At 35.5% G+C, this 46116-nt stretch carries 38 protein-coding genes; 8 read left to right on the top strand and 30 right to left on the bottom strand.

What is annotated here, in order from left to right:
• The 3 genes from RTP52_RS16740 to RTP52_RS16730 form a co-directional block, all read right to left on the bottom strand.
• Positions 1–1529: S8 family peptidase (locus tag RTP52_RS16740; protein WP_312372612.1), on the bottom strand; the 1529-nt coding region annotated here is incomplete at its 3' end.
• A 156-nt stretch (positions 1530–1685) separates the two neighbouring features.
• Positions 1686–3365, bottom strand: coding sequence for a S8 family peptidase (locus RTP52_RS16735; protein ID WP_312106424.1), 1680 nt, complete (start codon positions 3363–3365; stop codon positions 1686–1688).
• Between the two features lie 69 nt (positions 3366–3434).
• A complete protein-coding gene (locus RTP52_RS16730; protein WP_312372611.1) occupies positions 3435–5114 on the bottom strand; it encodes a S8 family peptidase in 1680 nt (559 codons plus the stop codon).
• Between the two features lie 232 nt (positions 5115–5346).
• Between RTP52_RS16730 and RTP52_RS16725 the strand changes: the two genes are divergently transcribed.
• Entirely contained in the window at positions 5347–5859 is a 513-nt protein-coding gene (locus tag RTP52_RS16725; protein WP_312106420.1) for a ferritin, read from the top strand.
• Between the two features lie 115 nt (positions 5860–5974).
• Here the strand turns inward: RTP52_RS16725 and ptsP are convergent, their stop codons facing one another.
• The 5 genes from ptsP to yaaA all read right to left on the bottom strand — a co-directional run bounded on the left by ptsP (position 5975) and on the right by yaaA (position 11907).
• Positions 5975–7624, bottom strand: coding sequence for a phosphoenolpyruvate--protein phosphotransferase (gene ptsP, locus RTP52_RS16720; RefSeq protein ID WP_312106418.1), 1650 nt, complete (start codon positions 7622–7624; stop codon positions 5975–5977).
• 19 nt (positions 7625–7643) lie between these two features.
• The gene (locus tag RTP52_RS16715) at positions 7644–7901 is read right to left on the bottom strand and encodes an HPr family phosphocarrier protein (RefSeq protein WP_312106415.1); all 258 of its coding nucleotides are present in this window, start codon (positions 7899–7901) and stop codon (positions 7644–7646) included.
• 287 nt (positions 7902–8188) lie between these two features.
• A complete protein-coding gene (locus tag RTP52_RS16710) occupies positions 8189–10393 on the bottom strand; it encodes a PTS transporter subunit IIABC (RefSeq protein WP_312372609.1) in 2205 nt (734 codons plus the stop codon).
• Between the two features lie 313 nt (positions 10394–10706).
• Complete coding sequence (locus tag RTP52_RS16705) at positions 10707–11159, bottom strand: peroxiredoxin (protein ID WP_312372608.1); 453 nt, start codon at positions 11157–11159, stop codon at positions 10707–10709.
• Complete coding sequence (gene yaaA, locus RTP52_RS16700) at positions 11140–11907, bottom strand: peroxide stress protein YaaA (RefSeq protein ID WP_312372607.1); 768 nt, start codon at positions 11905–11907, stop codon at positions 11140–11142. The genes RTP52_RS16705 and yaaA overlap by 20 nt, the downstream gene beginning before the upstream one ends.
• A 174-nt stretch (positions 11908–12081) precedes the next feature.
• On the opposite strand from yaaA, the gene RTP52_RS16695 reads away from it, so the two are divergent.
• Entirely contained in the window at positions 12082–13425 is a 1344-nt protein-coding gene (locus RTP52_RS16695) for a hypothetical protein (protein ID WP_312372606.1), read from the top strand.
• A gap of 125 nt (positions 13426–13550) precedes the next feature.
• On the opposite strand, the gene RTP52_RS16690 is transcribed toward RTP52_RS16695, so the two are convergent.
• Positions 13551–15281 (bottom strand): methyl-accepting chemotaxis protein, encoded by a 1731-nt coding sequence (locus RTP52_RS16690; RefSeq protein ID WP_312372621.1) that lies wholly within the window; start codon positions 15279–15281, stop codon positions 13551–13553.
• 673 nt (positions 15282–15954) lie between these two features.
• On the opposite strand from RTP52_RS16690, the gene RTP52_RS16685 reads away from it, so the two are divergent.
• Entirely contained in the window at positions 15955–18345 is a 2391-nt protein-coding gene (locus RTP52_RS16685; protein WP_312372605.1) for a cation-translocating P-type ATPase, read from the top strand.
• 138 nt (positions 18346–18483) lie between these two features.
• On the opposite strand, the gene RTP52_RS16680 is transcribed toward RTP52_RS16685, so the two are convergent.
• The 4 genes from RTP52_RS16680 to RTP52_RS16665 form a co-directional block, all read right to left on the bottom strand.
• The gene (locus RTP52_RS16680) at positions 18484–18825 is read right to left on the bottom strand and encodes a hydrogenase maturation nickel metallochaperone HypA/HybF (protein WP_312372604.1); all 342 of its coding nucleotides are present in this window, start codon (positions 18823–18825) and stop codon (positions 18484–18486) included.
• Between the two features lie 114 nt (positions 18826–18939).
• On the bottom strand, positions 18940–21615 hold the full coding sequence (locus RTP52_RS16675) for an FAD-dependent oxidoreductase (protein WP_312372602.1): 2676 nt from the start codon (positions 21613–21615) through the stop codon (positions 18940–18942).
• A 78-nt stretch (positions 21616–21693) separates the two neighbouring features.
• Entirely contained in the window at positions 21694–22362 is a 669-nt protein-coding gene (gene hypB / locus RTP52_RS16670; RefSeq protein WP_312372600.1) for a hydrogenase nickel incorporation protein HypB, read from the bottom strand.
• 309 nt (positions 22363–22671) lie between these two features.
• A complete protein-coding gene (locus tag RTP52_RS16665; protein WP_312372598.1) occupies positions 22672–23673 on the bottom strand; it encodes a DUF5692 family protein in 1002 nt (333 codons plus the stop codon).
• Positions 23674–23971: 298 nt separating this feature from the next.
• Between RTP52_RS16665 and RTP52_RS16660 the strand changes: the two genes are divergently transcribed.
• Positions 23972–24676 carry a FadR/GntR family transcriptional regulator gene (locus RTP52_RS16660; protein ID WP_312100439.1) on the top strand — a complete coding sequence of 235 codons (705 nt, stop codon included), beginning with the start codon at positions 23972–23974 and terminating at the stop codon, positions 24674–24676.
• Positions 24677–24758: 82 nt separating this feature from the next.
• Here the strand turns inward: RTP52_RS16660 and RTP52_RS16655 are convergent, their stop codons facing one another.
• From RTP52_RS16655 to RTP52_RS16645, 3 genes are all read right to left on the bottom strand, one after another.
• Positions 24759–26198, bottom strand: a complete 1440-nt coding sequence (locus RTP52_RS16655; RefSeq protein ID WP_312372597.1) for a glycosyltransferase family 2 protein — start codon at positions 26196–26198, stop codon at positions 24759–24761.
• Positions 26195–27325 carry a HEAT repeat domain-containing protein gene (locus RTP52_RS16650; protein WP_312372596.1) on the bottom strand — a complete coding sequence of 377 codons (1131 nt, stop codon included), beginning with the start codon at positions 27323–27325 and terminating at the stop codon, positions 26195–26197. Before RTP52_RS16650 ends, RTP52_RS16655 begins: the two co-directional genes overlap by 4 nt.
• Before the next feature lie 104 nt (positions 27326–27429).
• Positions 27430–29565, bottom strand: a complete 2136-nt coding sequence (locus tag RTP52_RS16645; RefSeq protein ID WP_312372595.1) for a family 2 glycosyl transferase — start codon at positions 29563–29565, stop codon at positions 27430–27432.
• Positions 29566–29947: 382 nt separating this feature from the next.
• Between RTP52_RS16645 and RTP52_RS16640 the strand changes: the two genes are divergently transcribed.
• Together RTP52_RS16640 and RTP52_RS16635 are read left to right on the top strand one after the other, a co-directional pair.
• Entirely contained in the window at positions 29948–30133 is a 186-nt protein-coding gene (locus tag RTP52_RS16640; protein ID WP_312372594.1) for a ferredoxin, read from the top strand.
• Positions 30134–30147: 14 nt separating this feature from the next.
• Entirely contained in the window at positions 30148–30492 is a 345-nt protein-coding gene (locus RTP52_RS16635) for a cupin domain-containing protein (protein WP_312372592.1), read from the top strand.
• 326 nt (positions 30493–30818) lie between these two features.
• Here RTP52_RS16635 and RTP52_RS16630 read toward each other — a convergent pair whose 3' ends face one another.
• The 5 genes from RTP52_RS16630 to RTP52_RS16610 form a co-directional block, all read right to left on the bottom strand.
• Positions 30819–31502, bottom strand: a complete 684-nt coding sequence (locus tag RTP52_RS16630; RefSeq protein WP_312372591.1) for an HAD family hydrolase — start codon at positions 31500–31502, stop codon at positions 30819–30821.
• Positions 31503–31543: 41 nt separating this feature from the next.
• Complete coding sequence (locus RTP52_RS16625) at positions 31544–32158, bottom strand: YesL family protein (RefSeq protein ID WP_312372589.1); 615 nt, start codon at positions 32156–32158, stop codon at positions 31544–31546.
• 60 nt (positions 32159–32218) lie between these two features.
• Positions 32219–34006, bottom strand: coding sequence for an extracellular solute-binding protein (locus tag RTP52_RS16620; protein WP_312372588.1), 1788 nt, complete (start codon positions 34004–34006; stop codon positions 32219–32221).
• Positions 34007–34112: 106 nt separating this feature from the next.
• A complete protein-coding gene (locus tag RTP52_RS16615; protein WP_312100422.1) occupies positions 34113–35084 on the bottom strand; it encodes a carbohydrate ABC transporter permease in 972 nt (323 codons plus the stop codon).
• A gap of 97 nt (positions 35085–35181) precedes the next feature.
• Positions 35182–36618 carry an ABC transporter permease subunit gene (locus RTP52_RS16610; RefSeq protein ID WP_312372587.1) on the bottom strand — a complete coding sequence of 479 codons (1437 nt, stop codon included), beginning with the start codon at positions 36616–36618 and terminating at the stop codon, positions 35182–35184.
• A 209-nt stretch (positions 36619–36827) separates the two neighbouring features.
• Here RTP52_RS16610 and RTP52_RS16605 point away from each other — a divergent pair, with 209 nt between their 5' ends.
• A complete protein-coding gene (locus RTP52_RS16605; protein WP_312372586.1) occupies positions 36828–37655 on the top strand; it encodes an AraC family transcriptional regulator in 828 nt (275 codons plus the stop codon).
• A 230-nt stretch (positions 37656–37885) separates the two neighbouring features.
• Here the strand turns inward: RTP52_RS16605 and RTP52_RS16600 are convergent, their stop codons facing one another.
• The 8 genes from RTP52_RS16600 to RTP52_RS16565 form a co-directional block, all read right to left on the bottom strand.
• On the bottom strand, positions 37886–38167 hold the full coding sequence (locus tag RTP52_RS16600; RefSeq protein ID WP_312100417.1) for a DUF503 domain-containing protein: 282 nt from the start codon (positions 38165–38167) through the stop codon (positions 37886–37888).
• 167 nt (positions 38168–38334) lie between these two features.
• Positions 38335–38517, bottom strand: a complete 183-nt coding sequence (locus RTP52_RS16595; protein ID WP_312372585.1) for a hypothetical protein — start codon at positions 38515–38517, stop codon at positions 38335–38337.
• 88 nt (positions 38518–38605) lie between these two features.
• Positions 38606–38833 (bottom strand): DALR anticodon-binding domain-containing protein, encoded by a 228-nt coding sequence (locus RTP52_RS16590; protein ID WP_312372620.1) that lies wholly within the window; start codon positions 38831–38833, stop codon positions 38606–38608.
• Positions 38834–39146: 313 nt separating this feature from the next.
• A complete protein-coding gene (locus tag RTP52_RS16585) occupies positions 39147–40250 on the bottom strand; it encodes an endonuclease/exonuclease/phosphatase family protein (protein ID WP_312372584.1) in 1104 nt (367 codons plus the stop codon).
• Between the two features lie 208 nt (positions 40251–40458).
• Positions 40459–40800 carry an iron chaperone gene (locus tag RTP52_RS16580; protein WP_312100411.1) on the bottom strand — a complete coding sequence of 114 codons (342 nt, stop codon included), beginning with the start codon at positions 40798–40800 and terminating at the stop codon, positions 40459–40461.
• Positions 40801–40913: 113 nt separating this feature from the next.
• Positions 40914–41744, bottom strand: a complete 831-nt coding sequence (locus tag RTP52_RS16575) for a carbohydrate ABC transporter permease (RefSeq protein ID WP_312372582.1) — start codon at positions 41742–41744, stop codon at positions 40914–40916.
• 7 nt (positions 41745–41751) lie between these two features.
• Entirely contained in the window at positions 41752–42639 is an 888-nt protein-coding gene (locus RTP52_RS16570) for a carbohydrate ABC transporter permease (protein WP_312372581.1), read from the bottom strand.
• Between the two features lie 94 nt (positions 42640–42733).
• Positions 42734–44050 (bottom strand): ABC transporter substrate-binding protein, encoded by a 1317-nt coding sequence (locus tag RTP52_RS16565; RefSeq protein ID WP_312372579.1) that lies wholly within the window; start codon positions 44048–44050, stop codon positions 42734–42736.
• Between the two features lie 339 nt (positions 44051–44389).
• Between RTP52_RS16565 and RTP52_RS16560 the strand changes: the two genes are divergently transcribed.
• A complete protein-coding gene (locus tag RTP52_RS16560) occupies positions 44390–45148 on the top strand; it encodes an AraC family transcriptional regulator (protein WP_312372578.1) in 759 nt (252 codons plus the stop codon).
• Positions 45149–45250: 102 nt separating this feature from the next.
• On the opposite strand, the gene RTP52_RS16555 is transcribed toward RTP52_RS16560, so the two are convergent.
• Positions 45251–46116: ABC transporter permease (locus RTP52_RS16555; RefSeq protein WP_312372577.1), on the bottom strand; the 866-nt coding region annotated here is incomplete at its 5' end.

The following is a 46116-nucleotide window of genomic DNA, read 5'->3' as shown; positions in this document are numbered from 1 at the left end:
GCCCACTCAAATAAAAGTGCCACAATACCAGTATTTACTGCGGCTGCTGCCCCAGTTCCCGAGACATTTACATATCCATTCGTACTCCCTGGTGCGGTAAGTTCTGTTCCAGGAGCAACTAAATCTGGTTTTATTTCACTCACCCTAGTATAACCTTTACTGGAAAAAACGGAAATACCTCCCGTTAACGTATCATAGGAACTTATTGTGATTGGTGAAACCACATCCCCTGGAGTAGTAATTGTTGTATAAGTATCCGATTGTATGAAGTAGGTATCATTAGTAATAGTACTTCCAGCTGGTAGCCATGCATTAACCTCTGCATTTGCTCTATCAATGTTATGAATTCGAAATCTCCAAAGTCCACTTTGAGCGTCCTCAAATCGAATCCATATCAACTGGTCTCCAGTTATTGGAACCGTTGGAACATTTTTTACGCATAATTTAGTAGGTTCAAATACAAATGTATACAATGTCGTCTCACCAAATCTTGGTGTTAAATTCTCAATTCTTTCACCAGAAGGAGATATGATATCAAGTGAAATTCTTAGAATTGGCTCAGTCCATATTTCTATAAAAAATTTTTTATCATTCACTGCAACATTAAATTCAACTTCTATATATTCTTCTACACTTCTTATCATTCTAGAGTAATGTCTTCTAGTATTCCCTTGGTTTCCCGCACTAATAGTAACACAGGTTTTAGGTAATTCTGATAGATCGTTTAGATAACTACTAAGTGCTCCTAAACCATCATGACTTCCTTGATTGGAACCTAGTGCTATACATAGGGCTAGTGGCCGATTTAATTGTTGAGCAACTTTTTCAACGTATTTAGCCCCCATCATAACATCAGTTTCTTGATAACAAATTACATCGCTTGGTATGGACAAGAAGTCTTTGGTTATGTTCTTTGCTTGTTTCAGTTTCACAATTACAAATTCAGCTAAAGGAGCTACTCCAGAAAAGTCATTTGCTCTATCCGCACTCCCACCTGCAATACCAGCAATTGCTGTTCCATGACCGATTGGATCATCGGTAGGTACCACCTCTAAAGGGTATGGTTGCTCCAAGGCTCTATTAATATCTTCTTTCGTATAAATTGTTCCATATGGAAATTCTTCTTGATCCGTGGCCGGTGGATCAGTTGGATTAACTGTTTGATCCCAAATGGAAGTAATTCTTGAAGTATTGTCATTAAATAAAAATGCGGGATGAAGATAATTGATGCCACTATCAATGATTCCTATTAATACCCCAGTCCCCATAAGAGCTAAATTAGGATTACTCTGAACTCTTTTTACACCTGTTGCCTCTAGTACAAAAGTTGATTCTAAGATAAAGCACTTTGGTATATTGTTATAACCGATACCACTGAAATCACATCTATTTATATCTTCGTATGGAAGGTGAAATATAGAGTATGTGTTATTTACTCTAGTAACAACTATATTAGGATTTAGAGTTCCCACGCTAACATTAGGAATTAACAAGTCGAAATAATTTTCACTGATAAATTTGTTTTCCATATATAAACTCCCATCTTCGTGCTTTAGAACACATGCAATCAGATTATTGAAAAATAATTTTCTATTTATCAATATGATTTCTTTATTATCATTATAATAAAGTATGATTGAATTGAAGCTTCTATGAGATTTCTTTATCGTTTCGAGTAAACATTCTTATATGATGAGTTTTTCAAATACACCATAAATATCAACCTTTCCATAACCCCAAAACCGATTTGGATATTCTACATTAGGATCTCGACTTGCACCACGTATTAATAAAGTTTTAACTTCACGCCCCGTTATCGTGGTATAATTTCCTCGTACTACTGCCCATTCCATAAGTAGAGCTACCGCTCCGCTCGTAATAGCCGCTGCAGCTCCTGTTCCAGTAGCAACAGAATATCCAGTATTACCAGAAGGTGCTATTAAATCCGTTCCCGGTGCTGCTAAGTCAGGTTTCACTTCACCTTTTCTTGTATAACCTATCCCTGAAAAATAAGATATTCCTCCTTCTAACGTATTATACGAACCTATTGTTACTGGTGCAACGGAATCTCCTGGTGAAGTAACTGTTGTTTCGGGATCTGCTAGTAGAAAATGAGTATTGGTTGATATAAGATCCCCTGATGGTAGCCATACATTTATCACTGAAGTTGTATTATCGATATTATTATAGCGAAATCTCCATTGCCCACTTTGAGCGTTTTCAAATCGCAACCAAACTAATTGAGTACCAGTTTCTGAAACCGTAGCTATATTGTTGATACATATCACTGTAGGACTAAATACAAAGGAATATCTTCTAGATTGTCTTATTGCAGGATTGGTATTACTTATCTTCTCCCCTGATGGCGATGTAATCTCTAGTGATATACGCTGAATAGGCTCTAACCATATTTCCATAAAAAAATCTTTATCGTTTGCTCCAACGACCAGTTCGAATTCTGCATAAGGAATACCGGTTCTAATATTATCAGAAAAATGTCTCTGAGAATTTCCTTCATTACCAGCAGAAACTACTACACAAGTCTTCGGTAAACTTGTAATATTCCCCAAGTAAGTACTAGTGGAACCTAAACTATCATGAGGCCCCTGACTAGTACCAAAAGCGATACAAAGTACTAATGGACGATTTAATTCTCTGGCTATTGACTCTATAAATTTAATTCCCAACATAACATCTGTTTCTTGATAGCAAATTGCATTCTCTGGGACAGAAAAAAATTGCTTCGTAACAGTTTTCGCTTGTTTCATCTTGACTACCACAAATTCAGATAATGGTGCTGCACCGGCAAAATTATTGCTCTCATCTATACTACCTGCTGCTATACCTGCTATAGCAGTACCATGACCTATCTCATCATCCGTAGGAACGACTTCTAATGGATTTGGTACTTTCAGGGCACGATTTATTTCTTCTCTTGAATAGATTGTTCCATATGGAAAATCCTCATTTACCGGAGCATTTTCATCTGTAATCGTCTGATCCCAAATTGTATAAATCCTAGTGCTCTTATCACTATATAAAAAAGCCGGATGTTGATAGTTAATTCCACTATCAAGAATTCCTATTAAAGTTCCCGTCCCAAACAAGGAAAAATTTGGATTCGTTTGTATTTTATTCACACCGATTTGTTCTAAAGCTATACTAGCGTCCAATGTAAATAGGGATGGAAAATTCGAATAATTAAATATTCCAAGTGTACAAAAATCAATCCGATCACGTGGTATATTCGCAATGGAATGTTTCGAATTTACATAGGTTACGCTAGTACCACTTTCTAAAGTATCTACCAATCGATTTGGAATGATTATATCCATATAATCCTCACTGATAAATTTATTCGCCATAAAATCCATCCTTTAGATTTGATTATTGTCGGTTCATCGAAGTTCTTTTATTATCATATGATATTTAATTTAGAAAGTTAACTTCTGAAATGTTCCATATAAATCAATCTGCCCATAACCCCAAGCTCTATCAGGATAATCTATATTCTCATCTCTTCGTGCTCCACGGATTAAAAAAGTTTTTATCTCACTTCCCGTTATTCCTGTATAATTTCCCTTCAGAATTGCCCATTCTAATAACAAAGCAACTACGCCAGAAGAAAGTGCTGCCGCACTTCCAGTTCCCGAGACTGTAACATATCCTTGTTCATTGGATGGACTTTTAATCAAAGTACCTGGAGCAGTTAAGTCTGGCTTAACGATATCTTTTCTTGTAAAACCTTTACTCGAAAATGTTGAAATTCCACCTTCCAAAGTGTCATAAGCTCCCATTGTAATAGGACCAAAATCGCTTCCTGGTGCAGTTATCGTTATATAAGGATCTGATTGAAGGAAAAAGGTTTCTCTTGTAATAAGATCTCCAGAGGGTAACCAAACATTAAAATTCGAAGGTGTTTTATCAATATTATTTAATTTTATTTTCCATAAACCATCTTGTGCATTTTCAAAGCGTATTAGGATTAACTGATCTCCAGATTCTGATTCTGTTGCAATATTATTGATGCACACTTTGGTTGGCCCAAATACAAAATTATATTTTTTCAACTGGCGAATCCCTGGAGTTACATTACTAACCTTTTCTCCGGATGGAGATGTCATTTCAATCGATAATCGTTGAATTGGTTGCATCCATATTTCCATGAGAAATGCTTTATCTTTTTCCCCTACTCTAAATTCAAACTCTTTAAATTCATCTTCCTTCGCAAAGCTTCCAAAATAATGTCTATTCGTATTGCCTTCATTCCCCCCACTGGCAACAACACAGGACCTAGGTGCTCTAGTAATATCATTAAGATAATAACTTAACGGACCTAAACCATCATCTCCGCCTTGACTCGACCCTACGGCTATACAAAGAACAAGTGGTCGATTTAACTTTCTAGCAACATCTATAATATATTTAATACCCATCATAATATCTGACTTTTGATAGCAGGTAACTTCCTGTGATAATGAAAAAAATTGTCTCACTACTTTTTTAGCTTGTTTTAATTTTACAACGATTAATTCTGATAATGGAGCAACACCTGCAAAATCATTTTCAATATCCTCATTACCAGCAATGATTCCTGCGATTGCAGTCCCGTGACCATTATCATCGGTAGAAGGTACCATATCTAAAGGATTTTTTTGTGTCAATGCTCTATTGATCTCCTGCTTCGAATAAAAAGTACCATATGGAAATTCCTCATTCACCGGAGTATCTTCACTATAAATAGTTTGATCCCAAATGGAATATAATTTTGTAGTACTATCGTTGAACAAAAAAGCCTTATGTTGATAATACACACCTGTATCAACTACTCCTATCAAAACGCCAGCACCATATAGCGCTAAATTTGGATTTTGCCTAACTCTCTCAACTCCTAATTTTTCTGATGTTATCGTTGACTCTAGTGTATAACACGTAGGAAAATACGAATAACTAAAACCACTAAGACTACAAAAATCAATTTTATCGATTGGCATCTGTACGATTGAATATAAATTATTTATATTTGTAATAGTTCCTTGATTTTCATATGTACTTAATAAGGGATTAGGAATAATCAACTCCATAAACTTTTCACTATAAAATTTATTTTCCATAACTAGTCCCCTGACTCTTTTATATCAGCATATGACGTAGCTTATAATTCTATGTTATTTAAAATATTTTATGATAATGTAATATTTAAAGGACATAATAACCAAGAGAACGTATGCTTCACGAACCTTTCCTTGACAGGAATAAAGTATCATGATTTTTATAAGAATTTTGGGCTTGTTTAAGTTCTACAGAATGATATAATAGAATTACCAAAGAATAGGAGGTAAAAAAATGGATAACGAAAAAGTTAGCAGTTTATTGAATGATCAAGTAAGGAAAGAATTTTATTCTTCTTATTTATACTTAGATATGTCAAATTACTATACAGAGCAAGGCTTAGATGGTTTTGCAAATTGGTTCAAAGTTCAAGCTCAAGAAGAAAGAGACCATGCGATGCTTTTTATGCAATATATGCAGAACAATAACTTAAAAGTAACTCTTAAGGCAATTGATTCTCCAGTGAATGAATACACTTCAGCAATGGAACCTCTAAAGTCAAGCTTAGAACATGAACAATCTGTAACGGACTTCATCCATACAATATATGATGCTGCATTCACGGTGAAGGATTTTCGTACTATGCAGTTTCTTGATTGGTTTGTAAAAGAACAGGGAGAAGAAGAAAAGAAAGCCACAGATTTAATTAAAAAAATGGAACTCTATGGCAATGACTCTAAGAGCCTTTATATGTTAGATCAAGAATTGGGTAGTCGTGTTTATATGGCACCAACGTTAGTGTTATAGAAACTTAATCTTAGAAATCGCTAACTAGTTTTCAAGATGAGAAAGTTGAGTTATTTATATAGAAAAGAAAGTGCTTCGTTGATATTCAACAAAACACTTTCTTTTATTAGTTTCATTAATATAGTAATTCCCCACTCGTGTCTGTTCTTAAGTCTGTGTTTCTAACTTTATCTCTCACAGAAAGTACTAAGTTTGGAGATACTGATACTTCATCTAATCCCATTCTTAAAAATTTCTCAATGAGTGTGATATCACCACCAAGTTCTCCGCATATTCCTACCCAACATCCACCTTTATGACCGTTCTCAATTACCATCTGAATCATTCTGAGAATAGCGGGATGATGAGGATCATAAATGAAATCCAGTTTAGGATTCTGCCTATCAATTGCTAAGGTATATTGTGTTAAATCATTGGTTCCAATACTAAAGAAATCAACTTCTTTTGCCAGTAAATCACTTATCATAACAGCTGCTGGTGTTTCAATCATGATACCTTGTTCCACATTATGAAAAGGTATTCCTTGCAAAGTTAGTTCATCTTTTACCGATTGTACTATTTCCTTTATCTTCTTTACTTCATCAACAGAAATAATCATAGGATACATTATAGCTACAGTACCATAAATGCTTGCACGATAAATGGCACGAAGCTGTGTTCTAAATATATCAGGCTGTATTAAACAAATACGAATAGCCCGGTAACCCATAGCTGGATTTTCTTCTTTATCTAGGCCAAAATAGTCTGCCTGTTTATCTGCTCCAATATCCAAGGTACGAATGACTACTTTTTTGCCCGCCATATTTTCCAATACAGTTTTATAGGTTTGAAACTGTTCTTCCTCTGATGGAAATGTATCCTTTCCTAGGTATAAAAACTCACTTCGGAAAAGTCCGATTCCTCCAGCATCATTTTGTAGTACACTTGCAACATCAGAAGCACTTCCGATATTAGCAAAGATATCGATTTTCTTACCATCTTTCGTAACATTATCTTTTCCTTTTAACTCCTGCTGCAGTTTCTTCTTATATAGATTCTTCTGCTGCTTTTCTTTCATAGAAGCAGAAATACCTTCTGTAGGTTCTGTAATGAAAATACCTTCGTATCCATCAACAATTGCATCTTTTCCATCACAATCTTCATCATATTCCACCCCAATTAAAGCTGGAATGTTCATCATTCTGGCTAGAATTGCCGTATGGGAATTGGTAGATCCCTTTCTAGTGACAAATGCCAAAACTTTCGTCTTATCAAGTTGCAAAGTCTCGCTAGGTGCCAAATCATCTGCCACTAAAATATACGGTTCGTCCGTTCGCAATGAGCTATCGGCCTTTCCCTGTAATATCTTAATCAGGCGGTTGGAAATATCCTTTACATCAGCAGCCCGTTCTTTCATATATTCATCGTCCATAGACGAAAACAATTCCGCAAAATTATCTCCGGTGGATGCCACGGCATATTCTGCATTTATCTGCTCATTTTTAATCATATAAGTTATGGAGTCCACATAATCCTGATCTTCTAACATGATCTGATGGACCTCAAAAATCATGGCATTCTGCTCACCAACTTGAGTAACTGCTTTATCATATAATTTCTGCAGTTCTTCCTTTGCCTTTTCTCTTGCTTCATCAACACGTAAGATCTCCGTTTCCACATCCTCTATATGTTGCCTACGTACCTGACCTTCTTTTTTATGAAAAAGTAATACTTTTCCTAAGGCAATACCACCATATACACTCTTTCCAGTATACTTTTGTACCATATTTCACCTATCTTTCTTGTTACAAGTTTTCTTTAATAAATTCCTCGATGGAAGTATTGGCTTCTTCTTCATCTTCACCTGTAATTTTTATGGTTATCTCATCTCCCTGCTTAACGCCAAGGCCCATTATTCCAAAAATTCTTTTTAAATCAGCTGTTTTTCCGTCTTTCATTAAGGTTATATCTGATTTAAACGTACCTGCCTTCTTAACTAAAAGTCCTGCTGGTCTTGCATGTATTCCTAGTTGATCTTTGATTATATAACTAAATTCTTTCATTTCTTGCACCTCGTCATATATTTTTTTATGCATACCTTCATATGCTGATTTTGTTACAAATTTTTGATACTTATTACTTTTTTAGATTAATTGAAATTTACAATCTTCTATTTTTAAAATATCTATCTTTATTAATATCTTTATTAATATCTCTCTTAATATCTTTCTAATATCTTTCTTAATATCTATCTAATATCCTTCTTAATATCTATCTAATATCCTTCTTAATATCTTTCTTAATATCTTTCTTAATATTTTTATTTTTACTAATATTTTTATTAATATTTCTATTTTATACTCATAACTTTTTCTTCTGCCTTAATAGAATCCTTTTTCAAAATCTCGATTGATTCGAAGTCATCTGTATTGGTAACGATAACCGGAGTTACCACGCGATATCCTGCTTCAGTAATTAACTTTATGTCAAAGTAACCAATAACATCGCCTTTCTTTAAAACATCTCCATCATGAACTATAATATCATAGCCTTTTCCATTTAACGAAACAGTATCAATTCCAATATGAATCAGTAGTTCTACATTACCACAGCTTAACCCTATGGCATGTTTCGTATCAAAAACTGTTTCCACCTTACAATCACATGGTGCCACAACTTTTCCTTCCGATGGTTCTACCGCAAACCCATTTCCTAACATACCTTCAGAAAAAACACCGTCATCTATATCTTTTAATTCCATTAACTTTCCACTTAATGGAGAGAAAATAATAGTTTCCTGATCCATTATAGTTCCCTGATTGTATACATTATATTGATTATCTGAATTATTTTCTTTGCCTGCATTATTTTCTTTGCCTGCATTATTCTGTGTCTCATATTCTTTATTTTCAACATTCGCTGTTTTTACAAGTTCTAAATCTTTACTCTCAGGTGAAACATCTGTTGCCAGATAATCTTCCAGATTAGATTTAATTACAGTTACTCTCGGTCCGTAAACAATCTGAATACCTGTTCCTTTATGGATAACGCCGGATGCTCCTGTAGATTTTAAGATACCATCTTCTACTTTTTTACTATCAAATACAGTTATTCTTAATCTGGTTGCACAACAGTCAACATCACTGATATTTGCTTTTCCACCGAGCCCTTCTGTTATAGCTGCAGATAGTTCATCCACATCAGCGCCCTTTTCCTCTTTCGACACATTTTTCTTTTTTTCATAGTCAGCACGTGTATATAACTTACTTTCCTCATTGTCAGCTTCTCTACCTGGGGTCTTTAGATTCATTTTCTTTATAAAGAAACTAAAGATGTAATAATAAACAGCAAAATAAACAACTCCTACCGGTATAATAAGAAGCCATGAGGTCTTACTATTACCTTGCAAAATTCCGAATAAAAACAAATCGATAAATCCGCCTGAAAATGTTAAGCCGACTGCTATATTTAATGCCTGTGCAATCGCATAGGCAAGGCCTGCCATTACTGCACTGATTACGAACAGAACAGGTGCTACGAAAAGGAAAGAAAATTCGATTGGTTCTGTAATACCTGTCATAATGGAAGTAAGTGCTGCTGATAACAATAGACCATAAACCTCTTTTTTCTTCTCTGGACGAGCACAGCGGTACATAGCCAATGCTGCTCCTGGAAATCCAAAAATATAAATAATAAATTCACCACTGAAAAATCTGGTTGCTAAAGTAGAAAAATGTACTGTTGATGGATCAGCTAGCTGAGCAAAGAAAATATTCTGAGCGCCTACAATTGTTTGTCCAGCAATCTCCATTGTTCCACCAATTGCTGTCTGCCAGAATGGTAAATAAAATACATGATGAAGACCAAATGGTATCAGTAATCTCTTAATCAAGCCAAAGAAGAAAGTTCCGATGACACCTGTACTTTGCACTAAAAAGCCTAATTCATTGATACCTATCTGTACCGGCTGCCATACATAAAACATAAGAATTCCTACAAAAGTAAAAACTACGGTACTAATAATTGGTATAAATCTAGTCCCCTGGAAAAATGCAAATGCTGCCGGCAGTTCAATTTTATAGAATCGGTTATGCAATGCTGCAACACCAAGGCCAACGATGATGCCTCCAAAGGCACCCATTTGTAATGATGTCATACCCAAAACAGTACCAGTAGCACCGCTAATAAAGGCTTCTGCACCGCCGTAAATTGAAATCATACCACTGATTGCGGAATGCATAACGAAAAATGCAATCATAGCAGATAACGCAGCTACCTCTTTCTCTTTCTTAGCCATACCAATAGCTACACCAACTGCAAATATTAGTGGTAAGTTGTCAAATATAACACTACCACATTTGCTCATGATGGTTAAGATATTGTATATAACCGTTCCAGGCCCCATTATCCCTAACAGATTATAGGTTGCTAGTGTAGTTTCATTTGTAAAGGAACTACCTAAACCAAGCAAAAGTCCGGCAACCGGCAAAACTGCAATCGGTAGCATAAAGGAACGTCCTACTCTTTGTAATACACCAAATGCTTTGTCTTTCATTATTTTTACTCCTCTAATATTGTTTTACTTTATAATTCTGCGTAAAATAAGGATAAGATTCTTATTAAACACCAATAAATTTGATATCTAAAAATGAATTCATTTTTATTATTTACTAAAGCTCACATTTTACTCGAAGCATATAGGTTTCATGACAAAAAAACAGCAATGAAGTTTTGACAAAGAAAAGTTCCCTTCTCTTATTAAAACTTCATTGCTGAAATATATAGTTATTCTTTTTCTTCTTTTTTAAGTAAAACATCCAAAGTATTTCAAAATCCAGCTTCCTAACTTAGGTGGATCAATACTTCATTTATATTAATTTAAGTGTTTCCTCTGGATTTTTAGCAGCATTTACTTTTCCTGAAGCTCCTGTTATAAATCCATTTTCATCAATTAAATAAGTTGTTCTAACAACACCCATTGTCTTTTTACCATACATATTTTTCTCTTGCCAAACATCATAGGCTTTTATAACGTTAAGCTCGGTATCCGATAAAAGCTGAAATGGAAGATTATATTTCTCTGCAAATTTTTTGTGAGATTGTACTGTATCCTTACTAACCCCAATTACAACAGCACCCTTCTCCATAAAATCGGGATATAATGTTGCATATCCACAAGCTTGCGATGTACAGCCTGGAGTATTGTCCTTAGGATAAAAATAAAGAATAACTTTCCTCCCTAAAAAATCCTTTAACGATACTTCTACTCCCTCTTGATTGTTTAATGTAAATTCTGGTGCTTTACTTCCTATCTCTAACATTAGATTCTCCTTTCACAAATACTAATTTCGTTTCATCCGATAGATTTTCATCATAGGAAAAATCCAATCGATCAAACTTTTTTACTTCAGATATCGTAGATATCTTATGTTCCGCCATATAACGTACCATTTCTCCTCTGGCCATCTTGGCGTAAGTCCCTTTTTCTATTACTTTCTCGCCCTTTCGCTCTCCGAATACACAAGTTACTAGTTTCACATCTTCTGCAGCATAACGCTCAATGCATTTGCTATATTCTTTTGACGCTAAATTTAAAATCAAATTAGTTTCCTTACAAAGCTTATCGTACAATAAACTTCCCCAGAATTCATATAAATCCTTTTTATCAGATAAATTTACTTTTGCCTGCATTTCCAAACGGTAAGCAGTCACACCATCAAGCGGCTTTAGTATACCATAAAATCCTGATAAGATAAATAAATGCTCCTGTATATACTCCAATTGATCTTTTTCTAAAACTTCTGGTGCCATGTATTGATATTGTAATCCTTGATACGATAAAATGGCAGGAGTCAAATTTGTTTTTAAGTTCATGTTAGTGATTCTATCAAAATTCATGGTAGCTAACTGATCGTTGCAATTCCACAGCTCTTTTGCTTCCTCGTAATTTAAACTTTTTAAATAAGTCAATAATTGATCTGTATGTTCAAGGTAACTAGGTTCTCCACATACAGGTAACGCTTCTATATTTTCCACCATTTTTTTCGCTGGTGATATAATTATTCTCATAACTTAATTACTCTATCCTCCTCTTATGTCTACTCAACTATTGTAACATTGAATGGATCTAACAGCAATAATCTTACAAAATTTTTACTTTTTACTAGGTTTATCCTCATATATTGTCACTATTAAATCCTAAAATCATATAGTAATAAGGATAATAATAACCTTAGGAATATCATGCAAAATTTTAACCCATTTGACGAAAAACCAATACCGATAGAAAAAACCTTTATGGATTGGCGTGCGATTAACCCATGTCCTTACAATAAGGAGGAAACAGATGCTTATACAAAGACACGTATCGTTCTAATGAATGGTACAGAATTTGAAGCACAATGGTTTTCTAGAAATTTTTCGAGACACTGTCCTTGTAATGATTTAAGAAGAGAATTGGCTATCCTCCGCCGTGTGGAGCAGCAACAACAAAAACTCATTAGTTGCTTAAAACCTAGGGATGAAAGTATCTTAGAGCATACCATCACTTACGAGCAATTAGCCGTTGATTTGACCTCTGTATTAGCCAAACAAGAACCAGACTGTACAGTGAGAAATGCTCTAAACTTTGCATTACTAGAAGATTTTGACCACCTCTTCCGGTATTCGAATTTATTAGATATGGAATATGGGATTTGTCCAGAAAAATTAGTCGGTGGATATACTGAGATAATGCCTGCTAGACCAACCATCTCTGAACATCGTCATCCAATAGACAGCATCTTCCCAGATGTATGTAATAAAGAAGCAGATATTCTAACAAAATTAAACATTGGTATCATTACTGCTGCTGAACAGCAAACAATGAATTACTATATGAATGTAGCACCTCTATATGACAAATCGGATTTAGGTCGCAGACTCTATCAAGAAATCGGATTAATAGAAGAACAACATGTCAGCCAATATGAAAGTTTAAAAGATACAACTGCAACTTGGCTGGAAGATTTATTGCTACATGAATATACAGAGTGCTATCTTTACTATTCTAATCTCCTTACAGAGACCGATCCTTGCATTCGTAGTATCTGGGAAGAATTCCTATGTTATGAAATTGCGCATTTGCATAAAGCAAAAGACCTTCTTTGCAAATATGAAGGTAAGGATTGGCAAGAAGTTATCCCTTGTGGAACCTTCCCTCAAATCGTATGTCTTCGTCCAAACATTGACTATGTTCGTGCTATTATTGAAACCACCACAGGTAATACCCAGAGTTGCTCCAGCATAGTACCACTTGGGTGCTTAGATCCTTGTGCTCCTTTCTTCCGATATCAAGATATTGTGAATCATGACGTTTGCTGTGTGCCAAGTCATAATGTCATCGATGCACGTATCAATTGTAAAGGAAAGGATTATCGTTTCCAAACTTCTCCACATCCATTACCAGAACTTCGTAATCGTTGTGAAGATAACACAAGCCTTGCTCGTATTCCTGAATGTACTCCTTTCGAAACTTCCGAGTGTGGAACAACAGATAATTGTTGTCAATGTAAAGTTCGTACAAGTGAAGGTACTATTCATTTTTAAGCAACATTTATAACTTTCTCCTAAGCCTATACAGTAAGGCTTTGCCCTTACTTTAGAATGTTCATAATATAGAGCGAGCGAAAGCATTCTAGTGCTTTCGCTCGTTTCATAGCCATACAAATTTTTTATAATTTTATTTTACTAATCATGTGATTTAATTGACCGGCAATTAGGTTAAGCTTCTCCACTTGTTCTGCTAAACCTTGTACATCCGTATTTTGTTCTTCAATATTATCAATCATCTGAGCAATTACTGTATCGCTTTGAGTAAAAGAGATATTTAAGGAACTCATTTCACTGTTTACATTATCTATTGATGCGGATATTTCCTGGGTCTCGCCAGATACCTCTTGAACCATATCAGATACTGAAGTAATAGACTCTGCAATTTCTGAAAAATGTTGCTCCACAGAACTTACCATCTTACTTTCGTCATCAATAGTATGCAATGTCTGCTGCATAGATTCTTCGGTTTCATAAATCCTCTCCTGAATACCTTGAATCAAAGATTCTATTGAAGTTACCTGTATGGAAGACTCTTCCGCAAGTTTTCGAACTTCATCTGCCACTACTAAAAAGCCCTTACCATATTCTCCTGCTCTGGCAGCCTCAATAGAAGCATTTAAAGCGATTAAGTTTGTCTGCTTTGCAATTGCTCGGATACTTAGAACAATAGAGCTGATTTGCTGTGAGGCTATTTTTAAATGTTCTACTTTGTTTCCAGTATCGGATACCTGCTCCATCGTATGCTGCATTTGCTGCTTCATATCTTTCATTACATGAAATCCTACATTTGCAGCATTTGAAGTCTTTATCGCTTCTTCCGTTGCTTGCTCCGTACGGCAGGCTGCTTGATTGATGGAGTCATTGATTTGCGCTACCATATGATTTACTTTTTGTGTTGCTTCTGTACGAATTCCAATTGCATCTTCGCTTTTTCCTACAGCGGTTTGAATCCCATCTGTTTTTGCTGCTGTCTTTTCCATCATTTCTTGGAAGGATTTTGTTGTAATCATTAAGTAGTCGGATGATTCTTTGATAGTTGTCACTAAATTATGGACAGTATCCAACAATTTATTAATATGCTCTGCCAGTAATCCGATTTCATTATTACTCTTAATGTGGATACGTTTGGTTAAGTCTCCCTCCAGATTTGAAATATCGTCCACTTTTTCTACCAAAGTCCCTATTATTTTCATTTCTGATTTCAGCACGATTCTTACAATTATATAAACCGCTAATAGAATTAAGATGAGAAGTACTGCAAAAACACCTAAAACTGATAAAATCAGTACTGTAATCAAATCTGTCTTTATTGTAGTATGTATTACAAATCTATCGTTTTCAGTTGTAATAGGGAAGTAAAAATCAATGGGTTTTCTATGCCACAAATATTCTACAGTTAATGTTGTATTATGTATCTCTCCTGTTTCATAGGCATCAACTAATTCACTTTCTACAGAGGTTAATTTATCACCCTTGGAATACTCTACTCCATCTTCTAAGCCATATAAATACACAAAGTCCCCATTATCTTTTGTGATTAATGCGATGCAATCAGAAATCAAACTGATGTTTTCACTGTATTTTCCTATTTCTGTTTTTAACGTGTCTAAAGCTTCCGATTCTTTGCTGTCATCTTCCATTAGATTTTTTAATTCAAATTGATCTATATTTCCAGTTAATCCTGTAATAACAGAATCAAATACTGAATTTGCTAAATTTGTTACATGCTTAAAAGTATATGAGGTAGCCCAGATACCTATTATTAGAAATAAAGTGGTCATAACTAGCATAAATCGAAATAAAATTTGTCTTTCTAGTTTTTTTCTTTTTGGTATTTTATTTTTTTGCATTTTCAATAGTGTAATCCTCCGTTTTTTATTATTTTAACTTTAGCATTTTCTGAAAGTTTGAAGCAACCTCTCAGGAGTTTCGTATGCATTCGGTACATGGCCAAACCCATCTTACCAAATAACATTATGTTGAAGAAATTAAAAAGTCAGCACTTCACTCCTGATGGGATAGTAACTTTTTAAATCTTCCTATGTAATCATACAATGCTTCCATCGATAAATTGTTATTAATCTCCTGTCTGGGAATACTGTTAAAGAAGAAAAACAGAGCATAACAAAAGTCAAAGGTATGATAAACGATAGGTTAACATCGATTTATTTATGTCAACTACTAACATCGGTTTAGGATAAAAGTAATATCCACGTTTTGCAGTATCAAATAGACCGAATTCTGTACATGCTCATCTTAACAAATTATAGATGGACTTTCAATTAATAATAAATTAAAATATCTTATTATAAGCAGTGCCAAGGTACAAAAAAGACATATTGACGAAAGCTCTTTTAAAATCTAGGCAGTAAGCTTATTTAAAATTTATAAAAAACCAAAGAAAGTTCAGAAAATAGATACAGCTTTAGAAATAGCTGAATTTAATTTACAACAAAAAAAGCTGTGTTAGCAGCATCCACTTTCATTCCAATTATATTGCTAGCCCGGCAGAATGGAGTTTTTATGCCTGAGTACCCCAAACCTATCAAAAAGCTTCGCTTGAAACACAAGCATTATGACGATATACAGCGATTCAATCCTGACCCAAAGATCGGTCTGTCAAGCGCACAGGTGCGTGAGCGCATCTCCCAGGGAAGAATCAACATTAACGCGACCCCGTCAACCAAGAGTATATGGCTAATTATATGTGACAGTACGTTTTCCTTGTTCAATTTCATCATCCTGTTCCTTGCTGGGGCGCTCATTTATGTTGGAGAGTACAAGCATATCCTGTTTGTAGGTATTATGCTCACCAACGTAATAATCGACCTTTTTCAGGAGCTGCGCGCCAAGCATGCTACAGACAAACTCTCAATCCTCACATCCGCCACCGCGCTGGTTTTACGTAATGGAAAGAAGGAAGTTATCCCTGGCGATCAGGTGGTTCTGGACGATATTTTGAGCTACAATTCTGGAAGACAAGTTGTCACCGATAGCCTGATTCTGGAGGGTGGCTGTGAGGTCAATGAGGCATTGTTGACCGGTGAAAGCGAGCCCGTATACAAGGAAACTGGAGACATGCTCTACAGCGGGAGCTTTATTTCCTCAGGAAACTGTATAGCCATCGCGGTCGCAGTGGGCAAAGATAACGCAGTCTATGAAATTACTGCAGGTGCAAAAAAGGTCAAGTCCCGCAAATCTGAGATTGTAAAAGGTCTTCAGAAGATCATAAAAGTCATATCGGTGGTTATCATACCCTTTGGGCTTTTGTTCTATAAAAGCCAGATAGCAAACCTCCAGTACAATGTCGCCGAGGCGACCAAAAGGACGGTTGCCGCGATCATCGGCATGATTCCGAGTGGACTGATTCTACTTACCAGCACTGTTTTCGCTGTTATTGTGGTTAAGCTCGCCCGCAAACGCGTTTTGGTCAACGAACTATACAGTATTGAGATGCTTGCCCGCGCCGACGTTATCTGCCTGGATAAGACCGGTACGCTGACCGAGGGCAGTATGATCTTGGAGGACATTTTTTATTTTGGTCCAGACGAAGCGAAGGTTCTAAGTGCACTTTCCAGTCTCAGCGTTGCGATGGACGAAAACGAAACAATGTCCGCGATTAAAACCTACTGCGCCGGAACCGAAATTACCCCTCCGTCTCGTACGGTTCCTTTTTCTAGCAAGAAGAAGTGGTGCGGCGCATTTTTCGAAGGTACCGGAGCATATGTACTTGGAGCTCCAGAGCGCATTATTACCGAACGACAGCCCGGACTACTCGCAAAAGCGGGGGAGCTTGCTAAGCGGTTCCGCGTGCTTTGCCTCGCAGAAAGCAGCAGTTTATCCGAGGAACTTGATGATATGCCCAATCGGACCACGGTTTGCTTGCTTCTACTCAGCGATACCATCCGAAAGAATGCTAAGGAAACCATCTCTTATCTGAAGGAGCAGGGCGTTTCGGTACGGATCATCTCCGGTGATAACCCTGTCACAGTTTCGCACATTGCACAGGCAGTAGGAGTGGAGAATTTTGAAAAAACGATCGACCTGTCCGATTTGAATGACGATAACGAAATCAAAGATATCTGCGATGATTATGTTGTTTTCGGGCGTACGACACCGGTTCAGAAGCAATTGTTAATCCAGGCCATGCGTAGCCGCGGACATGTGGTGGCGATGACCGGCGATGGCGTGAATGATGTTCTCGCCATGAAGGAGTCAGACTGCTCCATCGCGGTTGCCAAGGGAACTGACGCAGCCCGCACAGTAGCGGATATGGTATTACTGGATTCCTCATTTAAGGCGATTCCTGCTATCATCGAAGAAGGGCGTTCCTCCATCAACAACATACAGCGTACCGCCTCACTTTTCCTGACTAAGACCATTTATTCAACCCTACTACTGTTGGCGTTCCTGTTTTCACCCGCTCCATTTCCATTTTCGCCAATTCAACTTTCACTGATCAGCCCCATTACCATCGGCATTCCCTCGTTTCTGCTCGCATTTCGACCGGACAAACAGCGGGTGTCAGGTCGATTTATTAGAAACGTCCTGTACAAGGCTCTTCCCGGTGGCGTGACCATCTTTTTTGCCGTGGTGTTCGTGCATATTCTGTCAGGTTATTTCTTACTATCCAACCAACAGATTTCAACGATTAGTGTCATATTGACAGGTGGTTGCGCGCTGTTTGGCCTGTTGTTTATCTCATTCCCTCTCGACCGTTTCCGGTTCTGGCTGGTGGTATCACTTTCTGTACTCTTTACGTTTGCGATACTAAGATTACCACGTATATTTGATTTTTCTACACTGAAGGTGACAGGCATCATGGTTCTACTTCTAGGCGCAGCGTTCAGCGTGCTGGTGTTCTGGTTAGTTAAGTTGGCAGCAGGCTTTGTATTCAAACAGACAGAGAAATAAGTAACAGTTAATAAATAGGGTTAATTGAAAAGAAAAACCGTAAAATCATTTGTCTTCTTGGCAAGTGATTCTACGGTTTTTTTCCTATGTCTGATTGTAGATGAAGCTATTATTATATCTCTACATCATAATCAAAGCCTAGTAAGCTACCATTTCTTTAATAAAGAACTCCCTACCACTGAGTAAATCCCAGTTTCTAGTATTGCAAGTTGGGCATTGATGATGATGTTCTAACAGCCGGAACACTTTTTTACAGTCTTTACAAAGAGCATTTCCCGGTAGAATCTCAATCTCAAGTTTCGTGTTCTCTAAGATAGTTCCATCTACCGCTGCTGGATAACATTGCTCTACATATTTTGGTATCATAGACGACAATTCTCCAATTTGTAATACCACAGTATCAATTTTGGTAAGATCCTGTTCCACCGCAACCCGTTCCACTGTTTTTACTACTTCGATAACTACTCCTAGTTCATGCATCTTTCTCCTCAATCCTGCGCATCTTTTACGCATCCGAAGTTTGTGCCTAGGATTATTAAGACTCAAACTTTTTATCTATTTTTTTCTTATTTAGATGGCATTGATCCTGTTACATTAATTCCTTGTCAGTGCTTTCTTAACATTCTTAACCATAATCTTTCCTTTTCTCTTTAGAATCTGCTTTACGACTACTGGTTTGATATCTTCGAAAGCAACACCTTTTCCATCATAAGTTCGAACGAGAGAAATTGCGTCAAACATACACTTTGTTGTACATTGGCCACAACCAACACATAGGAATTCATCCACGACTGTTGCACCGCAACCAAGACAGCGTTTCGTTTCCATTCTTAGCTGTTCTTCTGTAAATACGCCTCTGGAATCCTTAAAGGAAGAAACAGCTTTATACTCATATGCCTTTTGGCGAGGTGTGGTATCATATCCTTCCGTAATCGCATTGGATTTATCAAAGGAATGATATTCCTTTCGGTCACGACCAATAATTAAGCTTTGACCCGGCTGTACATATCGATGGATAGAAATAGCTCCTTCTTTTCCCGCAGCAATTGCATCAATTGCAAATCTAGGACCGGTATAAACGTCACCTCCAACAAAAATATCTTTTTCATTAGTTTGTAGCGTTGTAGAATCTGCTTTTATAGTCTTATTCTGATTAAGTTCAACGTTTGTACCAGAAAGTAGCATGCCATAATCCATTGCCTGACCAACAGAAAGAAGAACATAAGCCGCAGGAACTACGATAGTTTTTTCTTCATCGTATACTGGATGGAAACGATGTTCTTGATCAAATACGGAGAGGCAACGTTTGAATTCAACACCCGCAACATGCCCATCCTCCAGAACAATACGTTTCGGTCCCCAAGAATTATGGATCTCTATCTGCTCATGGAGAGCCTCTTCTACTTCTTCCTCTAATGCTGGCATCTCTTCTCTACTTTCAAGACAGTACAGCTTAGTTTTCTCAGCTCCAACTCTAGCCGCTGTCCTTGCCACATCAATCGCGACATTTCCGCCACCGATTACAATGACTTTCCCACTTAAATTCTTATTCACTTTTAAGTTTACTTCCCTTAAGAAATCAATTCCGGTAATTACTTCTTCCGCATCTTCTCCTTCCATACCTAGCTTCCTGCCAGACTGTGCACCAATAGCAACATAGAAAGCAACGTACCCTTGTTTTCTTAATTCCGAAATAGTAATGTCACGTCCTATTTCTATCCCTGTCTTAAATTCTACTCCAAGTTCTTTTATTACCTCAATCTCTGCTTCGATTACTTCTTTTTCTAGGCGAAACGCGGGTATACCTAGAGTTAACATACCACCTAATACTTCTTGTTTTTCAAATACTGTTACCTGATATCCGTCTAATGCTAAATAAAATGCACAGGATAACCCAGATGGTCCTGCTCCAATAACTGCAATCTTCTTACCATACTCGTGTTTTTTCTTTGGTACATAGCGATTCTCTTCTTTTAAATCCTGCTCTGCAATGAATTTTTTAATATCATCGATTGCGATTGGTTCGTCGATATCCCCTCTGGTACAAGCAGATTCACATCTTCTTGGACAGATTCTACCGCATACCGCAGGAAATGGATTCTCATGCTTTATAAGTTCTAATGCTTCGCGGAATTTTCCCTGAGAAGCAAGTTTTATGTATCCTTGAATTGAAATATGTGCTGGACATTCCGTTTTACATGGGCTAGTACCTGTATCAACAACATTCTTTCGGTTAATACGGTAGTCTGCATTCCATTTATCTGGTCCCCATTCGGTATCTCTTGGAGTATCCTTACGAACTATTTTATCTACTACTGGTGTCTTACCGCACAGTTTCTGTCCTAGCTGTAAAGCATTCACCGGACAATGCTGTACACACTCACCACAAGCTACGCATTTATCTTTGTCTACATGAGAAACATAGTTGGAACGAACCATATCTGCATTAATAAACATTTCCGCTGATCTTAAAGATAAGCAGGAACAACCACAACAATTGCATATCGCATGCGTTTTTCCAGAACCATCTAAGTTTGGAATCTGGTGCATTAAGCCATTTTCTTCTGCACGCTTGATAATCTCAAAGGCTTCTTCTCTTGTGATTTGCTTTCCTCTTCCGGTACGAATGTAATACTCTGCAGCATGCCCCATCTGAATGCACATATCTTCTTTCAGATGTCCACACCCTTCGCCCATGATTTCTCTTGCAGTACGACAGGAGCAGTCAGAAACTGAAAAGATATCATTATCGTTCAGATATTTTGACACTTCTTCATAAGAAGCTCTTCTTGTTTCGCCCTGTATTGCTGTTTCGATTGGAATAACACGCATTAGCCCAACACCCACAGGGAAACTACCTGCTGTTTTAGGGCCACGCACTCTACCATATGCTTCAAAGCTCTCTGCTATCTGTGGATATTTCGCCACATTTTCTTTGTTATTCACCATCATTTCCATAATACCAGGAACCCAGGTATCATACCAATAATGATCCACTCCATCGATATTGTTAACGAACAATACACCTGCTAATGCTAATTCCCACAATAATTTCGCGGTTTCTTCTTCGCTTTTACCACACTTTAAGGCAAGTTCTTTCGCTGTTGCTTTTTTTCTTATCTCCATACATAAAGCTACATCAGCCATATCATCTGTAACAACAGGCTCTAGTATTCTATATTCTGGATCGGTTGCTTTAACTTCATTTTTAGAACCACGTTTTTTTCTACTGATATGATTGGCAAGGTCTAGAACTTTTTCTTTTACCATACGATTCCTCCAAATAGAATTTATGTTTGCTCCTATTCCTGTACACGTTCTTTGCGCAGGTTGAAAAACTTTTTCACTTTATTCCTTCCATTTCTTAACTTCTGTTCGTAACCAATCCGCGAAAACTTCAATTCCTTCACCAGTTCTAGCTGATATTGGAATAATCTTAATGTCTGGGTTTATTTTTCTCACACGTTCTATGCAGGCTTCCAAATTAAAATCAAAATGTTCCAATACATCCATTTTATTAATTAATAGAACATCCACAATCGAGAACATCAATGGGTATTTCAGAGGTTTATCATCCCCTTCTGGAATACTAAGAATCATAGCATTCTTACTAGAACCTGTATCAAATTCTGCAGGACAGACTAAGTTTCCTACATTTTCTAAGATAGCTAGGTCTACTCCTGAAGCATCAAGTCCGAGAAGTCCCTGTCTTGTCATATCTGCATCAAGGTGGCACATTCCACCAGTATGTAATTGAATTACCTTAACACCTGTTTCAGCTATTGTTTTTGCATCGACATCAGAGTCAATGTCTGCCTCCATAACTCCAATGGTCATCTCCTCTTTTAACAGAGCAATTGTCTTTTTTAAAGTACTAGTCTTACCTGCTCCCGGTGAAGACATTAAATTAAGTAAAAACACTCCGTTTTGCTTTAATTCCTCACGAAGAAGATTTGCATCCTTGTTATTATCTTCAAACACGCTTTGCTTAATCTCAAGTATCTTGAATTCTTTCATAAGTTACCTCATTTCTGCGCTGCTTTTTATGTATAGCAAGCTTGTGGCTGCAGCGCATTCACAAACTTGCTAAGTATGGATTTCTCAAAGTTTTTAAGTTTACTTTATTATAATTTCTCTTTCTCCTCGATATAGTCATAGCTTTTCTATACCTTTTTCTTGATATAAGCTATACTGTTTAAGATGCTGTGGATTAGTTTCAATCTCCTACCACTTAGACGGTTTTAAATAGGTTCTAACTAAATATACAATTTCTTACTCCGATTTTATCTAAGTATGCTTTGCAATAGCTCTCTCTATCTCCAATATTTATGCTTGGTTTATTGTTGATGGATCAGCTAACACTTTCACTTCCTTAAATTTCTTCATATCAACATATAATTCTTGTTTGTATGGATTTCTCTTGGTCTTACTTGCGCGATAAATCATAAAGATTACAACCGCAATGTTGACAGCTAATGCTGCAAAACTCCAAATAAACAACGCTCCCTTATTGTAGGTCGAAGATACTGCAAATCTACCTTTATCGATAAATGCTGGAACTGTCTGGGCAAACATACACCATAATGCTAGAGTATGAGCTCGGTGCTGTAACCATGCACCCTTTCCCAGGGTGAATGCACATACGGTTGGCGCTAATAATAATGCAAATCCGCAATACCATGCGTGCCCTGGCAAACAATTATAAGTGTAAGCAAAGTTCCATAAATCATAGGCGATAATCCAAAACCACATCATGTCTGGCCATAACATATCCCTGCTAGAGTCGGACTTTGTTTTCTTACGAATACAGATACCAACCCATCCAGTGATTGTTATGATATTTAGAATACCTGCTGCCGCATTCATAAAGTTCCAAGGTCCACCCAGAACATACATTGAACCATCCGCTAAAATACCACCTTTCGAATACTGAAGACCAATTTCAATATCTCTTACCACTGCTTCTAAAATATTAATTGCTAAGATTAACGGTGGAAAACATAACGCAATACGATTGTTTGCCAATCTCCATTCCTTACCTGTCTTTTTGTTCGTTCCATGTAAATTACGAATGCACCAAAAACCGATACAACCTGCTGTTGCAGAATATACCTTGGCTAAATGGAACCAGTCTGTATATGTAGTATCACTTAATACAGTAAACCATAAAACCGATAAAACAACTGGCATAACGATGAAACAGACAAACCCTCCCACTGTGGATCTTCTGGTAAATTCATTCAGTGCAAATAACAACGCAAATACTAGAATCCAGACGAGCCACACCGATAATACTGTTGCCCCACTTCCATAATTGAACGTAAACACTTTTACTTCCTCCTTTGCTTTATACGCAATTTAAATTTACATTGTAACTGATTGGACCATCCCCTATCCCCTCATTCTCTCTGGTCATACCACAGTATCAATGTTTTGATAAAATCTTAACATATTAGCGTTTTATAGTCAATATTTACCTAAATTAATCTGTATTTCCGAAGTGTTTTATATAATATGCACTTGTAATTTCCCTTTATTTTCTATATAATAAGGTATGGTATGTGGTTGAACCACAGCCAATCTGTGAGTATGGAATTTAAAAACTACATGAAAGGAAAAAACTCCTATGGAATTTTCAAAACTTAGTGCGCCCTCATTAAAAGAATTATTTATACATGAACTTGAGACTATGATATTATCCGGAAAATTGCCTGTTGGTGAAAAACTTCCGCCAGAAAGAGATTTAGCACAATCGATGCAGGTCAGCCGTGCGGTAGTTAACGCAGGTATTGCTGAACTTGGTCGTAAAGGATTTTTAACTATAAAACCTAGAGTAGGTACTTTTGTGGCTGACTATCGTCGAAATGGTACACTTGAAACGTTAACTTCTATTTTGAATTATAATGGAGGAGTCTTACGTGATGGGGAAGTTCGTTCCATTTTAGAACTAAGAATTGCTTTAGACACAATGGCAGTAGAACACTGCATTCCAAAGATTACAGAAGAAGAAATCTTAAAATTGAAAGATTATGTAAAGCAGTTAGGTGAAGCAATGTCACCAGAAGCTGCAAGCGAAATCGCCTTTCATTTTCAACATGAGCTAGCTTATCTCTCTGGTAATACCTTAATGCCGTTAATCTTTTCTTCATTTAAGATTCCTGTGTTATTTTTGTGGGAACGTTTTATACGTCTCTATGGATTAGAAGTGCTTTATAAAAATACCGAAATCCTATGCGACTACATTGCTGAGCGGAATACTGAAAAAGCAGTGGACTGGCTAAAGCATTCCATTAATGACACCATAAGTGGAAATCGTCAGATTTATTATTAGGACAAAAAAGGAACATGCAGGCAAGCATTTAGAATGTTAATCACATTCCAAATGCTTGCCTGCATGTTTTCTTTTCCTTACGTTATATAATTGACTTGTTATTTTCCTCTTTATTAGCGCTAAAGCTTTCTCTTTTAATGTTTCCCCAATCGTTTTTGAACTTTTTAAATCTTATGATTGCATCCATTCTAAAAATAGTTGTCATCTGTCTATACCCAAAGTTCTCCAAAATTCCGTACCAGGAAAGCTTAAATAGCTGCTTAACCGATGGATATTTGCTAAAGGTATATTCTTCCAACAATATCGCACCTATAGACAGTACGACACCGTAAAGTATTGATGCTATTAAAAATAGTACAAAATATTTAGTATTTAACAATCCGAATACGTAGGATAGCGGAATAATAATATAGCCTAACGTTTCAATTATTGGGCCCAACATTTCAAAAATCCAAAAAAATGGGATCCCAAACATACCAACAATCCCATACCGAGGATTTAAAAGTAACTCTTTGTTCTTAAATAAGCTATCCATTAATCCTATTTGCCATCTTCTTCTTTGTCCGCGTAGATCTTTAATTTTCTCAGGTGCCTGTGTCCAGCAAACAGGGTCAGGTATGAATTTAATTTTATATTTTGATTTGCTTTTTCTCATGGTTTTGTGTATCTTAACCACCAATTCCATGTCCTCGCCAATCGTATTACTTGCATATCCTCCTGCCTTTACTACAGCCTCCTTTTGGAAAGCTCCAAAGGCACCTGAAATAATAAGCAGACATCCCAGTCGACTCCATGCCAATCGGCCTGTAAGAAAGGCTCTTAAATACTCCACAATCTGGAACATCGCCAAATTACTTTTAGGCAGTCCGATTGCCTCTACTTTTCCGTCCTTGATTTTACTGCCGTTTGCAATTCTGACAATCCCACCGACAGCCACTGTTAAATGGTCCTCAATGAAAGGCATGATTACTCTGACTAAGGAATCACTTTCAAGTATTGAGTCAGCGTCAATCGTAGTAAATACAGGATACTTTGATATATTTATTCCAACATTGAGCGCATCTGCTTTACCGCCATTTTCCTTGTCAACCAAAATAAGATTTGGTATATCGAGATTTTTATAAATTCCTTTCACACTTTTTGTTTTTATCAAATGCCTTACAGGCTGACTGATTTCCTTTAAATTGTAAGCTTCTACTATTTTATGAAAGGTATTGTCTTGAGAACCATCATTAATAACGATCACTTCAAAGGATGGGTAGTTTAACGCCAATAAAGATTTTATATTATCTACTATTGTATTTTCCTCATTATAGGCAGGTACCAATACCGAAATAGGAATCATGTTTACGGAAGTAGTATATTTTTTATAGTCGGAGTAATGCATTTTCCGAATATAATCATATAGGCCAAAAGCAGACATAATTAACTGCATAAAATAGATAGTATTAATAGCCAGTACATAATAAAATACAATATAATTAAAGCCTGTGACTATCTGTTTAATGAATTCTGAGCTCATACAACACCTCGCATGATGGCAGACTTTCTCTCAGCCAAATTTTTAAAACTTTCATGTAAATAGTTTTTATTCTCAGCGGAGTGTTCTATAGCCGAAATAATTATATCCTTGGCAAATTCATCATCTCCCTCAAATACAGAAGATACAACACTCATTCCGTCTTTATGATTCAGTATAGTTGTTGCTGCATTATACCTTACATGCCACTCTCTATCTGAAAGGGCGTTCTTAAGAGGAATTAATATTTTATGATCGGTAAAGTTGCTAAGGGCTTTTGCAGACAGTGCTCTTACTTCCCATTCACAATCCTTTAAAAGCTTTATGATATCATCTAAATATTCTTCATCACCTATGTTGCCCATAGCTTTTACAGCAGCAATCCTAAGTTCCTTGTTTTCGCTTAACAAATATTTTGATATATCTTTGCTAAGTGATATATTTTTAGAATTTCCTGCTGACTTAATGAATACCACCGTAATGTAGCTATTACTCCCATTTATCATATGCTTATAAATATTATTTTTGTCACCTTCAAAGCTGTCGACTATTTCTATTAAACTTCTTTCACTTAAGCTTAGTGATGCATCAATGCCTTCAAATGCCTTTATAAATGCTGGTTCATCCCCTATCTTAGCCAGCGCTAAAAGAATGTTATATGTCACATCGTTGTTTCTTACGTTTATTTCATCTAACAATGCCTGGACCGCTTCTTTACTTCTAAACTCACCTAAGCGTTTGGCAGCTAAAGCCTTTTTGAAGTAATTTCTACTTTTCAAATTGTTTATCTCATGCTCAACAATACAGGTATCATGACATAGCTCTGTTAGCTTTGGTAAATACGTGCTGTCAAAACTTTCGAGACGATCTAAAATTATTTCTTCGATTACTTCACTTTTCGTTTTATCATTACAGGCATCTTTAATATTTTCCAATGTTGCTGAAGTTGTTTCCTTTCCTTCTCTAATTTCATTAAGAATATAATCAATATAAGGTTCTATTTTATGAGTATGTTTTCTTATTTTATTGTTTCTGCATGCTTCAGAAATTTTCTCATACAGAATGTAAATATACAATAGAAATATAATCAGAGAAAAAAATGTGATTGAAATATATATATATTGCTCCATGTTCCCCCTTCTAAAAAAGTTCAGATTTTGTCAAAGCGGATATTCGTAATCCGCTTACGCTACTTGCACATAACCTTATAGCCACTACGTGGCATTGGTTCAAGTTAATTTCCGATTGACTTAAAAGCTTTTTTCAAAATATAGTAGGAAGGCTTCAATCTTTCATGATAAGTTGGCGTATCCCATTCCTTCCAGGTATAATAATCCATGCTACTGTTTACTGTAACAGCATTATCCCTAATCAAAATACCTCCTATATAAAGACCTTGAATTTTTATAGGAGAAACTCCTTTCTTCTCATACAGATCATCCATAATCATTTTTGTAGATGGATCCATTACATTCAAAAGCTGCCATGGGATTCTGATTTCAATCTTATCACCCTTTACAGCATAGTCTGTAAGTGAATTATACTCCTTATGATTTGGATTAGCATTTCCTTCTAACAGCATACCTGTTTCGTATTTTTCTATAGGAAGTGTTTTCTTGTCTTCCGGTAAATATAATGGCCTGTTAAGACATAAGTAGATTGGATTGAAATTTCCACTTCCTATTTTTTCATAAGAGGCGTTTTGTTCCATCATTTCCAATTGCTTTGCATAGGTATAGTAAAAAACATCATAATACGAATCTACTACAACTCTTGAACCGGACTTCTTATCGATTGCAATGACCATGTCCGCTGGCCTTTTTAGATCTATATTATAAGCATTGTATTTTAGGTTCCCGGAGTTTGGTGTAATGTCGATTGGAAGGAGAAGCTTGTCTTTTTCAAAGTCTAAGTTCTTAATATCACCCATAATATATAGATACTTTTCATCACTTTTCACATATAATTTCATGTTATTGGTATCAATGAATGGAGTGTCTTCTTTCCAATCAGATATTTCACCATCGACATAGCATATACTGCTACCCTTTCCAGGATCAAAGGCTAATACTCCAAACTCCTGCTCATTGGTCTGTGGATTCGACCAGAAGGGTCTACTATCCGGAATATCTAAATCCATAGTATTCCAAGTTCTTTTAAACCATTCGTCCTGCCATGTAAATACGATTCCTCCAGCATAACCTTCCTCATAAATATCCTGTAGCATAGCAGCATTCATTTCTCCCTGGCTTTTCTCATCCACATTCCCTTGGTTATATCCCATATGAATATTTCTATGCGCCATTCCTCTTGCTGCCGGTATCCCAAATTCCGCAACTAATACCGGTACGGTATGCTCTTTTCTTAAGTCATTTAAATATGCTTTATAAGTATTTATTTTCCCTGATTTATCCTTATATGCGGCATAATCATGCTGGTAGTTCATAAAGTCCGGATAGTAAGGATATATATGATAGGATGCAAAAAGCCCTGGCTTAAAAGAATCTTTCTTCTTGATATGTTCTGTGTTTACTTCAACCATATCTTCGTTCTCCAGAGGTTCATTTGGATGTCTTAATGTATCTGTTGTCACCCAATTTGTAAAACTCAAAGGCCTCTGCATTTTATAATTCATCGTTTCATACTCTATGGCATAATCTCCTACTTCAGCTAAAAAAACTTCAAAGGGTGAAGCATTTTCTGTATATATATATTCTCCGTCGAAACTACCGATACTTGGGTTAGCTTCATTGGTACTTAATACAAATTCCGGAGCCCACTCAATCCCTAAAATCCATCCCATAACATAAGGAGATATATTCTTTGTATAAACCCCGCTGGCATGCCCTTTCTTTGGCTCGAGCTTTGCGTTACCATGTATAATATCGATTAGTGTTTTTATATCCTTTTTAAAGTTTTCCTTTATTTTTGGATTATGCGCATCCTGAAATTCCTCCATATCAACTTCATCTAACCAGACTCCCTGAAAGATATACAAAGGCTTCAGTGCACTTTTATTGTAATCATATAGTACCTCATAGAATTCAGGCTTTAATATGGTATATACTCTTATTACATCTGCATTCATGGCTGCAATTTGTTTTAGCCATCTTAGGTAATCCTCTTTTGATATAGCTAACTCTCCTGGGAAAGTTCCTGGCATCGCAGCCCCCATATTTATCCCTTTAATAAACGATTTATTCCACTTTCCATACTCATATGTATAGAATGACTGGTTGTCCACCTTGGAAACATAGGATATCCCATTCTCTGAAAAGGTGGATGCAAAATTTCTAAATAGGAAAAAAAATTTATAGCTTATAAACGCTGATATTATAATAGCTGCAGAGATTATTATAAACTTTTTCAATGGATCCTCCTTTAAAACAAATTTCTATAAATGTAACTAACCACCTTTTTTATTTCTTGTTCATATATTTTTATAGTATTTATAAGTTAGCATTTATTTTTCTTTTAATTTACCACAAAAATTTACATATTACAATCTCGTAAATTATTGGATTTTTATATGTATATATAGACTTTGGAGTTAAATTTCAGATGGATCGAGAAGTTTTTCGAGATGTGCACGAAAAAAACAGCGATTGATTGAGTCGTAATGAATAACAAAATCATGGTCACCAGTTTCATCTCCCTGATAATTTGTTTTGTTGTTTTTCCAACAGAAATATTCTACAAATCATATTATAATATTAACTATAAAAAGGAAATAATTGCAAGGAGGAAATATTATGAAAGCTTATGTTAATGAGGATTGTATCGGATGTGGTCTTTGTGCAAATAGTTGCCCTAACGTTTTTAATATGACAGAGGAAGGATTGGCTAAGGCAATTGATGAAGATGTATCGAAAGATCTAGAAGCTGATGTATTAGATGCAGTTGATAATTGTCCAGTCGGAGCAATTAAAACAAAGTAAAGGAGGAACCTACCATGAGTGTTTATATTAAGAATTTGCCACACGAAGAAATATGTAAACTTACTGATGAGGTAAGTATCCAACCAGGTCAGATTGTGAGTAAGACACTTGCTCAGAATTCTGCAATAAGCATAACTTTATTTGGATTTGACAAAGATGAAGAAATCAGTACGCATGATTCTAGCGGTGATGCAATGGTAACTGTCCTTGAAGGTGTTGGTCAGTTTACTGTTGATGGTACTGTTTATATTTTAAATGCTGGTGAGACTCTTATCATGCCAGCTAAAAAGCCACACGCTGTATATGCAAAAGAAGCCTTTAAGATGCTTTTAACTGTTGTTTTTCCTAGTTCAAACTAAGGAAACATCACTCGAAATATAACTGTTAAGGTATGTTGTGATAACGAAAATATAGCAAACAATGTTTATAATAAGTCAAAACAGCTATCTTTTTTATCGTATATCTATATTTTATCTCCCAAAAGAAGACCTCGTAAACTATGGGGTCTTCTTTTGTTTCATAGAAATTATCTCATTTTAGAATACAGCTATCCATACTTATGATGAAAAGAAAATTGCTTATTTTTGAGTTTAAGTTACGGTAGTCATACTTATATTTAGTCTTTAAATTGGATCAGGTTGTTTTTACCTTCAACTTCTATTCTATTTTTTTCTATTTAATTTATCTATTTCGCAAAAATTATCTTTAATAAATAACTAAATTTATCTATGTGATAATCCGCTTCTGTCATTAATTCTTTTCTTTTTTTGTTTTCTTTTTTATCTAAATATTCGGTGAATACTGTTTTCATACCAACTCGTTTAGCTCCAAATAGCTCATCTGATCCTCCGTCTCCAACAAATAAACTATCCTCTGGATTAACTCCAATACTATTTAGCGCAAACTTATAAATTCCACTCTCTGGCTTTAACATACCGACGTTGCAAGAAAACACAGCATAATCAAATAGCTTTGATAATGGGGATTGACTCCAATATTTACAATCCATACAATCTGCATTACTAATAAGACATATCTTAATATCCAACGCTTTTAAAGACCTTATAGTATCCATTATTTCTTTATCCACATTCATTAAAGCTCTTTTCATTCTCTCACCACGCCGATTAATTATCTCAGTAATCTGCTCCTTGGTCGCTTCAAATGACATAAGTTCTAAGATTTTTTTTACTATGCTAACCTCGTCGTTTATGATACCTAACGCGCGTTCTCGATAAAGTACATCGTTCTCTGCATAACTTTCCCATTCTTCTTTACCAAGCTTAAGAACATCATATTCATTATTTTCTTCTAGATAGCTTGGTACTATTAGTGTAAAAAATAAGTCAAAGAATACTGCTTTTACCATGGGGAATGCCTCTTTTCTTATTCATTTGTTAACTTCATTTGTTATCTATCTTTTATTTCAATTTCCTCAAATATCTTAACACAAATCCCGCTAATCGTATAAATAATCACTGCCGGACCAATTAAAATAGCGAAAAATATTGTAACTGAATTAAAAATAGCTAATAATAGTTCAATCATAACTATGACTACTAAGAGCAATGTTTTGCCGATAAAACGAATTGTAATTTGCCTCGAATTCATAATATATTGCTTTATCGTATTCTCATACCGAGCTGCTTGAGGATACGCATAAATTACAGAACTAAACAATGCAATACAGGCTAAAATTCCAATAATTAATAGTAATACTGGTCCATCTTCATACGAGCAATACACTTCAAAATCGAGATATATAATATAGCTACAAACAATAGTAATAAGCCATAAAACAGTTCCTTGCTTCCAGTTTTCTTTAAATGCCTGAAAGAATGATTTTGTGATATACCCTTCTTCTTCTCTTGCCATCTTTAATGCAACACTGTATGCTGCTGTAATGGATGCCCCTGCTGTTATAATCGGAATACTACAGACAATCAGCCAAAAATTTAAGATTATTACATCTAATAAACGTTGTAAAAATTTATACAATGGACTGTCAACTTGAAAGAATTGCATCGTGTTCTCCCTTCGAAAAGTAGCTGCTGCAGTAAATGCAGCAGCTACAGTTTTTATCTTTTATTTATTTTCTGCAGCATGACGAAGAGTAGCTTCATTCGCGCTCCAATCGATACACTGTTGGAAACCATAATTGTAAGCTTCTGTTTTCATCTGATTAACAATCTCATTGAATTCAGCATCTGTCTTTGCATATATAGCTTTCCAAGAACCATTCTTAATACATTCTTTTACCTGATTCCATATAGTATCAAGTTCATCGCTTCTTACACTATCAGAATATGTATTTGCCTTTGATACGGAATAATTAAACTTTGATAAATACTCTTTAATGCTATCGGCTTTAGTAGCATCTCTCCAACTCTGATCAACATCAGAAACTGGAAGATTTAAGTAACGTGGCCAATATAAATAGTTATATGTCTGACCATTTACACCACCTAGGATTTCTGTGTTTCTATCCCAAGTTAAATTATTGATTTGTTGACGTCCATCTTCCCAGTATCCAGTGTATGGAGCAGGCATAGTCGTTTTTTGATTAATTTGACACTGTAAGCCAAACTCGGTTAAATCAACAGAACCATCTGACAAGTATTCCCAACATATATCCTTTGGACCATATTCGGAGGTCAGATAACCTTCTGGAGTGCATAACCAGTTAATAATTGCCATACAAAGTTCTGGATACTTCGTGTTAGCACCAATTGACCAGATACGGTTACCACCATTGGTATTAAGACCATAAACTAAAGTGTCCTGATCTTTCACTGCTACAGGAAGCATTTTCTTTCCAGCTGTAACGTGTTCATCCGTGTTATATTGAGGGGCTGCCATCCAACCAAAGATACAGAAGAAAGCGCCACCGTCTTGATAATCTTCCATACACCCTGAATATCCTTGAGTCATAGAGTCTGGATCAAGTAAACCATTTTGGAATAAAGTATTATAGAACTTTAAACATCTTAAATAATAGCCATTGTCAGCCAAGCAATCCTGGAATGATCCATCATCTGCGTTATAAAATCCGAAATGGAATTCATCAACACCAAAGAAGTTGGTTGCAGTTGCCTTTACGAACATAGCCATATTGCCATCCCAATCATTAAATAAGGATACACCATAGGTTTCTGTCCCAGAATCCGAGGTAGGACATACTTCTTTCATTTTCTTTAATACACCAACATAATCCTCTAATGTATTAATTGAAGGACTACCAATTTGTTGATATAAATCCCAACGTAGATCAGGATGGTAATCGAAATCACCAAAGCTGCCACCATTTAATGCTATGTTATGTCCGATGCCATACATCTTTCCGCCTGAGATTATCTTGTTTTTTTCTAATGCAGCACTCATATTCTTATTAATAGACGGTCCATAGTTTTTAACAAGATCTTCGTCTTCCCAATCAAAAAGCATTCCCTTTTCTACTGCTTGCTTGTATTGGTCTCCATCATTACCGAATACAACGAGATCTCCCAAATCCCCAGATTCCATACGTGTCGAAAATACACCGTCACCTTCATTGATAATGTTTAATTTTACATTGAATTTTTCAAGAATTACATTTGCAAACCATCCAATTTGGATGCCCTCATAATTTGCAAGTTGTGAATATACATTTAATGTAAGGGTTTCTTTTGGTATAATGTCTGACAGATCAGCTGCCTCTGTCAATTCAGGTGTTGGTGTAGCGGTTGCTTCTGGAGCATCCGTACTCTTTGGTGCTTGTGTTGCTGTTGGAGTGTCTGTAACACTTGGATTTGATGTCGTTTTTGATCCACAACCAATTAAGGAAAATGCCATGGCAGACGCAAGTGTTAACGCTAAAATCTTCTTCAGTTTCATCTTAATTCCTCCTTATTTATGTTATATATACACCTCAAAAATAAAACCACCTTTGAGATGTTAACATCTTATATTCTCACATCATAATGACGTGATAATGAAACTCTTATCCTTTTACAGCACCTAGCATAATACCTTTTTCAAAGTATCGTTGCATAAAAGGATAAACCAAAAGAATTGGTATGATTGTAACCATAGATATGGTATATTTGATTGTTTTGGCATTCAGTATATTATTTAAAGCAGAACCAGAAACTGAACCCCCACCGGAGCTCATAACACCCTTAAGGTTTGTAGCTGCATTTAAGTAAGAGTATAATTTATGCTGTAAAGTATGAAGTTCTGGTGCATTCGGCATTAAGATAAGAGAATCCATGAATGAATTCCAGTTTCCAACAGCACCAAAGATGGCTATCGTTGCTAGAATTGGTTTACTAAGCGGCCATATAATCTTACGAAATACAGTCATATAACTTGCACCATCTATCTGGGCACTTTCCTCAAGCTCTGCAGGTATCGATTCTATGTATGTCTTAACTAGGATTATATTATAAGGCGCTACAATTCCCGGGATAATATAGGCTAAAAAGTTATTTGTTAATCCTAACATCGACATATTGATATACCATGGAATCAATCCTGCATTAAAATACATTGTAACAACAATAAAACGATACCAAATCTTTCTTCCCCACATTTCATTCTTTGTTACCAAATATCCAACAAACCCAGATGAAACAACCATTAATAATGTTCCAATTATAGTTCTTGATAAGGTTACTGTTAATGAAGTAATTAAATCATTCACATTCGCTAGAGCTAGATAGTTTTTGATATGAAATCCTTGTGGTATAAAGTTAATCGCACCTTTTCGTACTAAATCATTATCGCTGACTGTATTGATAAAGATATAGTAAAAAGGAAAGATGCATGCTAAAGTAAATATAAGAAAGAAACTATGATTGATGATTTCAAAAATCAAATCTTTTGCAGTCATTTTAAATCTTCTTTTATGTTTCTTTTCATACTCTATCTCTAATTTCATTTCTAACTTTTCCTGTTTCGTTCGTCGTGCCATACTAATTACCAGCCTTTCCATGGCCTGCAAACTTTGGGCTGCAGGCACAATATTTGCAAAGTGAATTGAAATTCCTTTGTACAATTTTTCGCATTACTTATATTATGCTGTTTCCACGAATTATCTTAGATACCCTATTAGCACCAAATAACAAGATAATACTAACAATGGATTTTGCCATACCAACTACAGTAGCGAGCGGAATCTTACCATTGTTAATACCTAATTTATATACATATAAATCAAGTACTGTAATAGTATCCGTGTTGTATGCATTCTCAAATACTAAGTATTGGTCCATACCATTGCTTAATATACCTGCAACCGCCATAATAAGTAGTACTAAGAATGTTGGTAACAAAGAAGGAACCGTAATATGCCACATTCTTTGAAACCTGCCGGCACCATCTACGGTAGCGGCCTCATAAAGTTGCTGATCAATTCCCGAAATCGCGGCAACATAGATAATCGCACTCCATCCAAGTCCCTTCCACATTCCCCATGCTAACATCTTTAACCACATATGATTATTACTCATTAAGTAATTCACGCCATTATCTATAACGCCTAACTTAATTAGGATAGAGCTTAGAAAACCATCTGTAGAAAAGATAGAAAAGGCAACCGCAAATACTAATACCCAGCTGATAAAATTTGGAATGGTTGTAATTGTTTGAATAAATCTTCGTAGACGAAGACTCTTAATCTCACATAAAAATATAGCAAATGCCATAGCACACCAACTGGTTGCAAGTCCCAAACCACTCATGGCCAGAGTATTTCTCAAAACCCTTACGATATCTCCTCTAGTCGATTTATTTTGAAATAAATATGTAAACCACTTAAATCCAACGAATTTATCCAGAGATAAAGAATCACCTGCTTTATAATCAAAGAAAGCATAGCGCCATCCGAACAATGGTAAATAAGAAAATACAAAGCAAAGAATAAGAAATGGCATGATTAATAAAAATAACTTATATTTGGTTTCCATTTCGTATTTTTCATTCTTATCTGGTTTTGGTAATAAAATTAATAAGAATATTGAGGTCAACAAAATAAGAACTGCAAGTACAATAAAAATAAGTAGAGCATTGCTTTCCATTGGCTGAACCTTATCTGGATTGGAGGTCCCTTTGATATCAATTTGTGCCCACCGTATTCCATAAGCTCCTATTAAAGCTAGTACTGTACCAACTACATTAAGTATGTTACCTTGCTTTTTCATCTTAAGGCACCCTGGTGATAAGCATCCACCTACCGCACAAAGTATAAATCCAATACAGACTATCATGCTGGAAAGAAATAAAACTTGGGTAGTCATTGTCCCAACCCAACCCTTACTAAATGCCCTCCCAAAATTCTGGGTCAACCGTGAGTAAAAAAATCCACTGGTGAATATAGATAAATTTTTACCAATTAATCCACTAATCCGTGAAGGATTAATTGCAGGAATGAATAGAAGAATCACACCTATGAGACTACTGATCAGTTGAATAAAATAAAGACTACTCGTAACTTTTTTTACCTTCATACTATTCTTTCTCCTGTCTGATAACAATTTTTCTGTTGTAAATCCCACTTAGTTACTGTTATTCGTATACTGAATAAACAAAATACACATATATAATTTTACACTATACAATATGGAAATAATAGGTTATAATTGGTATAAAGGATGTCCTTTTTGGTACGAAATTTTTTCGCTATTCATAACATTTTACAAAAATAGGTAGGTGTTCTATGTCCAGCAATAGTAATAGTGTTTACAAATACTTAGGTAATACTGAAAAAGATGGAATCATTGCTTGTGGTTACATAACTAATCCATCGAACAATACGCAGGTTGAGGTGAAAAACCCCTATTACAGTTGCTTTATTGTATTAAAAGGGAAAGGGGAATACAGTGATGAGTTTGGTCGAAAATACAAGCTATCTCCTGGAAAATTAGTTCAACGTTTGCCAGGAATCAGGCATAGCATTGTGATAAATTCGAATATTCAATGGAAAGAATATTTTATAAGCTTTGGTTCAAGTACCTACTATGCTTTGTTATCCATGGGGCTGTTAGATCCGAATTTTCCAGTGCTAGATTGTGTTATTTCAGAAGACACTCAAAATGAATTTGACGAATTGCTATCACTATTAGAACATGCTGAGAATCATATGTTATTTTTTATCTCCCAACAAATGCAAAATTGTATTCTAAAGCTTCTTTCAAATACTCAAATTACAACTAGGCAAAAAAGAATAATTTCAAAAGCAAAGGACTTATTAGGTAGTAATTTAAATGTAAATTATACAGAACGTGACATAGCTGATATCCTAGGAGTTGGGTACGAAAATTTTCGTAAAACTTTCAGGAAAGATGTTGGAATTTCTCCTATGGTTTATCGCAATCAGCAACGAATGTATGCTGCAAAAACGATGTTACTTAGTGAATTAACAACCGCAGAAATTGGCGAGCGTCTCGGTTATACCGATGCATTTACTTTCTCCAAACAATTTAAAAAACACTGCGGAGTCTCTCCTAGTGTTTTTAAAAAGGAGAATATTAAACAAGTATTTTAATTTTATCAAATTTATCAATTATGACTATCAAGACAAAAAAATGAACCTCGCAAACTTTACTTTCATAAACAATTAAAATACGCTTTGCAAACATTTATTTGTCACGAAGTAAGAAGGAGGGTTTCCCCTCCTTCTAATTTGTAGTTATATAGTTTAGTAATATTAAGAATTCAGATTTTTGAATACCTCTGCTTAATTACCAAAGTTTTGTTTTAGCTTGATTTTATTCTCTATCTTAATTCTTTTTCTATATTGGTAATCTCCGCCTCTGTATTATCTTCAATAAATTGGATTACATTCTCAATCACACTATCTGCTAAGGATGCAACACCAGTAACGCAAGCCACTGCAATTACAATCGTTTGATGAATATCTTGTTCCTCAATCTCAACAACGGAAACATTAAAATGATTTCTTATCTTCGCACACAAACTCTTTACAATCATACGTTTTTCCTTTAAGGAATGTACCCAAGATGCATACAATGTTATTTTTACAGTTCCTATAAACATATCGTAATCTCCCATTACCTGAAATAATTCATTACCCTCTCTCTACTATACACAGTTTCTTTTACAATATAACAAAACTTTGAAATCATTGATAAAAAGTAACACTTCTTTACCTTAGCAATGGAAAGCCATTTTGAAGCATACCAAATTGCATCATTTTCTTCCTCCTACATAGGTATCCTTTTAAATCGCTGTAGTGGATAATTCATCTCTGTGCAAAGTTCACCTTCCACAAACCCCATTTGTTGATAAAACTCTCTTGCTGCCCCACCTTTTTGATCCTCTTTTCGAAATGTTACTACGGCAATTTCCTTCTCTTGATTAAGATTACACAACATTTCATTGACCAAACGTGTAGCAATTCCAGTTATTATGAACTAAGTTAAACACATAAAACGTGTCAAACGAGCTAAGCAAACCTGTCAAAAGTGTCAAAGTCTACATTTCTTCTGGACATTCAATACCCAATAATCCCATAGCATCTTTTATAATTTTTTGCGTAAGTTCTACAGCAATCAAACGTGCATCCCTTAAGTTTTCATCTGCATTTAGAATATTGCACTCATGGTAAAACTTATTAAATGCAGTAGATAATAAAATCATATATCGAGCAATCACAGAGGGTTCAAATCGGTTCTCTGCTTTATAATTTCTTAAACTTACGATTTCCTAGAAAATAATAAAAAAAGAACCATAAAAGATTGCCATCACAGCTAAATCAATTACGGTTCTGATGATAAGTCTAATAGTAACAGGACCGCATAGAAACAAGACGTACCTTTCTTGCAACTATGCGTTTTTTACGCTTCATTACAAGAGCCTACGTCTGCATCTACGTCTTAAACTATTGCGAAATCCCATTAACATATTATCCATTCCTTTCCAAATATTTAAGTTAGTTTAGCATATTATACTTTTTCTTGCAAGGGAATTGTAATCTTGCGAACTAGTTGTATTCATGCGAATTCGTTTATATTTATTATTTAACTGGCTTTAACTGAAACTTCATCATCACAGGATTATGATCCGAATATAAAAAACCATTGTCTATTGTTTCTATACTATTAAGCTCTACATTATCAGAGATTAAAAATCCATCCACCATCGTAACAAAAGAAGTTTCTTTGTTATATGGTGCATCCGCATTACGGCAGGATGGCGCTAACATTCCTCTCAATTCTTCAGATAATATATCATATGCAACCATAATACCGGATGGAAGTAGACTGGATGGAAATGGCTTTGCCCAATTTTCTTCCATCACAGGAGTGTGAAAGATGGATGGAGAATCACCTAACAAATCTTGATTAAAATCTCCCCCGCAGATAATATAATTACCTGCTTCTAAATCACTCTTAATATCCTCGCTTAACATCTTTATCTGATTGTTTACAATACTTTCAGCCTTAGTATATGCAGAAAGATGTACATTATAAAGACATAAGTATTTCCCATTCTCCACCATGATTCTTGATTTTGTATAGCATCTGTCTAAATCAATTAGCTTATAAACAGAAGTATCAATCGGTAAACTGCGTCTTACTGAATCTATGATCGGAAACTTAGATATTGTACTCATCCCTGATTTCGTCTTCCCATGTGGCTTTAAAATTGGATAAATTAAATACGGAGAATCGTAGTTAACTGCAAATGCTGAAGAGATATCATCAAATGCATCAAGTATCATCTCATTCTCATTCACTCCATAACTTCTAGTAGCTTTTAGATCCACTTCCTGTAAGAATATAAAGTCTGTATCCTTGCTCTTTACAACCTTAATACTACCATTGATATTATCAATCGCTGCTTGCTTATTATATGCTCTAGAGTACTTTCCACCATCCATAAAGAAACTATAGTCTGAAGAATAGGCTCCAAAACCAATGTTATAGGTTAAAATAGAATACTCAGTATCTAAAGTCACATCCTGTTTTTTAGCCTTACCTTTTGTATAAACATTTAATTTTTGATTATCTTCAATTCTATGATAAGTTAGGAATACATAAGCAACATAACTTAAAATCACAGTGAAAATAATACCAAGAACTATGCCTGCTATTTTCAATATTCTTACTATTCTCATACGGAATAATTCCCCTCCCAATTCGTTATGTATTTTGATTAACAATTATATTTATTATAATCGATAAAACAAAATACGTAAACAAAAATTGAGTTCTACTTAACAACATTACCTGCAACATTTAACACAATAGTATGTTTTTCTATAAGAGAGCATGCTAGCCTCTTTATAGAAAAATATACTATTCTCTTTCTTAAAATATAGGTAGTTATTTGTTACTATTTTGTTCCACTCGAAACTTCACAATTTCAGTAATTAATTCTTTTGGAAGCGGTTTGCTAAGCGGAAATTGAATTGCTCCTTTTGAATATTTATAATCACCAAGCTTATGTTTAAATTGTTCCACCCCATCTGCCCCAGGATAAAACCCAATATGAGCTTTATGCAAAGCAAAATGAACTAAGTTCCCATTCAAATAAAAGGTAGGCATTCGCCAGCTTATCTTCTCTGTAGCTTCCGGCGCTGCTTCTTTTATAATATTTCTTATTTCTTGTAATCTAAGTTGTAGCTCCAATGGATACTGAAGAATATATTGGTCAATCTCATTCATCTATTCTCTCTCCTAACGTAATTCATTTCGATTCAAGCCTATTTTATCATAAAAGTATAATTATTTCCTCTTATAATTTCCTTACGAGAAAGAATTATTTCAGTTACCTTGACTTACCCTTTAATTGCTCCTTGCGTCAGGCCATCTACGATTTGATTACTAAAACAACAATAGATCAGAATGGACGGTGCTATTGCTATAACAATCGCTGCAAACATCTGAACATAATTGGTTGCATATGGCCCAACGAAATAAGTTAACGTTACTGGCAGAGTCTTTTTTTGAACGTCTGAAATAAATACCATAGCCATTAAGAGTTCATTCCAGTTGTTCACAAAGGTCATTAATCCAGTTACAAATAATCCAGTTTTCGCAAGTGGTAATGCAATATGAAAGAAACATCGATAGATTGAACAACCGTCGATGCATGCTGCTTCAAACAATTCAGATGCCATTCCTTTAAAAAAGTTAGTCATTATAAAAATTGTCATTGGCAAAGAGAATGTGATATACGGTAAAATTAATCCTAATAACTGATTTGTTAAATTCAGCTTTGAAAACTGAATAAACAACGGTATTAAAACACAATGAACCGGTATCATCATGCCAATAAGAAAATATGTCATAGCCGGTCTAGATAGTTTCCACCTCATTCTAGCAATTGCAAATGCAGCCATAGAACCAATTAACATACTTGCAATTAGCGTTATCACACAAACAATTAACGAATTTAATGTTGCTACGCCTAAATTACCACTATTCCATGCAACATAATAATTGTTCCATTGGAACACTTTAGGTAATTGAAACGGATTGACAAAAACCTCTGCATTGGTTTTAAAGGATACCGAAACCATCCATAAAAATGGTAGAACATACAACAGTGCAAAGACGGATAGTAATAGATAGATGATGATATTACTAACTTTTAATCGTTTCACCATACACCTCCTACATCTCATAATTCTTTACTTTTATACTACGGTTAATTACAACTGTTACAATGAGACACATCAATAAAAGAACTACTCCAATCGCATTGGCATAACCATATTTAAAATATTGAAATCCTTCATTATATAAATGAGTTGCTAAGACGTCTGTTCGATGATTCGGTCCGCCTTGCGTCATATTATAAACTAAATCAAAGAATTTCAAGGAACCAATACAGTTAAGAGAAAGTGTTGTTGCTACCATAGGCTTAATTAAAGGTAAGGTAATAGTAAAAAAGCTTTTAAATTTGCTAGCACCATCTATGTAGGAAGCTTCATAAAGTGTTTTCGATATTCCGGAGATCTGAGCCATGTAAAGCATCATTGTAGTACCTGTATACTGCCATAAGGCAACAAAAGCAATGACCCACATTGGTAAAACAATAAACCCTTTCGTGTCCATTAGCCAAAGTGGTCCTTCTACACCAAAATAAGCAAGAATTTGATTAATACCCATTTTCGGATTAAAAAGAAAAGACCATAACAACCCAAGTGCAGCGGAAGACAGCACTGCCGGTAGATAGTATATATTCTTAAACAGATTTCTACCTCTCTTAATATTAGTTAATATTCCTGCAAGGATAAGTCCTAATATCTGCTGCGTTATAGCAGAAAAAAGCATAAAAAATAAAGAATTTTTAAGGGCTGTCCTCATAATCTTATCTTTTACAAAAAGTCGTTTAAAATTATCGAAAGCAACAAATTTAGGAGACGTTAATGCATTCCAATCACATAAGGAATAATAGAAAGTCTGACATATTGGGATCAATAGGATCGCTGTAAACAAAAGTAATGCAGGTGTTATAAATAAGATGATAGCCAATTTATTTCGAAAGATTTTATCCAAACAATTACCCCCTAATCTGATAAAAAGCAAATTGCCTTAAATTTTTTACCAAGTTGGGCTGTCGCAACTGCGACAGCCCAACCTTTCTATTATCTTACTTTTTCCATACATGCTCTTTATAGAAATCCTGAACATTTTGGAATGCTTCCTTTACCGAAATACTTCCTAAGAATAAATCAACCATAGAATTATCAAATGTATCCCCTGCCTCTACGGAAGCTAATGATTCATTATAAAAGCCAAGAGTACCGGTCGATTTTGATAAGATATCCATAACATAACTTAGCTGTGCTGGCGCTTTTTCTTTATCGTATTCTACCTTAATAATTGGAATCTTTCCTCCTACTTCGGCAGTATACTTTTGCGCTGTCTCATCTGTAAAACATTTCATAAGTGCTATGCAAGCGTCCTGATTTTTCGTTTTTGAACTCATAACTAGATTATCTGTTTTAACTATCATACGATTAGGATCAGCCCCACCTTCGATTGCTGGGAAAGAAAATACTCCACACTTTGGCTCCATATCTGGATTGTTACCATTAATCTGACCAATTGCCCAAGATCCTTGTACTAACATGGCAGCTTCGCCATTATAAAAACTTGCGGTTGCCTGATCATTCGAATCTCCTGCTGCTGTTTTTTGAAAGTACTTTGATAATTCAACTAACTTTTCACCAGCATTTATAAAAGATTCACTCGTCCAATCTAAAGTCCCCGCATTTACTCCAATTAAGTTATCTGGTCCACCAGCTCTATCACAAAAATAGCCTGCTATCATTGATAAGCACCATGCGGTACCTGCCGAACAAGAAATTGGTGTGTATCCAGCACCTTGAATCTTTTCGCAAGTAGCAATCCACTCCGTAAATGTTGTCGGAACCGTAGCCCCTGCTTTTTCGAATAGTTCTGTATTATAAAAAACCAAAGCAGCTGCAAAGTTTGTTGGAACTGCATAAATTTTTCCATCGTATGTCATTCTCTCGAAAATACCTTCTGTAAAGGAATCGTACCATTTCGATTCATTTTTCGTTAAAATATCGGTAAGATCTGCTGCTGTTCCACTTTCCACATACTGAGTCAGATTTGGTCCAGGATTACAGATAAATACATCCGGACAATTATTAGCGGCAACTAATGCATTTAATTTTGTATCATATTCCTCTAGATTTGTAGTAATCGGTGTACAGTGATATTTTCCAGCATATTGTTCATTAAAACGTTCAATTACTTTTGCGTATCCTTTTGAAATTAAGTCTTCAGTGGCCGTTAAGTCGTCCCAAAACATCCACTTAATTTCAACTACTCCATTTTTGTCTGTGGAAGTATTTGAAGATTCATTTCCACATCCTGTTAGTAAACTAATTGTCATTGCTGCGATAAGAACTAGTGCTGTTATTTTCCTCTTTAACATAGATATCCTACCTCCTAGAATCAACATATTTTAGGAATATTGTATAAATATTTTCCATAATATGTATGTCTTTTTGTGATTTTACTATATCAAATTGAGTCGTTCCTTTCATCCGAAAAATTGCTTTTTAACTACGAAAAATTGCTAATTTTTCTTAACTGCCATTGTAATTTATTTAAATATTGTTATAATCTTATATGTAAATATATGGTTATTCTTTAACTGGACTCAATTCTTGAAAGGGAGGATAGTTTGATCCATGATAGAAACATTACACGGAATGAAAGAGACCGTAAACTTTAAGACCAATACAAAATTGCGCCTCTATATGAATGACGAATGCGAAAAATACCTCTTGAAATCATAATGCCAACGGAAAGCGATTACCGTGTAGCCTGTTCAAAAACAGTATTTTGTCTAAGTGAGGGCGATATTCTAATCATAAATCCAGGAGTAGTACACAGCATGGAAGCACCACCTATTGGAGAGCGCCTTATTTTTCAAGCGGATGTTACACTGCTTTATGGGATGAGGGAGTTAGAAACAACCTTATCCTTCATCGCTCCAGCCCTTCATATAACAGGCGAAGAGTCCCCATTTGCACATGAAAGAATTCGTCAATTATTACTTTCCATTAAAGAAGAATATTTTGCAGAAGCATCTCTGAGTGAGGCCTCTATCTATTCCAAATTAATCGAAATATTTGTTCTAATAGGACGAAATAACTCTCCAAACGCCCACTGCTTTTATCATAAAAATTCAAAACAGCGCGAATATACAGAACGGTTTTTATTTATTTGCAATTACATAAATGAACATTGCGGTGAAGACTTAACTCTTGATGAAATTTCAGATCTTTCTGGATTTAGTAAATACCACTTCAGCCGATTATTTAAACAATTTACCAATGTATCCTTTTATCGATATCTTAATAACAAAAGAATCGCATATGCAGAAAACCTTCTGATGAATGATGAGCTTACTATCACAGAAATTGCATTGCAATGTGGTTTTAGCAGCCTTTCTTCTTTTATTCGAATGTTTAAGATTGTTAAAAACTGCACACCGACGGAATTTAAGATGATGTATACAACATAACTACTGTAATACAGTCAATTGTTGTTACAATTTGGGACAATTATAGCCCTATTCAAAATATGAATAGGGCTAATGTTTTGTGGCTATTTTATTTTAGAGGTATCAGGCAGTGATATTTACTCGTTCTATCACAGGAGATTTTGAAATTGTCCAAACATTATAAACGGTCAGGAATAGCTGAACAGTCAATAATGTGGCAAAATATAACAACGACGCTTGCCACGGAAAACTGTATGCTGCGGTAGTGATGGTTTTATTCACCAGGAAACACGCCATATACCCGATAGGAAATCCCGCCGTAACAGTTATTATTGTTGCTGTGAATGTGTTTATTAAACCCTCTGATAGCAGGGATGTACGCATTTGTTTTCCCGTCATGCCAACCGCTTGCAATATCCCTAACTCCTGTTTGCGTGAAAACATATTCGTTGTGTTGGTATTTATCAGGTTTATGATACCAAACACACCAACAAGTAACGCCAGAATAAACACCATTCCCCAGCCTCTATCAAATTCTGCCTGCCGTTCTTTTACCACCGCCGAATAGGTTTGCATTTTAATGTAGGGATTACCCTGCATTAGCATGGTAATCTGCTGCTCTACCGTGTTATCTGCGGTGGAAGTTGTTATGATTTCCCAACTATCAGAACAGACAGTTCCTGTAATCTGCCGCAATGTGCTATCAGTCATTCTAAAAATTCCCTTAAAAGTGTCATTATTATTTGTAATACCCATGACGGTAAGTGTAGTTTCAACATACTCGCCTCTCCCGTCAAGGGTCGTAAACTTTAATGAATCTCCTAATTGCGGCTCCCATCCATAAACATTTTTGACAGTTCCCGGCGAATTGATAATCAAGCCGTTATCTTGTGACAAAATATGATAATTCGCCGTACCGGCTATTAAGGCACTCGTCAGTTTAGCTTCATCCTGCGGTGCATATCCATAAATATTTGCGGTCTCATTGG

Origin of the sequence: Lachnoclostridium sp. (genome assembly GCF_031997925.1) — a bacterium.
Lineage (GTDB): Bacteria > Bacillota > Clostridia > Lachnospirales > Lachnospiraceae > Lachnoclostridium.
This window is presented reverse-complemented; position numbering and strand designations above follow the sequence as displayed.

What these genes read in the sequence shown, in the direction of transcription:
- RTP52_RS16735 (WP_312106424.1), bottom strand. Translation starts at nt 3,365, where the DNA reads ATGGCGAATAAATTTATCAGTGAGGATTATATGGATATAATCATTCCA.
- RTP52_RS16730 (WP_312372611.1), bottom strand. Translation starts at nt 5,114, where the DNA reads ATGGAAAATAAATTTTATAGTGAAAAGTTTATGGAGTTGATTATTCCT.
- RTP52_RS16725 (WP_312106420.1), top strand. Translation starts at nt 5,347, where the DNA reads ATGGATAACGAAAAAGTTAGCAGTTTATTGAATGATCAAGTAAGGAAA.
- ptsP (WP_312106418.1), bottom strand. Translation starts at nt 7,624, where the DNA reads ATGGTACAAAAGTATACTGGAAAGAGTGTATATGGTGGTATTGCCTTA.
- RTP52_RS16715 (WP_312106415.1), bottom strand. Translation starts at nt 7,901, where the DNA reads ATGAAAGAATTTAGTTATATAATCAAAGATCAACTAGGAATACATGCA.
- RTP52_RS16710 (WP_312372609.1), bottom strand. Translation starts at nt 10,393, where the DNA reads ATGAAAGACAAAGCATTTGGTGTATTACAAAGAGTAGGACGTTCCTTT.
- RTP52_RS16705 (WP_312372608.1), bottom strand. Translation starts at nt 11,159, where the DNA reads ATGTTAGAGATAGGAAGTAAAGCACCAGAATTTACATTAAACAATCAA.
- yaaA (WP_312372607.1), bottom strand. Translation starts at nt 11,907, where the DNA reads ATGAGAATAATTATATCACCAGCGAAAAAAATGGTGGAAAATATAGAA.
- RTP52_RS16695 (WP_312372606.1), top strand. Translation starts at nt 12,082, where the DNA reads ATGCAAAATTTTAACCCATTTGACGAAAAACCAATACCGATAGAAAAA.
- RTP52_RS16690 (WP_312372621.1), bottom strand. Translation starts at nt 15,281, where the DNA reads ATGCAAAAAAATAAAATACCAAAAAGAAAAAAACTAGAAAGACAAATT.
- RTP52_RS16685 (WP_312372605.1), top strand. Translation starts at nt 15,955, where the DNA reads ATGCCTGAGTACCCCAAACCTATCAAAAAGCTTCGCTTGAAACACAAG.
- RTP52_RS16680 (WP_312372604.1), bottom strand. Translation starts at nt 18,825, where the DNA reads ATGCATGAACTAGGAGTAGTTATCGAAGTAGTAAAAACAGTGGAACGG.
- RTP52_RS16675 (WP_312372602.1), bottom strand. Translation starts at nt 21,615, where the DNA reads ATGGTAAAAGAAAAAGTTCTAGACCTTGCCAATCATATCAGTAGAAAA.
- hypB (WP_312372600.1), bottom strand. Translation starts at nt 22,362, where the DNA reads ATGAAAGAATTCAAGATACTTGAGATTAAGCAAAGCGTGTTTGAAGAT.
- RTP52_RS16660 (WP_312100439.1), top strand. Translation starts at nt 23,972, where the DNA reads ATGGAATTTTCAAAACTTAGTGCGCCCTCATTAAAAGAATTATTTATA.
- RTP52_RS16655 (WP_312372597.1), bottom strand. Translation starts at nt 26,198, where the DNA reads ATGAGCTCAGAATTCATTAAACAGATAGTCACAGGCTTTAATTATATT.
- RTP52_RS16650 (WP_312372596.1), bottom strand. Translation starts at nt 27,325, where the DNA reads ATGGAGCAATATATATATATTTCAATCACATTTTTTTCTCTGATTATA.
- RTP52_RS16640 (WP_312372594.1), top strand. Translation starts at nt 29,948, where the DNA reads ATGAAAGCTTATGTTAATGAGGATTGTATCGGATGTGGTCTTTGTGCA.
- RTP52_RS16635 (WP_312372592.1), top strand. Translation starts at nt 30,148, where the DNA reads ATGAGTGTTTATATTAAGAATTTGCCACACGAAGAAATATGTAAACTT.
- RTP52_RS16630 (WP_312372591.1), bottom strand. Translation starts at nt 31,502, where the DNA reads ATGGTAAAAGCAGTATTCTTTGACTTATTTTTTACACTAATAGTACCA.
- RTP52_RS16625 (WP_312372589.1), bottom strand. Translation starts at nt 32,158, where the DNA reads ATGCAATTCTTTCAAGTTGACAGTCCATTGTATAAATTTTTACAACGT.
- RTP52_RS16620 (WP_312372588.1), bottom strand. Translation starts at nt 34,006, where the DNA reads ATGAAACTGAAGAAGATTTTAGCGTTAACACTTGCGTCTGCCATGGCA.
- RTP52_RS16615 (WP_312100422.1), bottom strand. Translation starts at nt 35,084, where the DNA reads ATGGCACGACGAACGAAACAGGAAAAGTTAGAAATGAAATTAGAGATA.
- RTP52_RS16610 (WP_312372587.1), bottom strand. Translation starts at nt 36,618, where the DNA reads ATGAAGGTAAAAAAAGTTACGAGTAGTCTTTATTTTATTCAACTGATC.
- RTP52_RS16605 (WP_312372586.1), top strand. Translation starts at nt 36,828, where the DNA reads ATGTCCAGCAATAGTAATAGTGTTTACAAATACTTAGGTAATACTGAA.
- RTP52_RS16600 (WP_312100417.1), bottom strand. Translation starts at nt 38,167, where the DNA reads ATGTTTATAGGAACTGTAAAAATAACATTGTATGCATCTTGGGTACAT.
- RTP52_RS16585 (WP_312372584.1), bottom strand. Translation starts at nt 40,250, where the DNA reads ATGAGAATAGTAAGAATATTGAAAATAGCAGGCATAGTTCTTGGTATT.
- RTP52_RS16580 (WP_312100411.1), bottom strand. Translation starts at nt 40,800, where the DNA reads ATGAATGAGATTGACCAATATATTCTTCAGTATCCATTGGAGCTACAA.
- RTP52_RS16575 (WP_312372582.1), bottom strand. Translation starts at nt 41,744, where the DNA reads ATGGTGAAACGATTAAAAGTTAGTAATATCATCATCTATCTATTACTA.
- RTP52_RS16565 (WP_312372579.1), bottom strand. Translation starts at nt 44,050, where the DNA reads ATGTTAAAGAGGAAAATAACAGCACTAGTTCTTATCGCAGCAATGACA.
- RTP52_RS16560 (WP_312372578.1), top strand. Translation starts at nt 44,390, where the DNA reads ATGCGAAAAATACCTCTTGAAATCATAATGCCAACGGAAAGCGATTAC.